We start from the raw sequence: 57,671 nt of genomic DNA on the forward strand, positions 1-57,671 counted from the left end.
TGCTTCAATGGCAGGTTTAGTAAAGCTGTTGTTCTTCCACCATGCTGCAGTAGTTGAACCAATTGTAAAAAGTAAAGACACGATCTGATACACATCATCTTCGATGATATCAAGCGCGCCTTTCCCTGTAATTGCCAAGATTTGATTAAATAATGCTAAAACTAAAACGACCGTTCGTGCGATCGTATCTTTTGTTACCTGTTTCATTTGCATCGCTCCTTTTTAAATAATGTTTTGATTCGTTCATCATGCTTAATCACAGTGTCTTCAATCTCACCTATTTTTCCATCATGGCTATCCAGGCGTTCAACTACCTCAGAATGACGTTCATGAATCCAATGCGACTCCTCTGCTACATTTTCCGATAAACGTGTGATAGCTTCAGATAAACCGTCAAGATTTCGCCTGATTGGATCAGTTATATTATCTTTGATTGAAGCATAGGCTTTTCTGGTAAGCCATACCAGCCAAGCTCCGACAGATCCTGCAACTGCAACAACTGCAGCAATTTCTGCAATTGTCAGACCAAAAAATTTCATCACACACCAACTTTCCTGTTAAATAATTTTTTCAATATAGGCAATGATTCCTGTTCCGGCTGATTTATTCATCATTGACGTCATCTCATACAACGTCTGCCTATCACCGCGAATTACTGCAATAAAATGTGTATACGTACTGAGCATCGCCGATCCGTAGCCCAAATATATGGAATCCGTATCCAGTGCCTTGCTTGTTTCTTCAAATTTCAATACAATCGGGGCGTTTCGACTGTTTCCCCCTGTCTGCTCACGACTTCCATAATCATAGAAATGATTGTAGTAGTAGGCAACTGTAATATCCTCTACACCATTGTTGCTGACAAAGACACCCCACTGTTCATTTGCCTGTTTTACGAGTGAAAATTTTACCTCGTCTAATGTAGCACTGTATTCAGTGTCGACATCGGTGTCAAGTGAATTAGCCAACGTGATTCTGTTGGAAGAGCCTGTCGCTGTAATGTCTCCTGTCCCAATAAGCGACTGCCCATTTACCGTTTTAAAGCTTGGCTTATTTCGAATATAGCAAGGCGACTTCTCATTTTCTTCCTTATAATCCGACTGAATCAGCTGATACGAATAATAACGCTTCGAAGCTGAATCCTTACTGATTAGAACTGCACTGTATTCTTCAAGCACATCAATATCAGCTAACTCCAAACTAAATTGAGTGTAATCCTCCTGTTCCAGATAGATTCCTTCATACCGCTTATCGGTCAGCACCTCACTGGAACGATGCCAAAAAGCTGCTGCAATAGCTGTCTCATGATTACCTGCTACTGCAATTTGTACACTCTCTTCAGTAAAGAGCGTTTCTATCACTGTCAGCGGCAGTTCAGCAGAGATGACATTATTTTCAATGGTGATGTGCTCACCAGCAGTCAGCCCCTCTTGTTTATTGTTCCAGATCATTTTTTCTTCTGTAGTCACATGGATCGCCTGATCTTCTATATGCTCAATGAACGTTTCCAATTCATCCTTTATTTCTTTCATTCCCAAATTAGTCGCCAACGTATTCATATCCAAATCCGCCTGAACATTATATGTGCCGCTCCCGATTATTTTGATGTTTCCATCCTTGTTTATGATCTGCGTGGGCTGAGCATCCCCACTACTCCCCCCAGCATTTATCTGAACCATTCCTGTCCCTTCATGATTTAAAACCCAGACAGATTCGTCTGGCAAAATATATGCATGATCTCGGTTTGCTTCCTTAATATCGGACAGTTTGTTGACTGGTACTTCCCAATAGCCTTCGTCACAAAACTCCGGTAACACGGGGCTTTGCTTCGTTGAATCACATATTACTGGTCTCTTCATTCTTTTTTCTTCCTTTCTAAACTTGTTTGCTGAGCTTCAGCTCTTACGCCGTTACATACGTCATACTGATAAAGTGCGTATTGCCGACTCTAAAATTGTAGGTCGGACCAGTCGACACATCAGAAGTGTTTACCAACATGATCTCTCCATTTGTTTCAATAATAACCGCTGTATTGGCATAAATTACCGTACTTAGATTTTCAGTTACTATATTTACAGCCATTCTTACTACTGGAAAAAGTTCAGGGTTCGAAATTTCACCGATTTTAAAGCGGGCATTTCTGCTAAAGGAGAAGGCCTGCTGACTAACTAAATTCACATAAAAAAATACTGTTCGTCCCTGCTTAATAATATTTTTATCCTGTGTTGAAAAGTAGGCAGTACTTTCAAAGGTAACTGTCTCTGACTTATCCAGATATTCCGAACCCCTGCCTCCTATCGTTAGATTCCTGCTGCCCAACAGGCGTTGACCGTTAATTATTTTAATATCCGAGCCAGAAACTAGCTGATCCTGTTTGGAGGAAAGATTAGCGGATATCGTATCATCGACAATAATAATATAGTCGCCAGCAGTTAAAACCTCCTGTTTTCCATTCCAGGCTGCTTTATCCGCTGCAGTTACATGGCTTTCTTCATTATTCATGTGAGTAGTTACTTTCTGACTATCGGCAGCTGAAATAATATTTCCTGAAATGATATTATTTTCTCCTGCATTCAATTTTTCCTGCTTAAGATCCCATTCTGCTTTTTTCTCATCTGTTATATGCACACTAGAATCACTAAGATGCTCATCAAATTCAGCTTTCAATTCTTCGATGCCTAAATCTGCTTCCAGTTCCGTCCGATCAAGATTTACCTGAACATTATGTGTGCCGCTTCCTGAAATCTTAATATACCCGTCATTGTTTCGGATGAGTGTTGGCTGACCGCTTCCGCTTCCACCTCCATTCAACTAAATCATTCCGTTTCCTTCATGATTTAGAACCCAGATAGATTCGTCCGGTGAAATATATGCGTGGTCACGGTTGACTTCTTTAACTTCTGCCAAACTGGTTACAGGTACCTCCCAGTAACCATCCTCACAATATTCAGGCAGCACCGGATTTTTCGAATTTAAATCACATATTACTGGTTTTACCATCATTAACTTCTTCCTTCTACTCATTCAAGAACTTTCGGCTTCTTCTTATTTTTTACACTAAAATCAATGGTCGTTCCTTCAGAATATCCGCAAAACAAGCAGCACACTCCGTCACTTCCACACCTAAAAATTTGGCGACTGAACGGATAAACAAATTATTCTTAGTTAAATAACCGGATAGCAGCGATTCATCCTCGTCACTCGCCTGCCAAGCTTCAAACGCCGTCATCATAGCAATTCCCAAATGCTTCATTATGCACCACTGCTCTTTATCGCCAACCGCCCCATACAGATTAAATAAATACAACATGTCCTCACGACGAAGTGTCGCAAGTATCTGAATTTCTTCTTTCAATTCACTGATTTTGACAAACTGCTGCTCCAGAATTTCTTCCTTCTCAAGCGCAATAAGTCCGTTTTCCAATTCCGAAATCCGTTTTTCCAGTAATGTCTTCGTGTGCATCTCCGCACTGGCAATCTGCACAAGGCTGCGGATAATATCTTCTGCAATCCCATCTGTGCTGTGCTTATTTTCCATTGGTTTCACCAGCCTTCCTGTATCTGGCAATTTCACGCTGCATTAACAGCTGTTTCTGCCTTTGTTCATATGCAATTGCTTCACTTTCCATCTTAAACAGCTGGATGACCGTCTGATAATCTTTCGGATGAGCGGTCAAGTGATCCTTCATCTTTCCGGCTTTTTCCTCATATCTGTTCATTCCATCACCTGTTTACATGGGAGTATTTTAAATAATTGACAAGTGTCGCATTAAATACCCCCTGTCCTTTCAATTCTACTTTTTTGTAGCCGGTCGCAAGAATTTTTCCCCTCTGCCAGGCAGGTAAATAACCGGCTATTTTAAGAAGATCAAAATTCGTCAGTCCATCACTTGGATAAACACCTTCCCCATCAATCCATGATTCGGGATAGACTGCCTGAAAATAAGGAGTTAAATTAATTCCCTCAACCCAAATTTCAAAATCAGAGACACTGCTTGTAAACATTGAAATACCTGCATCCAGCGAATGATTATGCGGAACGGTTGAATGACTGTGCGGATTAGGTGAAATGGTGTTTTGATTCACTGTTAAGCCCGTATCTTTCACCTGTACAGCGGTTGAACCAGTCGCACCCCCGCCGCCAATCGGCATTGCAAAAGGCTGAATAATAATTTTGAACTCAAATCGTTCGTAATAAATCAGATCCGGACTGACAGAGATATAAAAAGAAGCAGGATGATTGGTATCACCCTGCCGCGTAAATTCCATGCCGTAAACATCCACCACCTGATTTCTCCGCTGAAACTGATTTTGTCTGCTTTCAGCTGTTCGATCACCCACACGTTCAGCTAGCTGATTAAGGGCTCTATCATACGTCATATTCATTGCTGATCACTCTCCCTGTCAATTTTCAGGTATTTCTCCAGCGTCACTGTGTTGGTTTCCATGCCGCTTTGATCCATCTGATAACTGATTCCTGTCAGATAATACCAATCATCCATTTTCAATATCTTCTTCATATAACTTGAGCATTCTTCAAGAATCAGCTGCTGATTATCATAAAACAGCCGGACTCTATCCCCAACGTTTAAATCAGCGGGCAATTCCTCCACTTCAAGTTCAATTTTATAAGAACGGCGGGATTGCTTCAGTTTATTCACTGCCGCATCATACGCCATTTTTGCAGCTTTGGCACGATCTTCATCAGTAATTTCTTCGCCATCAGTATTAAATGGAGCCAGATCATTAAACCCAAATGAGCCCTCAATTACTTTGCCAGATTCCAATGCGATACTCTCGGTATCAATCACTGTATATTCAATCTCATCATTAGGCGCCAGCTTGGTAAACCTGATATAGTCATACCCTCGCTCATTATTAATGGTATTTCTCAAAATATACACTGGAAAATTTGGGTCCTGAGCGCCTTCTTCCTCATAAATTTCCCGAAGACTCATACTGGACATACCAGAATCCGATTTTTCTCCATAGACAGTCACAACATTAATCACATTCCCAAAATCATGGGTAATCGAAGGTTCAGTAAGAATGCGGATGTTCTGTCTGCCTGTTGGCTTTGTGGAAAAAATATACGGCTTCTGTTCTCCAAATGTCCCAATCTCCAATGCTCTGCCAAATTGAAACCCTACCCGCCAAAACAAATCAGGCGTCAGCTCACACGTTTTTGTGAGCCCCGCCAGTTTATCCTGCCGACTGTAGACATAATCAATGACACGAGTCGCAGTGTTCTGCAGATAATTCATATTCCAGCCAGGATAACGAAAATCCAACGTACTGTAGATATCATTGACGGTTCTGTTTTTAGCCGCCAAATTCGTGGAAACCTGTCTGTATTCCCATTCAGAAATCACATGAGTAAGATCCACATCCAGCGTTTCATTGATTTTATCCAGACTATATCCTGTAACGATACCATGAAACACTTTATTGTTAATATACAGCTTCATTTCTTCACGTCCATTGATCCATTCGATATATTCAATAGGCAACGTAATCTGAGTGGAAGGAACATACATCAGCTCATTGCTCCAGCTTAGGGTATTTAAAATCTTTGTTCCCCGCTTAACCACCTTGCCGCCTTCCAGTATTTCAAAAAAGAACGTTGTATTCCCGCGTGCAAAGGGATCAATTTCTATGTCAAATGCCTGCTCATAAATAATAATCTTGTCAAAAATCAGTTCATCTGTTGCCGAGCCATTTGTCCGTATTCCTTTAATGTACACAGCTGTTTCATTCGGTACTTCAAAGGTCACACTAAAGCCTGATTTTTCCACTCCAATGACATTTGGATAGGCTTCTTTCACATCCGGACGATCAATCGTCGGTGCTTCCACCCTGTCCAGCTCCTCATCTGTTTCTGCATTAATACACGCAATATATTCAGTTCCCTTGTCCGAACTGAAATGCCAGCCGGACGCATAAATTTTTCCTGCCTTAATCCCCAGAAAGTCCAAAGAGCCAACATTAGTCATTGTTTCAAAGCTTTCCAATTCATCAAAATCAGAAGGCAAATCCATTAAAAAGCTGTACCAGCGATTGGCCGCTTCGATTCTTCTTTGCTGATGCTCGGTCCCTGCACGTTCAAAATTTTTCAGAAAAGCAAATGCAGCCTGTTCCACATCTCCGACATTTTTAAACCCTTCGACTGATTTTGGTTCTACCGCACCAATCCACTGACCATTAAACATGCACCAGTCAATTAGCCGAGTTTGAACCTCAGCATTTCGGTAATCCCCTGCGATTCCGGCATGACTGAGCAGGCACTGAACGTATTCACGACCATTCCAAGTTGCTCCACCTACAAGAGGATATGCTGAACCGTCCCATTGCACCAGACCATACGCTGGTCCGCCGGCCATTTGATCAGTATCCGGATTCATGCTGGACGCTGTTTCAACATCAATATTTCCAAGGATACCGGCAATCGCCATTTTATTATAGCCCGCTTTATTTAGGATTTGTGCGATTGACCAGGCCCGCCGTTCTTCATCTGTTGTTAAATTAGGCGTTCCGCTTGCTCCTGATGCATTCCTGTAAATAACCGCCGGCGGGTTATGGTTGTAACTCAGGCTGCCAGAATAATTGTCCACCGTAATTCCATCTGTATTGCAGTGAATGATGGTACTGTTATCTATAAAAATTCCTGTATGCCCTGCCGCTCCACCAGAGGCACCGCGAATTCCCCAGATAAAAATATCTCCTCGCTGCGGCGTATTCGCACTTTGCCAACCGGCATTTTCCAGATGACCAAACAGAGAATCTGTATTTCCCATTGTACCGGCAGCAAGAAAACCGCCGGCAATCAATGCAAAATAAACAGCAGAGCTGCAGTCATAGCTGTTTGGTCCCAATCTGGCTGCCATACTGTAGGAAACTTTCCCTTTTCGCTGATCCATCCAGTTAATCATTGTTTCAATACTTGCCATTTTTTTCACCTACTAACTATTGAGATTATTGTACAGAGGTTTTTTGTCTCATAATACTTGTTGCAGAAACGTTAAAATAGCTTCGCTGATTAGCTGGATCAGATGGATCATCTGCAGCGAGAACACAGCTTATATTGCCTGTTCCGCCAAAGATTGGGATAAACGCTGTATTGGCTGCACCAATCCGCATGTAATATCTCATCGTCACAGATTGTCCCGGTTCCAAAATAAATGCCTCAGCAGCTACCTGCTGATCATACGTCACTGGTGCGATAAACGGTGTCTGACCGATTTTATTCCCATCTTTCGTGATAACGATATACGTTGCTGAAAGAACTTGATCCGTATCAATGGAACAGTTAAAGGTCGAATTAATCAGTAGCGGAACTTCAGTAATGTTGTTCACCACAATTCCCTTAAAATCAGCGGTTCTACTAAAAACCCCCTCCGGCATATTACTTTGTTGCGTCATTCGATTAAATGCAGGAGTCAGGTCTATGTTTTCTCCTCCCATAGAGGTACTTTCTGTTGTCCAAAGCGTTGCTGTTCCCACATAACTGGCTTGTTCCAGAGCTTCCCACAAACCGCATTCACTGCAGATAATCGCCTTTTGTAAATTGTAAATATTACTCATCAGCTCATCTGTATACTCTTTCCAGTCACAGACATCATAGCTCGGCAGTTTTTCCTGTAGTGCGCCGATCAGACAGTCCAGCATATCATTTAAGTCTTCGCAGTTTTCATGAAGAACTGCCAACTCCGGATTCAATCCCATATTGTTATGGAGACTGCTGCATTCCTTTTCTGTAATACCATTAACAACAAAATTTGGTGCATATTCTTTTAAATTCTCACAAGCTAAACAATAATCAGCCATTTATTCCAACTCCTTCTAGTTTTTTTACTAAATTAATTTCATCCTAATGCTACAAAGAAGAGCATAAACCAATTCGCAGTTTATGCCCTTCTTCTCTCATTTAAATTGTTACATTATCCTCTTTTACATAAATACAAGTCATATCGCAGCAATTGTTTGTTTCCACGATGATTCCGTTTGTTCCCTGATGAACAGTAAAGCCAAAGGTTGAACCTTCCGGAATTATCAAGTTATTAATATCAATCACCATTACTTTGCAGCATTCATCTTCCAAATAGTAGATTTCTCCGCTGGCTGTCAATGTTAATTTGCCAGTGTACTCGCCTAAAATCTGCATCGTATTTCCATTTAATGTAATTAACGGGTCCTTCATTGAACCAATTAACGTAATGATGATATTTTCAGTATCTACGAGTGTATGACTGTAAAACTGCCCGGCAATAATATTTTTACAGCTGTCTGACTTACAGATTTTATGCCCCAGCATTTTTTCTTCACCCCAGATTTTCTTTCCGGCTTCACAATTGTAGATTATTTTGTAGCTATCTCCGCACTGACTGTAAAAGTGTTGGGTAATTTCCCTCTTTAAACCACAGAGAGAAAACTCCTCTGACAGAAAATCACACTCACAAAGACACTTTGCACAGGACTGCTTCATTGGCTTCACGCAAGAAACACAGCAATCTGTACACTCATCCTCTTCTCTGAAATCCAGACATTCCACAAAATTACAGGCCTGATACGGCTGCAAAAATACTTTTCTCGGATCAGCTTTGTGCCATATTCCTTCATAAAGAACCAGATCAATATCAATAGTGACACTGTACTTTTCCACTGCATATGTCTCACTAAAATCTTTGACAAAAGCATTTGTCCATAAAAGCTGTTCTCCTTCAATTGCCCAGAGCTTGCCCGGCTTCAGTATATTCAGAAAGATATAGTCCTTATAAAACTTTTGTTGTTCACAGCTTATTTTTCTCATATCCAGCTTCAATGACATACTTAATGACTGCTCTGCCGAAAGATGCTGGCGTGCTTTAAACACAGCATAGCTTCCATGCCCATGACTGTAATCAGCCGTGGTCGCTTTAAAACTGCCGCTCAAATCCGCCGACTGCAGCATATCATAATTATCAATCACCAGATCATTGAACTGAATATATTTCCTCGTTAGTATTGTCATAATCGCCCTCCTTGTATATTATATTTAAGGTTTTAATCTTCCGATTGTTGGAGGAGAACCTTATGAACCTGTGTTATTTTTATTGGTATTTCCTCAAATTCTTTGAGAAAATATACATGATGGATTGAGCGGTTGGATTATCTGCTCCTTGAGTCGTAGAACTTGTAATCGAAAGACTGATCCCTCTTTCTTAAAAAAGCAGCTATTTTATTTATTGAAAAATCAGGAAAATTCACCAAATTTAATCATTTATCAGCCTTTTGTTCCTATGGTAAAAATTGGAAGCTACCCAATTTTAGCCGACAAAAAAACAAGAGCTTGGATGGGCTCTTGTTCTGATTTTACATATTCTTTTCGTAGTACCATTTGGCGAATTCCAATATTTCTTGATCTGAAAAATTTAAGCTTTCAAGGATTTTAGCAATTTTTGTAATATCAGTATCATATAAATTTGATTCAACTATTTTTTATCATAACACCATTGAGCAAACTCTAACATTTCTTGATCTGAGTAGTCTATACTTTCCAAAACTTCTGCTAAAGCATCAATATCTGTATTATCGATAGGTGACTCTGTCATTCTTCCTTTGCTGACCATGTAATACAACGTATCCTTTGCTTCTCCATCAATATTCCCTTTTAACTCTAGTCCAACTTTGTAAACTTTATTTTCACTAAATGTGAACCTCATCAAAAAATAATCGTAATCTATGCTCTTTTCCCTAGTAAATACCCAATAATCCCCATACTCATTGTAGTCAATTTCAACACCTTTTTCATCTAGGTTAGTTTTCATTTCTTCCATTCTTTTTTCTTCCTTGGCAGAGCTATTTTCAGTACTCTCTTTTGTACTTTGTTCTGTTGTTAAAGACGATTTCTCTGTTTTTGACCCCTCTGCCCCACAAGCTGAAAGTCCTATCGTTAGTCCTACAGCTAATATTGTTAACATCATTTTCTTCATTTCATTTCCTCCAAATACAATAATCACAACTATTTGTAGTTTATCATAGTTTGTTCTTTGGAAGATATACAATTTTGGATATATAAAAAGAACAAGAGCTTGAATTAGCTCTTATTCTGATTTTACATATTCTTTTCGTAATACCAATGCGCAAATTCCAATATCTCTTTATCCGAGTAATTTAAGCTTTCAAGGGTTTTAGCAATAGCATTTATGTCAGTATTCCAAGCAGTTGATTCTACAATTCTACCACTGCTTTCATTATAGAATAGAGTATCTTTTTCTTTTCCATCAATATTTCCTTTAAGTCGAAGAGTCATTTCGTATATTTCATTTGATTTACTATCAAATTTAATCATCAATTGAAAATAATCATAATCTATACCTTTTTCTCTGATAAAAGTTAGATTTTTCTTATGATAACTAATTTTCACACCATTTTCCTTCAAATCCTCTTCCATGGCTTCCATCTTTTTATCTTCTTTATCAGATGAATCTGTTGTACTTTCTTCAACCGAATTAGATGATATTTTTCCACCTTCGTTTGCATTTGATCCACAACCAGATATCCCCAAAAATACTCCGAATACTAACAAACTTAACGCTAATTTTTTCATTTTATCTCCTCCTAAATCAAATAACTACGTCTAGCTTAACATAGTTTTCTCCTTAGAAGATATATTATTTTGGGTTATATTAAAAGAACAAGAGATTTTTTTTCTCTTGCCTTTAATTAATGAATTATTTGTTGTTTTCGAAATACCACCAAGCAAATTCAACAAGCTCTTTATCAGAGTATTCTATACTTTCAAGAACTTCAGCAAGAGCAACAATATTACTTTTTAATTATAATTCAATATCTAAAATTTCTAATGGACTATCACTAAATAGAAAAGTCATCTTAAAATATTCACAGTCAATCCCCTTCTCCCTAGTAAAGGTTAGTTCTCTGCGATCATAAATAACCTCTACACTTTCTTCACCTAGTTTGTTCTTTGGAAGATATACAATTTGGGAATTTGAACTATACAAAAAAACAAGAGACTCCTTATCTCCTGTTCTTCATCCATTATTTATTATTTTCGTAGTACCACAATGCAAACTCTACAAATTCCTGATCTGAATATCCTAGACTTTCAAGTACTTTAGCCATAGCTGTAATATCTGTATTTGAATATGGAGCTTCCACAATCCTATTTTGGCTTATTCTATAATACAAACTATCCTTTTCTTTTCCATCTATATTTCCTTTAAGAGTAAGAGTAATTTCTAGTATTTCTTTATTCTTAGAATCAATAATGATAGTCATATCAAAATAATCATAATCTATTCCTTTTTCTCTATTTAACTTCAAAAAATCGCTAAATCTAGCTACTTTGACCCCTTTTTCTTCTAAATCAGCCGCCATGTCTTCCATTTTCTTATCCTCTATAGAAGAAGAATCTTCTGTACTCTCAATAGTACTCGTTATAGCTGTTTCATTCGTAGAAGATGAGATATCAGTTTTATCTTCACTTGAATTACACGCTGCAAGACTAACTACTGCCCCAAATACTAAAAAGCTCAGTATTATTTTTTTCATTTCATTTCCTCCAAACACAATAATTACAACTATTTGTAGTTTATCATAGTTTATTTGGTCGGAGGAAACTATTTTTGATGAAAATGAATAGAAGTAATAGTTATAAGCTTACACCTTTCAAAAAAACACACAGAAAGTCTATATTAGCTGCTACCTGTAAACAATAGATTTAAAAATACAATTTTGGGGAGAATAAAGAACAAGAATCAAAAATAGACCCTTGTTCTCAAAAAAATATTTTTTAATTATTTCCATGATACCATTGGGCAAACTCAATTAATTCTTGATCAGAGTAATCTAAACTTTCTAAAACATCAGCAATAGCATTGATATCTGTATTCCATGCTGCAGATTCTACAATTCTTCCACTTTTAACATCATAGAATAGCATATCTTTGTCCTCTCCATCTATATTGCCCCTCAATTGTAATATAATTTCACGAATCTCACCACCATTACTCCTAAAATCAATATTCAATTTAAAATATTCATAGTCTATTCCTTTTTCTCTGGTCAATTCTAAATTATCATTAACACTATTTATTCTAAAACTTACACCTTTTTCTTCAAGGTCTTCTGCCATATCTCTCACCTTCTCATCTTCTTTTGCAGAACTATCTTCCGTACTCTCTTTTGTACTTTGTTCAGTTGTTGAAGCTGAAGTTTTTTCTCCATTCGATCCGCAAGCTGAAAGTCCTACCGTTAGTCCTACAGCTAATATTATTAACATCATTTTCTTCATTTCATTTCCTCCAAATACAATAATCACAACTATTTGTAGTTTATCATAGTTTGTTCTTTGGAAGATATACAATTTTGGAATTTGAACTATACAAAAAAACAAGAGACTCATTATCTCCTGTTCTTCGTAGAATACTTATTTGTTGTTTTCATAGTACCATTGGGCAAATTCGACAAGTTCCTGATCTGAACATCCTAAACTTTCGAGTACTTCAGCTATAGCGCTAATATCAGTATTCCATGCTGTTGATTCAACTATCCTTCCAGTTTTTACATCGTAAAAAAGTGTGTCTTTATCTTCTCCATCTATATTCCCTCTAAGTTGAAGTGTAATTTCATAAATCTCATTTGCTTTCGTATCAAACTGAAAAGCCATTTCGAAATACTCATAATCTATTCCCTTTTCCCTGTTCAAATATAAATACACTTTATTATATCTAACTTCAACTCCTCTATCTAATAGTTTTTTTTCTAATTGTTCCATATTATCGTCTTTTATAGCGGAAGAATTTTTTACACTATCAACTGTACTCGTTTCACTTGTTTCATTTACCGATGAGGGGGCACTTGTTTTTCCCCCACTAGAATTGCATGCAGCAAGACCTATCATCAATCCCAACGTTAAAAAGCCTAACATTATTTTCTTCATTTCATTTCCTCCAAATATAATAATCACAACTATTTGTAGTTTATCATAGTTTGTCATTAGGAGAAACTCACTTCCTGATTTTGTCTATTTTTTTACAAAATATTTAGAATTTTTTTCAATCCCTCACTATCTCAAATATCGACTGGCTCGTTTCATCATATAGTCTGGATTACCACTGACTACATTTTGTGTTACCCGATTTGCATTATTTGTGGTGTGATTGATATTGTTCACGACATTAGAAACTGCTGGAATCAGCATAGACTGAGTGCTAAACCTCCCTGTTAATGTAGCAAAAACCCCACGTACATCAAGATTATTTATACGATTCATAAAATCAAGACCAAATGTTTGTACAGCTGCTTTCCGTTGTACAAACTCTCCTGGTGTTAACATCGCTGGTATGGTATCAGTTCCCTTTTTCTTGAAGATACTAGCTAATCCGCCAGTAGCAAGATATTTGGGAACTATTCCTCCAGTCTGGAAACTACCTATATCTAGAATCCTGGATTCATTATTATTAGAACTCCCAGCTTTAATATATAATCCCTCAACAGCTGATGAAAATCCTGTAACTATAGCATTCCCCAGCTCAGCCCCTATATTTCTAAAACTTGTTATTGTACTGGAATTCTTTGTACTAAACCCATCGACTATATTATTTATTTCAGTCGGTATGCTCTTTATCGCATTGATAAGTCCTTCCGTTAGATTAGTTGTATAATTCAACCCTATTGTTTCAAAAGTGCCTTCATGTCCTTCAAGAGTTGTAATAAGTGTAGCAAAATCTGTAGTAATTGTTCCAGCAGGATTTAAAGTAGTATATGGAGTAAGTAAGTGATTGGCAAATTTCGTACCAAATGACTCAAACCTTGGTAATAATTTTTCTAGAGTATCCATCATTGTTGTAAAAGTTGCTGTACTGCTTGTTATGTCTCCTGCTTCACTAACTACTGACTCATTCGTTAAAAACTCTCTGATTTGAGTTAAAGCTAAACCAAGTGCTGATAACTTTGTAGCTAGTACGTCTTCTTCTATTACTTTAATATCATTAATGTTTTGAGTTAGTCCATTGATTTTTTCAATTTTCAACTTTGCTTCATTAACTGCATCTTCAAAACCTGTATCCCCTGATCCTTGCGTCTGATTCTGATTAGCATTTGTTCCAATAGAAGTATTCCCTGGCGACTGTAAGCTATTTAGATATGGAAGTTGGAATCCTTCTTCAGTCTCTGTTGTTCCAGTACCTGCTATGCTGACACCCGCTCCATCCAACTGGAAGGAGCTTACCATCTGTACACCTGTTTGTAGTTTAGTCAATGTTCCGCTTAATTGAGCGACCATATTTTCTGGAAATTTGAATGTTAATGCTGTCTCAAGCTGTTTAGCCATTGCATTCAATTGTGTTAGCTTACCAACAGCATCTGTTATTGCAGAGGTCAATATATCCCAAGACTCAAATGAAACTGCACTGCCATCCTCATTGGTTGGAGAAAAATCTGTTGTCAAGACATCATAAATGGAGTTTTTCATCAATTCCATTCGACCTTTAAATAGTCCGAATGTATTTTCATCAAAAGTATAATCTAAAGCTATTTTAAGCTGTTCTGCCATAGCATTCAGTTGGATCAATTTATCAATTGCCTGTTGAATATCCCTCTCCATTGCCCATGTCCAATCAGGCATTTCTTTTCGAGCACCATTTTCATCTCTTGGAGTAAAATCTGTACTCATGATCTCTTCTATAGCATCCTTGATACTTTGAACAGTAACTTTGAATCTACCTACAGCACCCGCATCAAATTTGAAATTCATAATCGTTTCCAAATGTTCCACAAGTTGACTTAGTAAATTAGATTTACTCACCGTATCTGTCAAAATTTGATTATCCATTCTCATGGTAACATCAAAACTATCAAAACTCTTGATCACATCTTGGATAACTTGAAGTTTCGACAAAACCATTCCATAATTCAAGGTTGTCTTTTCAATTTTTGCAAGCTGATCAGCAATTTTTACTAAATTAGTCACATAGTTGGCAGCCTCTTTCGCAATATCAGCATCAATATCTCCGCCATCAAAGAAATTAGCAATATCAGCCCACAAACCCTTAGTTTTAGTGAAATGTTGGAAAGTATCTTGAAGCATTTTGATTTTCTCTTCAACAACTTGCGGATCTTTTATATTGAACTTATCCAGCTCTTTGATCGATTTAGCTACAGATGCCAAATTACCAATTGCTCTGGCTGCATCCTCACCAATATTCGTATCTACTTTACCACCGTTGATACTCTGGCTGAATTCTTTAATAAAGCCAACACCTTTTTGCAAATACTTAAATACGCCTTGTATTTCATTAATTTTCGCTTCTACATCTTCTGGTATAGTGATTCCATCAAGCTTCTCTAATTCCAGTCCAACTTCTACCAGCTTCTTGATTCCTTCAGCTGCTACTGCGGTATTTAAAGCTCCGACTGCATTTTCTAATAAGTCCAGAACCCCGCCAAGATCGGCTGCTGTGAAATAGCCTACAGCTTCGGCAATGCCTTCAATCTTTTCTTTTACTCCAGTCATCTCTTCTGGTACATTTTGATCCATCTCTTTAATTGCCTCTGACATGTGAATTAATTCTTCAGCTACCAGATAAATTGTTGCCAGCCCTGCTCCAGCAATTAATGCGCCTATTCCAGAAGCCACTAATGCTCCAACGACTCCGACTAAAACACTCATGCCGCCAATCGCAATGCCAATATTTGCCAACTTAGATGCCATAGTTCCTAGATTGGATGGAATTTTCTTATTGCAAGATAACAATAAAAAAACAAGAGACTGGCTATCTCCTGTTCTTCATCCATTATTTATTATTTTCGTAATACCACAATGCAAACTCTACAAGCTCCTGATCTGAATAGCCCAAACTTTCAAGTACTTCAGCCATAGCTGTAATATCTGTATTTGAATAAGGAGCTTCCACAATCCTATTTTGACTTACTCTATAATATAGACCGTCTTTTTCCTCACCATCTATATTTCCTTTAAGAATGAGAATAATTTCAAAAATTTCATTTTTTTTACTGCTAATAACGAAATTCATATTGAAATAATCATAATCAATTCCTTTTTCTCTAGACAACTTTAAAAAGCCATTATATCTGGCGACAACAACCCCTCTTGCTTCAAGCCCTTCTTCTACTTCCTTCATTTTTTTTTCCTCTTCAGCAGCAGAATCAATCGTACTTGATTCATCCAACTGTTTTACAGATGATGACGTATTTGTTTTTTCTTCGCTTGAACTACAGGCTGCAAGACTTATCATTACTCCCAAAGTCAAAATTCCCAGAATTATTTTTTTCATTTCATTTCCTCCAAACACAATAATTACAACTATTTGTAGTTTATCATAGTTTGTTCTTTGGAAGATATACAATTTTGGAATTTGAACTATACAAAAAAACAAGAGACTCATTATCTCCTGTTCTTCGTAGAATACTTATTTGTTGTTTTCATAGTACCATTGGGCAAATTCTAACATTTCCTGGTCAGAATAATTTAGGCTTTCAAGAACTTCTGCAATTTTTGTGATATCTGTATTCCGAGAATCCTCTTCTACTAGTCTTCCACCACTCTCATCATAGTATAACAAGTCCTTCTTCTTTCCGTCAATATTTCCCTTCAGTTCCAACATAATATACACAAAATCCTCAGTCTTGCTATTAAAATAAAATGACATTTCAAAATAATCATAATCTATACTTTTTTCTCTTGATAGGATGAGACCACCAAGTCTTTTACTTATTCTCATTTCAACCCCTTGTTCTTTCAACTCAACTTCCATAGCTTCCATTTCTTTATCTTCTTCATCAGAAGAATTTACTGTGCTTTCTTTAACTGAACTGGATGACGTTTTTCCATCATCATTTGCAGTTGCCCCACATCCAGATAATCCAAAAAATATCCCAAATACTAATAAAGTTAACACTAATTTTTTCATTTTGTTTCCTCCTAAATTAAATAACTACGTCTAGCTTAACATAGTTTTCTCCTTAGAAGATATATTATTTTGGGTTATATTAAAAGAACAAGAGATGTTTTTTCTCTTGCCTTTAATTAATGAATTATTTGTTGTTTTCGAAATACCACCAAGCAAATTCAACAAGCTCTTTATCAGAGTATTCTATACTTTCAAGAACTTCAGCAAGTGCAACAATATCCGTAGCTCTGTATTCTTTCTCTACAATCCTTCCATTACTCACATTAAAATGCAATAGGTCCTTTTTTTCTCCATCAATATTACCTTTTAATTGTAATTCAATATCAAAAATTTCTAATGGACTATCACTAAATAGAAAAGTCATCTTAAAATATTCGCAGTCAACCCCCTTCTCCCTAGTAAAGGTTAGTTCTCCACGATCATAAATAACCTCTACACTTTCCTCACCTAACGAATCTTCCAGCTTTTTCATTTCATCTTCTTTTTCTGTTTCTACTTCAATTGAAGTATCCTCAGTGACCGTTTCTAAAGAAACTGTCGTTGATGAGTCCTCCATTTTATTCTCACTTGAATTACACGCTGCAAGACTAACTACTGCCCCAAATACTAAAAAGCTCAGTATTATTTTTTTCATTTCATTTCCTCCAAATACAATAATCACAACTATTTGTAGTTTATCATAGTTTGTTCTTTGGAAGATATACAATTTTGGATATATAAAAAGAACAAGAGCTTGAATTAGCTCTTATTCTGATTTTACATATTCTTTTCGTAATACCAAGGCGCAAATTCCAATATCTCTTTATCCGAATAATTTAAGCTTTCAAGGGTTTTAGCAATAGCATTTATGTCAGTATTCCAAGCAGTTGATTCTACAATTCTACCACTGCTTTCATTATAGAATAGAGTATCTTTTTCTTTTCCATCAATATTTCCTTTAAGTCGAAGAGTCATTTCGTATATTTCATTTGATTTACTATCAAATTTAATCATCAATTGAAAATAATCATAATCTATGCCTTTTTCTCTGATAAAAGTTAGATTTTTCTTATGATAACTAATTTTCACACCATTTTCCTTCAAATCCTCTTCCATGGCTTCCATATTTTTATCTTCTTTACCAGATGAATCTGTTGTACTTTCTTCAACTGAATTAGACGATATTCTTCCACCTTCGTTTGCATTTGATCCACAACCAGATAACCCCAAAAATACTCCGAATACTAACAAACTTAACGCTAATTTTTTCATTTTATCTCCTCCTAAATCAAATAACTACATCTAGCTTAACATCGTTTTCTCCTTAGAAGATATATTATTTTGGGTTATATTAAAAGAACAAGAGCCTAATTAGCTCCTGTTCCTTATGCAATTATTTGTTGTTGTAGTAGTACCATTGGGCAAATCCCAACATTTTTTTGTCATCATAGCCTAAACTATCTAATACTTCAGCTAATGCATCAATATTCGAATTACTGTTAACTGTGGATTCAACCATTCGTCCTTTGCTTATTTCAAAGAAGAGCCGATCTTTGAGCTCTCCATCAATGTTTCCTTTAAGTTGCAGAACAACCTTATAAAGTTCCTTTGTCTCACCATCAAACTCAAAAAGCATTTCAAAATAATCATAGTCGATGCTTTTTTCTCTAGTAAGGGTCAAATCGCTATACTCCTTACTTAATTCAATCTCAACACCTTTTTCTCCTAACTCTTCTTCCATTTGCTCATACTCTTTATTTGATTTTTGCTCTGTTGATGTTTTTCCACCTGAAGTGCTATTGCTTACTGTTCCACAACCTACTAAACCAATTACTGCGACTGATAATATGCATAGTACCCAAATTTTTTTCATTTTTTTCTCCTCCAAATATAATAATCACAACTATTTGTAGTTTATCACAAAACATTTGGTTGGAGAAAACTATTTTTGATGAAAATGAATAGAAATAATAGTTATAAGCTTACACCTTTCAAAAACACACACAGATAGTCTATATTAGCTGCTACCTGTAAACAATAGATTTAAAAATACAATTTTGGGAAGAATAAAGAACAAGAATCAAAAATAGACTCTTGTTCTCAAAAAAATATTTTCTAATTATTTCCATGATACCATTGGGCAAACTCTAACATTTCTTGATCTGAGTAATCCAAACTTTCCAATACTTCTGCTAATGCATTGATATCTGTATTGAGATGTGGATCCTCAACAATTCTTCCCATACTTAATTCATAATATAAAGTATCCTTTTTTTCACCATCTATATTGCCTTTCAAATAAAGTCTGATATCAAAAATTTCATTACTTTCAATGTCAAACACTAAATCCAATTCAAAGTAATCATAGTCTATACTTTTTTCTCTACTAAAAGTTATATGGTGGACAGAACCATAATCTTCTAAATTAACAAAGACAATTTCAACTCCCTTATCTTCTAAATCTTTTTGCATGGCTTCCATCTTTTTTGTTTCGTTAGCAGCTTTATCTTCAGTACTTTGTTTCGTTGATACTGCTGCTCCATCTTTATCTTCTGACGAACCACAACCTGCGAAACTTAACACAGTGACCATTGCCAATATAAATAATCCTATTTTTTTCATTTTGTTCTCCTCCAACCATTATAAAACGTAACTATTTGTAGTTTATCACAATTTAAAGATTTGAGGAATTGAATTTTCAACAAGTATTTTTTATTCTTCTATTTGTACTTCACTTAATAATTTTCTTTACTGATGTGTCTATCTTTTTATCTCAAATACCGACTTGCTCGTTTCATCATATAATCTGGATTTCCTCCCACAACATTTTGCGTTACCCGATTCGCATTGTTTGTTGTGTGATTGACATTATTCACAATACTTGAAACAGCAGGTGTTAGCATTCCTGATGTATTAAATCTGCCTGTCAGCGCATTGAATGCGCCACGGACATCAAGACTATTCACACGCTTCATAAAATCAAGCCCAAAGGTATTTACCGCTGCTTTTCGTTGTACAAACTCGCCCGGTGTCAGCATAGCAGGTACTGTATCAGTTCCTCTTTTCTTAAAAATACTCGCCAACCCGCCGGAAGCCAAATAGCTAGGAACTAATAGACGGTATATAATTCGGGTCATTGAAAAAGAACAGGAGAATAATATTCCTGTTCTTTATACAATTACTTGTTATTATCGTAATACCATTGAGCGAATTCCAATATTTCTTTATCAGAGTAACCAAGACTTTCAAGAACTTCTGCCAGTTCATTAATATTAGTATTAGAATATGCAGCTTCAACAATTCTTCCTTGGCTTATGTCAAAGTATAATAAATCTTTTTTTTCACCATCTATATTTCCTTTCAGTTCAAGTATAGTTCTAATAATTTTATCAGTCTTTTCGCTAAAAAGAAATCTCATCTCAAAGTAGTCATAATCTATGCTTTTTTCCCGATTAAAATACAGATAACCATGAGAACCAAACACCTTAAATATTACTCCTTTTTCTTCAAGATCTCTTTCCATTTCTCTCATTTTCTCATCTTCTTTAGCAGAAGAATCAACTGTACTTACAATTGTACTTGTTTCTTTTGTTGATGATAAGATGTTTGCTTTATCTTCACTTGAATTACACGCTGCAAGACTAACTACTGCCCCAAATACTAAAAAGCTCAGTATTATTTTTTTCATTTCATTTCCTCCAAACACAATAATTACAACTATTTGTAGTTTATCATACATTATTCTTTAGAGAAACTAACTTCTGAATCTTATAGACTGGTTCATAATCTTTTTTCAATACCCAACTACCTCAAATATCGGCTTGCTCGTTTCATCATATAATCTGGATTACCCCCAACTACATTTTGAGTCACCCGATTTGCATTATTCGTTGTGTGATTGATATTGTTCACAATACTAGAAACTGCTGGAATCAGCATAGCCTGAGTATTGAACCTTCCTGTTAATGCAGCAAAAGCCCCTTGCACATCAAAATTATTAATCCGTTTCATAAAATCAACACCAAATGTGCTAACGGCTGACCGTCTTTGAACAAACTCTCCCGGAGTCAACAATGCCGGAACACTGTCAGTCCCTACCGGCTTAACAATATTTGCAAATCCCGGATCCGGATGTGGAACAAGTCCACCTGCGGCCATCAGTTCTCGACCACCAGCATATGACGAATTGCTAGTCGTTTGTGCAATCGCTGTTCCAGTTGTACTCGTAGTACTAGTTGTCATACTTAATTTAATTGATAGTCCTTCAACAGCTGATTTGATTCCATTAACTAAAGAATTTCCTAAAGAAGTTCCTAGACTACTGAAAGCCATCATAGTTATAGAATCGCCTTTTTTAAGATCATTAACTACAATATCTATTTCAGTAGAAATACTCTTAATCGCTTTAATCAGACCTTCTGTTAAATTAGACGTGTACTTCGATCCGATTGATTTGAACGTTTCTTTGTGACCTTGAAGCGTAGTAATCAGGGTTCCAAAATCCGTCTCAATCTGTTGTGTTGGATTATCAGTATTATATTTAGCCATGATATTTGTCGCAAAACCATTTCCAAATTCCGTAAATCTTGGTAATAGTTTTTCCAGGTCAGCTGCTAAAGTTGTAAATGCTTCAGCACTGCTGGTAATCGTTTCAGCATTTTTGTTAGTCTCTTCATCTTTGACAAACTCACTAATATATTGAAGGCATGTTTTAACAGCAGAAATCTTAGCTTCAAATTCGTCAGGATTTAGAAGAGGGACATTCTGAATCGTGGTTATTAAACTATTGATTTCGCCTATTTTTTCATTTGTATTATTTATACTTATTAAAAAGTCATCATTATTTTGATTTGTTGTAATAACTGAATTGTCAGGTTCTACTTCCTGATCTCCACTTTGCTTCCTCACTACAGGGAACTTCGTACCACTGCTTGAACCAAAATTCACCGAGTTTACAATACCAACAGCTGATACGATTTTATTCATCGTTTCCTGAAAGTCTTCAACAGCGGTATCTTCAAACTCAAACCTCAAGGCAGTATCAAGCTGTTTCCCCATATCATTCAAACTTATCAGCTTATTCACTGCATCAACAATAGGTGAGGTTAATTCATCCCAAGCTTCAAACTTCACTTTTTCACCATTTTCCATTGGTGAAAAATCCGTTGTTAATACTTTGTAAATTGTATCTTTCATCAGCTGAACTCTTGCTTCAAAAGTACTGAAGCTTGTTTCATCAAACTCAAAATTCAACGCATTATCAAGCTGGGTGGCCATACTGTTTAACTTCTCAAGCTTCTCCGTTGCCTGTCTGATATCGCTTTCCATTGTATAAGTCCAGTCAGGCATCTCCAGTCTTTGTCCATCTTCTCCTCTAGGGGTGAAATCAGTACTGAGAATCTCTTTGATGGCTTCCTTTATCCCTTGAATTGTCTGCTTGAATTTCCCTATTTCTGCAGTACCAAATGTAAATCCTAATGCTTTTTTAAGACTTTCAATCAAATCATTAATCAAACCGGCCTTAGTTACCGCATCAGTCAAGGAATCATTGTCCAGTTCAATGTTAAGATCAACACGTCCAAGCTCCTCCAAAATATCCTGAAGACTCTGAAGTTTTGAACGTACGGTACTAAAATTAAGATCCGTGTTCTGTATTTTCTGTAATTCAGCAGCGACTGTTGCCAAATTCGTGACATATGTCTTAGCTGAACTAACCGTGGTGTTATCAATACTTTTTTCACCAGTAAACATCGAAGCAAATCGCTCTGCCAGATTCCCCTTTCCAAGGAAGGAATCAAAGACTTCCTGAATATTTTCGATCATTGAGGAAATTTTTTTAGTTTTTAGATCTTTGGTCTGCAGTTTTTCAAATGTTTCGGCAATGTCCCCTATTGATTCAATATACGTCTTTGCATCTTTTGCAACGCCTGTATCAATATTGTTCCCGCCAAATGCTCTTTTAATGTCATCAAACCAGCCTTTTGTTTTAGTTAAATAGCCGAAGACTGCTTGGATATTATCAATTTTTGTTTTTACAACACTTGGTTCCTTCAATTCATATTTATCTAAAGCAGTAATTGATTTTGCTACGGATACAAGGTTCTCAATAGCTTGTGAAGCTTTTCCGCCTGTTTTAGTATCAATTCCTCCACCATTAAAGAACTGATCGATTTCACCAAGGAGGCCAACGCCTTTTTTCAAATACTCAAAAACAGCTTGGATATCATTGATCTTTTGTTCTACACCTTCTGGTATAGTGATTCCATCAAGCTTCTCTAATTCCAGCCCAACTTCTACCAGCTTCTTGATTCCTTCAGCTGCTACTGCGGTATTTAAAGCTCCGACTGCATTTTCTAATAAGTCCAGAACCCCGCCAAGATCGGCTGCTGTGAAATAGCCTACAGCTTCGGCAATGCCTTCAATCTTTTCTTTTACTCCAGTCATCTCTTCTGGTACATTTTGATCCATCTCTTTAATTGCCTCTGATATGTGAATTAATTCTTCAGCTACCAGATAAACTGTTGCCAGCCCTGCTCCAGCAATTAATGCACCTATTCCAGAAGCCACTAATGCTCCAACGACTCCGACTAAAACACTCATGCCGCCAATCGCAATCCCAATATTTGCCAGCTTAGATGCCATGGCACCTAAATCTGACGGGATTTTCTTATTGAAAAATAATGATACAAAAAAACAAGAGTCTGATTATCTCCTGTTCTTCGTAGAATACTTATTTGCTGTTGTCATAATACCATTGAGCAAATTCCAGCATTTCTTTATCTGAATAACCTATGCTTTCAAGAACTTCAGCAAGTGAATTAATGTTTGAATCATAAATAGATGACTCAACTATTCTTCCTTGGTTCACCTCATAATACAAATCATCCTTCTTCTTACCATCAATATTCCCTTTAAGTCCAAGAGTAACTTGAAAAACTTTACTTTTACTAAATTTAAAGATCATCTCAAAGTAATCATAGTCTACACTTTTCTCTCTGTTAAAATACATATATCCAGTATGAGCAAGTCTAACAGATACCCCTTTTTCCTTCAAATCCTCTTCCATGGCTTCCATCTTTTTATCTTCTTTATCAGATGAATCTGTTGTACTTTCTTCAACCGAATTAGATGATATTTTTCCACCTTCGTTTGCATTTGATCCACAACCAGATATCCCCAAAAATACTCCGAATACTAACAAACTTAACGCTAATTTTTTCATTTTATCTCCTCCTAAATCAAATAACTACGTCTAGCTTAACATAGTTTTCTCCTTAGAAGATATATTATTTTGGGTTATATTAAAAGAACAAGAGATTTTTTTTCTCTTGCCTTTAATTAATGAATTATTTGTTGTTTTCGAAATACCACCAAGCAAATTCAACAAGCTCTTTATCAGAGTATTCTATACTTTCAAGAACTTCAGCAAGAGCAACAATATTACTTTTTAATTATAATTCAATATCTAAAATTTCTAATGGACTATCACTAAATAGAAAAGTCATCTTAAAATATTCACAGTCAATCCCCTTCTCCCTAGTAAAGGTTAGTTCTCTGCGATCATAAATAACCTCTACACTTTCTTCACCTAACGAGTCTTCCAGCTTTTTCATTTCATCTTCTTTTTTTTATTTCTTCTTCAATTGAAGTATCCTCAGTGATCGTTTCTAAAGAAACTGTCGTTGATGAGTCCTCCATTTTATTCTCACTTGAATTAGGTTAGATAACAAATAAAAAGACGGCTACTATTAATTACTTTTATTGTACCATAGAGCAAATTTAATCATATCCGTATCAGAATAATTAATACTTTCTAAAGTCTCTGCCAATAAATCAATATCTGTATTATAGACAGTAGATTCTACCATTCTTCCTTGCTTCACTTCGTAATACAAAGTGTCCTTCTTTTCTCCATCAATACTACCTTTGAGTTGAAGTCTTATCTCTCTGATTTCCGAAACATCTCTAAAATTGAAAACTAGCCAAAAATAATCATAGTCAATCCCTTTTTCCCTAGTAAATTCTATATCTTGATTAGCAGTATTTCTTCTAATTTCAACTCCCATATCTTCTAAATCTTTTTGCATGGCTTCCATCTTTTTTGTTTCGTTAGCAGTTTTATCTTCAGTACTTTGTTTCGTTGATACTGCTGATCCATCTTTATCTTCTGACGAACCACAACCTGTAAAACCTAATACAGTGACCATTGCTAATAAAAATAATCCTATTTTTTTCATTTTGTTCTCCTCCAACCATTATAAAACGTAACTATTTGTAGTTTATCATAGTTTATTTGGTCGGAGGAAACTATTTTTTGATGAAAATGAATAGAAGTAATAGTTATAAGCATATACATTTCAAAAAAACACACAGATAGTCTATATTAGCATTAGCTAGTGCCTGTAAACAATAGATTTAAAAATACAATTTTGGAAAGAATAAAGAACAAGAATCAAAAATAGACTCTTGTTCTCAAAAAAATATTTTCTAATTATTTCCATGATACCATTGGGCAAACTCAATTAATTCTTGATCAGAGTAATCTAAACTTTCTAAAACATCAGCAATAGCATTGATATCTGTATTCCATGCTGCAGATTCTACAATTCTTCCACTTTTAACATCATAGAATAGCATATCTTTGTCCTCTCCATCTATATTGCCCCTCAATTGTAATATAATTTCACGAATCTCACCACCATTACTCCTAAAATCAATATTCAATTTAAAATATTCATAGTCTATTCCTTTTTCTCTGGTCAATTCTAAATTATCATTAACACTATTTATTCTAAAACTTACACCTTTTTCTTCAAGGTCTTCTGCCATGTCTCTCATCTTCTCATCTTCTTTTGCAGAACTATCTTCCGTACTCTCTTTTGTACTTTGTTCAGTTGTTGAAGCTGAAGTTTTTTCTCCATTCGATCCGCAAGCTGAAAGTCCTACCGTTAGTCCTACAGCTAATATTGTTAACATCATTTTCTTCATTTCATTTCCTCCAAATACAATAATCACAACTATTTGTAGTTTATCATAGTTTGTTCTTTGGAAGATATACAATTTAGGGATTTGAACTATACAAAAAAACAAGAGACTCATTATCTCCTGTTCTTCGTAGAATACTTATTTGTTGTTTTCATAGTACCATTGGGCAAATTCTAAGAGTTCTTTATCTGAATAATCCATGCTTTCGAGGACTTCTGCAATTTTTGTGATATCCGTATTATATAAATTTGATTCAACTATTCTACCTTTACTAACTTCATAATATAAAAGATCTTTCTTCTCCCCATCTATATTACCTTTCAATTCAAGTGTAATTTCAAAAAGACCCTTCGAACCAAATTTAAATGTCATTTGAAAATACTCATAGTCTATTCCTCTTTCTCTAGTTAACCTCAAATAGCCATCATAGTAAGTGATATTTACTCCCTTTTCTTCCAAATCTTTCTGCATGGCTTCCATCTTTTTTGTTTTGTTAGCAGCTTTATCTTCAGTACTTTGTTTCGTTGATACTGCTGCTCCATCTTTATCTTCTGACGAACCACAACCTGCGAAACTTAACACAGTGACCATTGCCAATATAAATAATCCTATTTTTTTCATTTTGTTCTCCTCCAACCATTATAAAACGTAACTATTTGTAGTTTATCACAATTTAAAGATTTGAGGAATTGAATTTTCAACAAGTATTTTTTATTCTTCTATTTGTACTTCACTTAATAATTTTCTTTACTGATGTGTCTATCTTTTTATCTCAAATAACGACTTGCTCGCTTCATCATATAATCAGGATTCCCTCCCACAACATTTTGCGTTACCCGATTCGCATTGTTTGTTGTGTGATTGACATTATTCACAATACTTGAAACAGCAGGCGTTAGCATTCCTGATGTATTAAATCTGCCTGTCAGCGCATTGAATGCACCACGGACATCAAGACTATTCACACGCTTCATAAAATCAAGCCCAAAGGTATTTACCGCTGCTTTCCGTTGAACAAACTCTCCTGGTGTTAACATCGCTGGTATAGTATCAGTTCCTCTTTTCTTGAAAATACTCGCCAACCCGCCGGAAGCCAAATAGCTTGGAACAAGTCCACCAGTTGCAAAACCAACACTGTTTATAATATCAGACCCACTTCCATTAGTAGCACTTACCCTAACATACAAACTTTTTATCGCCAACTTGAACACAGCAACCAAGGCATTTCCAAGGGAGGCATCTACAGCTTTAAAGTTTGATATAGAGAATATATATTTTTTTAGTTAAACTAAAAGAACAAGAGTTGAATTCTCTCCTGTTCTTCATAGAATACCTATTTGTTGTTTTCGTAGTACCATTTGGCGAATTCTAATAGTTCTTTATCTGAATAGTCTATGCTTTCAAGAACCTCAGCTACATTTGATATATCCGAATCGGAAATTACAGAAGATTCCACTATTCTACCACTACTAATATCATAATATTGAGTATCTTTTTCTTTTCCATCAATATTCCCTTTTTGTACAAGTTCCACTTCGTATACTTCATCGGTGTCATTGTTAAATACAAATCTCATCTCAAAGTAGTCATAATCTAAACTTTTTTCTCTATTAAAGTAAAGATATCCATATGAACTGCTTAAACTAAATTCAACTCCCTTATCTTCTAAATCTTTTTGCATGGCTTCCATCTTTTTTGTTTCGTTAACAGCTTTATCTTCAGTACTTTGTTTCGTTGATACTGCTGCTCCATCTTTATCTTCTGACGAACCACAACCTGTAAAACCTAATACAGTGACCATTGCCAATAAAAATAATCCTATTTTTTTCATTTTGTTCTCCTCAAACCATTATAAAACGTAACTATTTGTAGTTTATCATAGTTTATTTGGTCGGAGGAAACTATTTTTGATGAAAATGAATAGAAGTAATAGTTATAAGCTTACACCTTTCAAAAAAACACACAGAAAGTCTATATTAGCTGCTACCTGTAAACAATAGATTTAAAAATACAATTTTGGGAAGAATAAAGAACAAGAATCAAAAATAGACTCTTGTTCTCAAAAAAATACTTTCTAATTATTTCCATGATACCATTGGGCAAACTCTAACATTTCTTGATCTGAGTAATCCAAACTTTCCAATACTTCTGCTAATGCATTGATATCTGTATTATCCAAGGAATGCTCAACAATTCGTCCTTTACTAACACTATAATACAATGGCTCCTTATCCTGCCCATCAATATTTCCTTTTAACTCAAGCCCTACTTTAAAAATTTCTTGACCATCAAACTCAAATCGCATTAGAAAATAATCATAGTCTATACTTTTCTCTCTCTTAAAAGTTAGAAAATTCCCGTATTCATTGTATTCAATACTCACACCTTTTTCTTCAAGGTCTTCTGCCATATCTCTCATCTTCTCATCTTCTTTTGCAGAACTATCTTCCGTACTCTCTTTTGTACTTTGTTCAGTTGTTGAAGCTGAAGTTTTTTCTCCATTCGATCCGCAAGCTGAAAGTCCTATCGTTAGTCCTACAGCTAATATTGTTAACATCATTTTCTTCATTTCATTTCCTCCAAATACAATAATCACAACTATTTGTAGTTTATCATAATTTATTCTTTAGAGGAACTTATTTCTGATTTGAATTCCCCTATTTTTTATTAAGAAACCTATCCTATTAATCGTTATAGGGGCTACTTTTAAAACAAATGAAACTACTGGAAAAACGCTGAAATTTCTTGGATTCTCTATACTAGCTCTGAAAATTTTAGGTACACTCAAAACTTCTGATTTTGTCTATCATTTTTTACCAAAATATTTAGAACTATTTTTTCATCCCTTTACTATCTCAAATATCGACTAGCTCGTTTCATCATATAAGCTGGATTTCCACCTACAACATTTTGTGTTACCCGATTTGCATTATTTGTGGTGTGATTGATATTGTTCACGACATTAGAAACTGCTGGAATCAGCATAGACTGAGTGCTAAACCTCCCTGTTAATGTAGCAAAAACCCCACGTACATCAAGATTATTTATACGATTCATAAAATCAAGACCAAATGTTTGTACAGCTGCTTTCCGTTGAACAAACTCTCCTGATGTTAACATCGCTGGTATGGTATCAGTTCCCTTTTTCTTGAAGATACTAGCTAATCCGCCAGTAGCAAGATATTTGGGAACTATTCCTCCAGTCTGGAAACTACCTATATCTAGAATCCTGGATTCATTATTATTAGAACTCCCAGCTTTAATATATAATCCCTCAACAGCTGATGAAAATCCTGTAACTATAGCATTCCCCAACTCAGCCCCTATATTTCTAAAACTTGTTATTGTACTGGAATTCTTTGTACTAAACCCATCGACTATATTATTTATTTCAGTCGGTATGCTCTTTATAGCATTGATAAGTCCTTCCGTTAGATTAGTTGTATAATTCAACCCTATTGTTTCAAAAGTGCTTTCATGTCCTTCAAGAGTTGTAATAAGTGTAGCAAAATCTTTAGTAATTGTTCCAGCAGGATTTAAAGTAGTATATGGAGTAAGTAAGTGATTGGCAAATTTCGTACCAAATGACTCAAACCTTGGTAATAATTTTTCCAGAGTATCCATCATTGTTGTAAAAGTTGCTGTACCGCTTGTTATTTCTCCTGCTTCACTAACCACTGATTCATTCGTTAAAAACTCTCTGATTTGAGTTAAAGCTAAACCAAGTGCTGATAACTTTGTAGCTAGTACGTCTTCTTCTATTACTTTAATGTCATTAATGTTTTGAGTCAGTCCATTGATTTTTTCAATTTTTAATTTAGCGTTCTCAATCTGTTTACCAAAAAAATCACTACCTACTCCTGACGTCTGATTAGCATTTGTTCCAATAGAAGTATTCCCTGGCGACTGTAAGCTATTTAGATATGGAAGTTGGAATCCTTCTTCAGTATCTGTTGTTCCAGTACCTGCTATGCTGACACCCACTCCATCCAACTGGAAGGAGCTTACCATCTGTACAGCTGTTTGTAGTTTAGTTAATGTTCCACCTAATTGAGTCGCAATATCTTCTGGAAATTTAAATGTTAATGCTGTCTCAAGCTGTTCAGCCATTGCATTCAATTGTGTTAGCTTACCAACAGCATCTGTTATCGCAGAGGTTAATATATCCCAAGACTCAAATGAAACTGCACTGCCATCTTCATTGGTTGGAGAAAAATCTGTTGTCAACACATCATAAATTGAGTTTTTCATCAATTCCATTCGACCTTTAAATAGTCCGAATGTATTTTCATCAAAAGTATAATCTAAAGCTATTTTAAGCTGTTCTGCCATAGCATTCAGCTGGATCAATTTATCAATTGCCTGTTGAATATCCCTCTCCATTGCCCATGTCCAATCAGGCATTTCTTTTCGAGCACCATTTTCATCTCTTGGAGTAAAATCCGTACTCGTAATCTCTTCTATAGCATCCTTGATACTTTGAACAGTAACTTTGAATCTACCTACAGCACCTACATCAAATTTAAAATTCATAATCGTTTCCAAATGTTCCACAAGTTGACTTAGTAAATTAGATTTACTCACCGTATCTGTCAAAATTTGATTATCCATTTTCATGGTAACATCAAAACTATCAAAACTCTTGATCACATCTTGGATAACTTGAAGTTTCGACAAAACCATTCCATAATTCAAGGTTGTCTTTTCAATTTTTGCAAGCTGATCAGCAATTTTTACTAAATTAGTCACATAGTTGGCAGCCTCTTTCGCAATATCAGCATCAATATCTCCGCCATCAAAGAAATTAGCAATATCAGCCCACAAACCCTTAGTTTTAGTGAAATGTTGGAAAGTATCTTGAAGCATTTTGATTTTCTCTTCAACAGCTTGCGGATCTTTTATATTGAACTTATCCAGCTCTTTGATCGATTTAGCTACAGATGCCAAATTACCAATCGCTCTGGCTGCATCCTCACCAATATTCGTATCTACTTTACCACCGTTGATACTCTGGCTGAATTCTTTAATAAAGCCAACACCTTTTTGCAAATACTTAAATACGCCTTGTATTTCATTAATTTTCGCTTCTACATTTTCTGGTATAGTGATTCCATCAAGCTTCTCTAATTCCAGTCCAACTTCTACCAGCTTCTTGATTCCTTCAGCTGCTACTGCGGTGTTTAAAGCTCCGACTGCATTTTCTAATAAGTCCAGAACTCCGCCAAGATCGGCTGCTGTGAAATAGCCTACAGCTTCGGCAATGCCTTCAATCTTTTCTTTTACTCCAGTCATCTCTTCTGGTACATTTTGATCCATCTCTTTAATTGCCTCTGACATGTGAATTAATTCTTCAGCTACCAGATAAACTGTTGCCAGCCCTGCTCCAGCAATTAATGCACCTATTCCAGAAGCCACTAATGCTCCAACGACTCCGACTAAAACACTCATACCGCCAATCGCAATCCCAATATTTGCCAGCTTAGATGCCACTTTATCGATATTCCCCGGTACTTTTTTGTCAATCTGTTTCATTGCTTCTGCTGATTCCATTAGCAGCCCAATTACTTCGTCAACGACAAATAAACCAGCAACTGCTGCTGCAGGATTACTCTCAGAAAACTTACCGACAATTAGCACCAGAGCACTCATGCCTCCAATGGCTATACCCATACTTGCCAGCTTAGATGTCATGGCACCTAAATCTGATGGTACTTTTTTATTAATCTGCCCCAGTGCATTCGCAGCATCCAATAGTAAAACATTAACCTCACTAATCATTGCCAGACCGGCTTTTGTTTCTTTAGAAAATTTCTTATTCACAGCTCCGGCAATAACTACTAGGGCTCCCATACCAACAATAGCAATCCCCATGCTCGCAAGGCGGGAGCTCATCGCTCCTAAATCTGACGGGATTTTCTGGGCGATTTGACCCATTGTTTCAGCAGTTTCCTGTAAAACAATGTTGATATCTAGGATTTTACTAAGTCCTTCTTTGGCTTCTTCCGGGAACTCTGTCGCTAATTTTCCAGCTATACCTACTAATGCGCCCATCCCTAAAATCGCAATTCCCATACTTGCCAATCTGGAACTCATTTCACCTAGATCAGATGGAATTTTCTGGGCTATTTGTTCCATTGTTTCAGCAGTTTCCTGTAAAACAATGTTGATATCTAGGATTTTACTAAATCCTTCTTTGGCTTCTTCCGGGAACTCTGTCGCTAATTTTCCAGCTAGGCCCACTAATACGCCCATCCCTAAAATCGCAATTCCCATACTTGCCAATCTGGAGCTCATTTCACCTAGATTAGATGGAATCTTCTGTGCTATTTGTTCCATTGTTTCAGCAGTTTCCTGTAAAACAATGTTGATATCTAGGATTTTACTAAGTCCTTCTTTGGCTTCTTCTGGGAACTCTGTCGCTAATTTTCCAGCTATACCTACTAATGCGCCCATTCCTAAAATTGCAATTCCCATACTTGCCAATCTGGAACTCATTTCACCTAGATCAGATGGAATTTTCTGTGCTATTTGTCCCATTGTTTCAGCAGTTTCCTGTAAAACAATGTTGATATCTAAAATCTTACTAAATCCTTCTTTAGCTTCTTTCGGGAATTCAATTGCTGCTTTTCCAGCAATTCCTACTAACAACCCCATACCACCAATCGCAATGCCCATACTTGCCATTTTTGATGCCATATCACCAAAGTTTGATGGTACCTTAGTTGCCACTTCACCAAGAGCTTCTGCAGATTCGATCATCACTTTACTGATTTCATTTATTGTTTTAAAGCCTGCTTTCGCTTCTTTCGGAAACTTCGTTGCAGCTGCTCCTGCAATTCCTGCTAGAAGTCCCATGCTGCCGATAGCAATGCCCATACTCGCCATTTTAGCTGCAACATCACCGAAATCTGATGGTAGTCTCCCTGAGATTTCTTCTATTACCTCAGCAGATTCAACCAAGGCTTTACCGATTTCTCGGATCATTTTAAATCCAGTTTTTGCTTCCTTAGGAAACTCAGTTGCAGCTGCTCCAGCAATTCCTGCTAGAAGTCCCATGCTACCGATAGCAATACCCATACTCACCATTTTAGCTGCGACATCACCGAAATCTGATGGTAGTTTCCCTGAGATTTCTTCTATTACCTCAGCAGATTCAACTAAAACTTTACCGATTTCTCGGATCATTTTAAATCCAGTTTTTGCTTCTTTTGGAAACTCGGTCGCTGCTGCTCCTGCCGCTGCAACCAACACACTCATAGCTGCAATAGCCAAATTCATTCCATCCAGTTTCGAACCAAAATCACCAAAGTCTGACGGTAATTTCCCGGATATTTCGTCCATTACCTCAGCAGATTCAATTAAAAGCTTGCCTATTTCACGAATCATTTTAAATCCAGTTTTTGCTTCTTTAGGAAACTCAGTCGCTGCCGCACCTGCTGCTCCAACCAACACGCCCATTCCTACGATAGCTGCCCCCATGGCTGTCAACTTAGGGATAATTGAATCTATATCTGCCGGTAGCTTATCGCTGGCAGTTTGTAGAGCTGCAGCACCTTCTTCAATAACTGCAGTAATATTTTTAATCAGCTTAAGCCCCTGATCCTGCAATTCACTACCAATATTCTCCATATTTAAATCAACATCACTTAAACGAATCGAGATATCTGTCTGAATTTGAATACTACTTAGTTGTTGGATATTCTTGTGCAGTTTCCCCAGTGCATTTGCAGCTTCATTGATGTCTCCAGTATCGACTTCAATGATCGCTTTTTTTATGGATAGTCCACTTAGCTTTGTATTCAACTTGTCTAGTTTCTTTTCTGCAGCATCCAATTTCTTTGTATCTAATCGAATATTTATTTTTTCTTTTTCCAGCTTTTTGATTTGAGAATTGATTTTGGCGAGTTCTTTTTCCACTTCTTTTGCGTTACTTCTTATATCTATTGATATTTTTTCAATTGCCACTCTGCCGCCTCCTTTCTTTCTTTGTAATCAATGTGCAGCTATTTTCCTGCACTCCGCTGTTTCAGATAATAAAAAAAGCATGAGTGAAAACTCATACTTTTATCTATACTTATTTAGATAGAGGAAATACATATTTAATTGATTTGTCTCACAAAAAAATAGAAAAAGCAGCTTTTGCCTAATATTTCAGCAAAAACTACTCCTTCAAATCCTCATTCGTATAGAACAGCACCGCATATTCTTTCGGCTTTTTCACTTTGTTCTTCGTGCTGTTGCTCAGTGATTTCCACTCGAGAAAGTTTTTATAGCTTTCCTCATTGGCATACTGACCATAGGCAACCAGTAATTCTGCAACGCCCCAATAATCCAAGATAGCATTCGGGCGCTGCTTTAATACTTTGGCTACATAATGAGCCATGTAGGTATAAAGATTCAGACTGGCGAAAAACGTTTCGCTTTCCTGTGCTACCGATGTGTCATTTTCACAGGCTTTTCGATAGATTAACCGAAAAAAACATCAGCTTCATTAAAGACTTCCGGATGACTGTCCATGATCTTATTCAGGTTTTCGATGACAGAAAATGGCAGCATATACTCGCCTAACTGATCATCGATCCCCAGGAATGTGGCAACCAGGTTATAGATTGCCAGGTGAACATCATCGCCTGCATTCACAAAGATAGAAAGAAGCTCTTCCTTGTCAAAAGCTTCCACCTCTCCGTTTTCTCTCAGCTTGTTGAAAAACGGAATGATTTTCATAATCGCATCAACAATTTTCAAGTCTGAACGAGGAGTAATCGTTACACCCTCAAAGTCAACGTTAAATACGTAGAAAGAACCGACTTCTTTGGCCCCCTCCGGAGCTTCCTCAAAAAATGTTTTGGGTACTCTGAAGCGTACGCTGTAATTCGCCTGTTTGATTTCCGTCTTGTTGGCATCGCCAATCACTGAAACTTCCTGATCTTTGACAATTGCAAAAGGAGTGTCATCCTCATTTGTCTTTTTCAATTTATCGCTGATTGCTAAAAAGTCAGCGGCTTTCATGCCTTTTTCTTCCATTTCTGTTCCTCCTAATTTGTGATCAGCTAGTCCGGAACAGTAAGAGCTCCGGACCCGACAGTCACTTTATTTCTGAATGAATCATTTTTGAAGCTGTTTTAATAAAATCAGCTCCTATTGAATAATACCGTTGAATAGTGTACATTTTAGATTTCGTTACACCTATTAACGCAGCTTTTCTTCAGCTAGATTGAAGAGGTTGTGACAGCCTTGCTTGTCTCAAGTTGACAGTCCTATTGTGGAAAAATCATGTATCTACGAGTCTCACTACAACTACACTACACTACACTTCGTTTCGATCTCATCAATTTCTAAATGGCAAAGCCACTAAGAATTGAAGGACTTCGTTTCGATCTCATCACTTTCTAAATGGCAGAGCCATTTAGAATTGAAGGCCCTTGTTTGATTCTCGATACAAACGCGTCTACTTGAAAAACCGGCTAGAATATACTACCGTCACTTCTCCTCTTCTTTTTAAATCTTATTCTGCTACACGATACATTTCAAAGAAGTTGCCGTTTTTATCACGCTGCACAGAAATCGTGAAGCTGAATGTTGTTTCTTCTTTGTTGACAGTTCCAGGGAATGATGTGATCAGTACGTTATTGTACACGTAGTTTTGTTTCACACCATCTGTCTGTTCCTGAGTGAAGGACATGCGTACTCTGCGGGAATCCAGAGAATCTTCGTTGCCGACAAAATGCTCCACATCCACTTTCTTCGGATAGCTGACAACCAATTCTTTTCCAATCAGAGAAGAATGGAATAGAATTTTTCCTGCTTCCAAAACGATAAATTGTTTTTCGTTAATATCCACAACAACCGGTGTATTTACACGGCTCAGCAATGCGTCTGTAATGTTGCAGCTGTCTGCCATTGCCGCTGTAGTGAAGGCACATTCTTCCATATTCATATCAGGAAGCTGAATTGATCCGTAGCTTACGCCGTCGATCACTGTTTCAGCCACTGTTTTTTCTGTTGTCTGGATTAACCAGCCGGTTGTTTGGCTGCCTTTAGACATTAATGGATTTAATTTCCAGTAGTTCGCTGACACGCTCTTACCAGTCAAGGTGCGCTCGATCGCAATACTTGTCGCATCGTAGCCGCCGCCGAAACAGCTTGCTTCCACAGGATCAACTGTTAAATCACCCGTAAATTCGTCCAGACAGCCGATTTTAACGACATCGTTGACTTCAAAATCTTCGATACTGTTGTACACATAAATTGACGAGAAGCCAATAGTGCTCAGAACCGTTTCTTCTGGAGTTGCTTCGATATGAACAATAATACCGCTCTCAGTTGCAGACCAGCCTGTTCCTTTTTGTTCTTCAGGAAGCTTAGATAAATCAACAACGACTGGATAGAAGCCTTCAGCAGCCGCAATGATTGTTTTTTGGTAAACATCTGCATTTGTTTGCCCCTTGTCTGCTATATCGGAAACAGTCAGTGCCAGTTCATAGGTTCCGGCAGCAGGTACATGCACATAATGAGTGATGACCCCCGCAACAAATTCTGTTGCATCTGCAGCAACCGCAAATGATGCACCGGAAACAGCACCTACTCCGTTTGTAACAGTCAGCGTTCCAGAGTTTTTGCATCCTTCCGCCAGACAGTTGAACATATCTTCCGGAACATTGTACGTATTGAACGTTGCACTTGTCCCAGTATAGTCAATATAGTTTTTCGTATTTACTTTCACGCAGCTGTCGATATCTGCTAATACAGCAAAGTCAACCTCTACCAGTTTGTCTAATGTTTTCATGCCGATTTTCGAAATCAGCGTATCATTTGTACATCTTGTCATTTGTTATTTCCTCCTCTTATTGATTGTTTTGAACGACACGTGTTGCATCTCGTTCATATCTTCCACCATTTTTTTGATTCAATGTTTGAAGCTTGCCCTGAATAAATGCCTGAGCATTTACTGCACTTTTTTTAGCTGCTTCTTTTGTCTTTTTCTCTTTTGCCATTTTTTTTCCTCCTTTTATTTTGACTGCCTTGACAGCTCTGTGTTGTGAACGAACCAACCGTTTGAATAGTGTTCGAACAACATATATGATATGAACTTCTCCGTCATCACTGATTCAGTCTGATGATCTCACCTGTTTTTGCCCTGATCGCAGACGGAAGATGTCCATTATGATAAAAAGATGATTCCCTGTTCATTGATAAATGGCGCAGTTTTCCACTGCCTCTTTCTCATCTGAAGCAGAATAATCCTCTTTTTTTCTGATTTTAAGCTGCTGAGGAACTCAATCTTTTGACATCAACTAGTGTGAATGCCTGTTTTCATCACTCAGCAAATAATACTGTTAAAAAAATGTTATACTTCTTTGAACAGGACAACAGAGGTTCCATTCAGTGTGTACGTTTGTTCGAGTAAAAATTTCCCGATGACCTCATTCACTTCATACGTCTCTCCTGCATAAAATGTCTTTGTCTGTCCACCAGGCAAAACCATTCGTGTTTCTCGCTGAAAGGTATGCTTTGATACTTGTCTGCCGCCACAAGAAGAGCAGCCTCTTTTCCTTATCTGATTTTTTATACCCAGAAATTGGATGTTCATCTCATCTATCCCCACCTTTATCTATACTTTATTTATTGGAAAATGATTTTAGAGTATGCAATCATTAGGAGGTGTCTGAAAACTCAAGCGGCAAATAGTTTGATGATTTTTATCGAACTCCTCGTCATAAATACTCACTTATGACCCACATAAGCTGTGTTTTCTTCCTTGATTTCAACAAAAATCACTGAAAAATTCGAATCCCACTAACTTTTCAGGCACGCCCTAGTCAATCTGCTTTATTCTTCAACGATTTCCACAACCTTATAAGAAATCTGCTTCACTTTTCCTCCACAGGATTTACAGCTTGATTCTTTATAAGAAATGCCCAAAGCATCCAGTTCATTGACAAGCGTTTTCGAATACTTCCTTTTAATTTCTGCATTTTTCAATGACTGGATAAATAATGGATCCTCCTCCAGTTCATAGCTCTGAGCTGGAAACAGAGTAACATGCTCATACTTCACTGCACCATTATGGTTGCGGGCAACATTTAATGTGGTTCGTGTATGAACTGAATCAATCAGCTTATACTGTTTACTCATACGTTCTGTCCCTACCTTCGGAAAATTATTTGTACCTTGCAGTATGCTTTTGCTTTTTACAAAACCTCCTGCTGTTCTCTTACTGTTTTTAGTTTAAATGAAAACCAGTAGTCAAAATTCCGGACTTTTTCCGCAAATAATTTTTTCTTAATCAGGTGATTTCTCCTATTTTTAGCCTATTCAGAATCAAGCTAAACAGCCGGACAGAAGAACCTTCTTCGACAATAAGCAGAAATTATTAAGAATCACTAGGGGGTATCTGAAAACTCAAGCGGCAAATAGTTTGATGATTTTTATCGAACTCCTCATCATAAATACTCGCTTATGAACCACATAAGCTGCGTTTTCTTCCTTGATTTCAACAAAAATCACTGAAAAATTTGAATACCACTAACTTTTCAGACACGCCCTAGTTTATTGAAAAATAGCTGATGCATGTTCCCTACCTGGTGTTTGAATCTGAATACTTCTGTCTCTGCGGTTAGCTATCTCCTATTTAAGATTGAAGTCTACACATTCATTGGAGCTGCGCATATAGCATGTCTTGTATGACCAAAAGACATGCGCCGAGCATTCGTAGAAGCATGTTTTTACATACCCCTCAGACATGCGACGATCATCCGAAAAAGCGTTGGAGCATGTTCTTACATACCCTAAGACATGCGACCAGCATTCGTAGAAGCAAGCTTTTAATACAGGAATGAATGAGTGCTAATGCATCAGATTGGCGGTTCGCATACCACCTCACTAGTTTATTTATCTTAGTGAGACTGGCAATCACACTAGCTGTTCCTGAAACAGTGGAATTGGCAATTAACTGTTAACCCGAGACAAACAAAGATTGTCCCACCCACTGCTGATAATACTAGTTTAGGCTAAAAACAGGGCTCAAAATTCCGCATTTTTTCCGCAACATTTTTCTTATTTTGTTATAACCTGCAAATTCATATCAATGAGTCTGCTCATGTAATCAGATCTTAAAGAGCTAAATACAGCTGCAATTAAAACACTATGATTTTTCTTCATACACTTTATAACGCAGATCGATGCTTTCCTGATACTATCAGTTTAGTGCAGAAACACCCGTCAAAATTCCGTGTTTTTTCCGTCAATAGATTTCCAATTCATCTGCAATCGTCTGGAAAAAAAGATTTCTCAGTTCGTAGGCCTTTGTTTTACTGACAAAGATTTTTTGCTGCTGGATGAGCCCAGCCAATGTATAGTGTGAATACTTCTTCATATACAGCTCCTGAATAATCACTCTAGTATTTTCATCTGCTTCTTCAAGCGCTTCTGCAATTACACGTTTGTTTCGTTCAAGCGCATATAAACGTTTATCCTGTTCGATCGTAATCATCAAGTTATCTTGAACATGGTACCCCGCTCTTGTCCCCTTGATTCCTGCATTCAAGTCGCTTTCTCTATGAGGATAACGAAGTTCTTCTTCCCGTTGTTTTATGTACTCATCTGTTTTGTAGTAATCCCCCAAAATATCCTTAATATAATTAAATGTTGACTTTCTCACAGCCTTCTCCTCCTCACTTAAATAATTGTTTCTCCCAGCTCCTGAACCCGACGAACAATCGCTTCATCTTCCATCCAGCTGTCATCCACTATAAGCTGATAAATCCGTGCCATCTTTTTAGCTGTTTCCGGATTTTTAATAATTACTTCCTCCGGTTCAAAATTATTGACGGTCATTAGATAAAACAGATTAATCCCCAACAGTTCCTGTATATGAAGAAGCTTGGTCAGTGTAGGATTCATTTTCCCGGCAGCAGCTAGTCCTGCATTGGCACCCATTAATTTTTTCCAGGAAATGCCTCTCGTTTGTCTGTATTCATCAATTGCTTTCCAAAAATCTTCTATCGTCTTAATTTGTTCCATTTCTCTTCCCTCATCTCAATAATTATTGGTTTTATATAATCGTTCATAGTTTATAAAAGTACGACTGGTCAAATTAATTTCAAAGAAACTCGTATTGCTGCTGAGTGTCCGATGCCCTCCTGTTCAAATGGTCATCCAGTCTTTCCGCTGTAGAAATTTACTACTTTCATTTTTCTGGATTATCCGCTGGTATATCCTGCTTTTCTATTCTTTCAATAAATTGCCGGATTCTGATTAATGGCTCATAAATGTGATACCAGTAATCTGCTGCAGCCTTTCCTTGTAGTAGTCCTTCTTCTCTTTCTATTGCTCTACTCGTTTTAGAAATGATTTGCTTATCAACATTTATCAAGTTTTCTTGATTTTCGATATAAAAAAAATAATCTGCTATCTCACTGTTTTCAATTTTTAGTACGTCACAAATTGTGGCAATCTCAGATTGTCTGAAAAATGTACCCTCGTTTATCCGTCTGTACCAGCACTCTCCATTCATCTGAATACGCTGAAGAAATTCATCAGATGAGTCAAAACTCTGAGCGACTTTCTTTTCCAGTCTTCCATAATCAAATTTTAACTGCTGCAAGTCATTCCCCCCATTTCACTCTAAATATAAATCAAGTTTTATTGACAAACAGAAGTTTAACATCAAAAAAAATCTTGTCAAGAAAAACTGAATTATATTGAAAATCTCTTGCTTTAAAGTCCAGTTTTCTTTATAATCCACTATAGGAGGTAGTAAAAATGAAAAAAGTTTCATTTGCTCAACGCTTGCGACAGGCACTCGAAATGCGAAATATGAAACAAATCACGCTTTCTAAAAAAAGCGGCGTATCTCGTGCTCTGATCAGTGCCTATTTAAAAGGTGATTATGAAGCAAAACAAGACAAGATCTTTTTGCTTGCAAAAGCATTGGATGTTAACGAAACCTGGCTGATGGGCTATGAAGATATCTCGGCAGAGCGGTCTGATGAAATAAAATCTGAGGACCTGTTGATGGAGGCTGCGAGTGATTTCCTACTTGGCAATTCCAATAAGCATAATGACTTGATGAAAAAAATAGCATTGCTTGATGATAAAGACTTAATCGTTGTTGAGAATCTGGTTGATTCTCTGCTAAAAATAAAAGATTGAGAAACTATTTTATTAGAGAGTTTGGGACGGAAATAAAGTTCCAAACTCTCTTCATATCTAAACCCGAATAAATGGCGGTACAAAAGCAAAAATTCTTTTTGCGACGAGTAACCGCAGGAGCAGCTCCTTCGGAATTAAGCCGAACGATCCTGAAAATATAAGGAGCTCCAGATCCTTCACCGAGTAGATAACAGGACTTCATCTACTCTGCTAAAGCAATCCTAGTGAAGCCTGTCAACTCTCGTATGTTTCATACGCAGAAGTTGATGGGATCGAAGCGCAGCGGAGTGTATCCATTCTCAGCTATTCATTCTATGAATAGTGTTCCTTGACAATTTTCGGATATTCCTTCTTAATTCTCGGAGCTTAGAGCTTTTGTACCAACTTCATTTTGTGTACTTAAGGTTTCATTTTTTAGTTACTTCAGCTGATCTGATAATTTCTATAAATACAACTTACTTTTCAGGGCAAAAAAGCAGTTTGTTTTCCATTATCTTCTAATGTATTCTGAGTGACTCAATCTTTCTTTTCTGACTTAATTTTTACCAGCAGCAGCATCTTATACACCCTTTCCAGCAGAGCTGCATTGGAAATTTCCTGAATCAGAATGCAAATCTCTTTCTTGTAATCCACCATGCAAACGTCCCTTTCTTTTCCCTTTTTTTGGGTCTGGTTAAAAGACAGGACGAATCCTACAAATGATACCTCCTCTCTTAAGAACAATACATTCAACTTCCTACTTGCGTAATTTACAATTACGTTTTATAATAGATTCAAGAGGAATAGAGTAATTATCAGTTACAAAAACTATTCTATCATGTAATTAATAATTACGCAACTGCTTTTAATTATTTCTTAAAAGTAAATGTTATTCACCAATAATTGAGGAAAACAGTACCTTAAAAAAGAGAAGAAGCTTTTAATCTGTTGCGTTTGCTTCCTGTTCTATCAGGCACTCCAGATGCAGAGATTACACGGAAGCCTGTGAAAGACTTCTTCAAAATTGAATAGAGGAGAAAAAATTATGGGTTCTTTAGCTTCGAGAATTAAAGAATTACGAACCGCCAATAAAATGTCTCAACAAGAACTTGCAGACATTCTCGGTATGAAAAGAGAAAACATTTCAAATTATGAACGAGGCACCATCACAAATGTCCCCAGTGAAGTTCTTGACAAGCTGGCGGACCACTTCCAAGTGTCCATTGACTATTTACTGGGTCGAACAGACTCGCTTGACAAGTCAGCTGTTGATGAAGAATACGCAGATTTGCTGATGATGTTCAGAAAGGGTGAGAAGGTCGTCGGTGAGGCAAAGAAGGAACAGTACAAAAAACAGGTTAAGAGCTTAATGAGCTATATCGCCCAATCGATGAATGAAGATGAAAACGAAAACGATTAGGAGTTTTGTATGATGGACGAGGCTGTAAATATTCGCTATATTTTAACAAATTTATTGATTAACCAGTACATATTAAAACATAATCTGGAGCCTGCCAGCTATACCTTTGATATGTTTGTATCTGATTATTTAAAAAGAGAACGAATTGCTGTCGACACTAATATTCCTGCGATTGAAGAGGAGTTTTTTCTTGGAGTAACTGTTAAGAAAAAGAATAAGATAAAAATATTTATCAATCCGCGTATCTCTAAAAACCGGTTTAATTTCAGTATTTGTCACGAAGTAAGCCATTGTCATTATGATGTATCGAAAACAGAAATCTCTCAAACTTTCTTTAACATGGATGAGAATCCAACTTATTATAATGAGAATGAATTATTCATTGAAGAGCTGGCTAATTTGGCAGCCGGCATCATCATGCTGCCGGACATCACCTTACTGAAAAAGCTGCATACAAAAAAATCCTTTCATACAATTGCAGAAGAAGCAAAAATGAGCCGTGCCGCCTTCTGGAAAAGAATGGTAAACTTTGGTCAGATCAAATGTGACATGAATGAAGGGTTGGCACACGATTCTGCCACACGATTTCAGACAACGGGAAACAGGGATGTCTACCATAAATTTATGTCCACCTGGGGTTCTAATATTGAAAATCAGATTATCATGGATTTCGAAAACAGTTTGTAGTCACTGAAAAAAGCAGCTTGACTGTTTTTTTCAGCACTTACATTAAAACAGACCACACACGTTCAGCTCAATGCTGGCAGTGTGTGGTCTATTTTAGTATTCTATTTTATTTATTTTGTACCAAACAAACGGTCCCCGGCATCGCCCAGTCCAGGCACGATGTAGCCTTGATCATTTAATTTTTCATCCAGCGCTGCGGTATAGATATCAATGTCCGGATGTGCTTCCTGCAATGCTTTAACACCTTCCGGAGCTGCAACCAGACAGACAAACTTGATGTTGCTGCCGCCGCGTTCTTTCAGTGAGTCAATAGCCATAATAGCAGAACCGCCTGTTGCCAGCATCGGATCTACAACAAAGAGCTGACGTGCATCAATATCTTCAGGCATTTTCACAAAATATTCTACAGGTTCCAGAGTATCATGATCCCGGTACATCCCTACATGTCCAACTTTTGCTGCAGGAATCAATTCCAAGATACCGTCCACCATTCCAATTCCAGCTCTTAAAATAGGCACGATCGCCACTTTTTTACCAGACAGAGTCTTTTGAGTCGTTTTACACATTGGTGTTTCAATAACAACATCTTCCAATGGCATATCTCTGGAAACCTCATACGCCATTAACATGGCAATTTCGTTGACAACTTCGCGAAAGACTTTTGTTCCGCAGTCTTTGTCCCGGATGATTGTTAATTTGTGTTGAATCAGAGGATGATCAATTACTTGAAATTTTCCCATTTTCTATCTCCTAACTATTCATTTTCTTTTACTATTGTAAAACAAAAAGAGGCGCCGGTCAAAACAAATTCTCCATTCTGCCCTATGCTTTGAAATGCGATTTACAACAGTTGAATAGCTTTTGAATCAGGTCGGTAAAATCTACAAAAAAATTTTTACAACTATTTTTTATTCCTTCTATTTATTCAAAATTTTACTCTTCCTTCAGACCTTCTTCAGTTTATTCTTCATACTCATCCTCATCAAGAGTAGGTAGTTCAATCATTGTTACAGCTTCTTTTCCAACAGACAAAAGAGATGAGACCAACAGATCCAACTCTTCTACAGGGGAAAGAACTGCCTCTATAACCATCGCCAAGTTTAGTCCCGAGATAACCCGCATGTTTTCTTTCATTCCCATTGCCATCATGGCAACATTACATGGCGTTCCTCCTTTTAAATCAGCTATCACCAGAACAGGAGCATCTCCTGCTTCATTTAAAAGAACTGTGAGCTTCTCCTGAGTTCCTGCCATTCCATCTTGCTCCTGCATGGATACAGCAGCTATATCAGCAAGCTCTCCAACAATCATTTTTGCTGACTGATAGGTCTCATAGGCCATCTTTCCATGGCTCATTAGTATTAGTTTAGGTTTCACTGTCCGTGCCTCTCTATTTACATATTTCCGGGATATAAAAATCTCAGATGATTGATTCGTTCGAATATTGTTAAACAATTATCTTTCCGCTCTGATCAGGATTTTTTTTGCAGCTCATTAATTGCTTGAGCAATCCGGTCATTGTTTTCTTTCAGCGACTGTTCACTTTCAGACAAACTCCTACCGGTTTCGATCATAACGATTGCAGCTGCTACATGATTCTCAGCTTTTCTTAAATATTGTTCTGCCGTTTCAGCGTCACTACCTGTTGCTTCTCTAATAATTGAGATGGAACGCTGAATTAATTTCAAATTGGTTGGTTGTACATTCACCATCAAATTTTGATAAACTTTACCGGCTTTAATCATTACGCCTGTAGACAGCATATTCAAGATCATTTTCTGTGCAGTACCAGCCTTCATCCTTGTTGACCCTGTAATTATTTCCGGTCCAACAACAGCCGCAATACCTATTTGAGCAAGCTGATTCATCACACCGTCTTTATTACAGGTAACTGAGACTGTCAATGCACCTAGTTGATTTCCATATTCAACAGCAGATATCGCATAAGGGGTTCTGCCGCTGGCTGCTATGGCTATGACTACATCCTGATCCGTTAACTGATGACTCTTCAAATCGTTAACTGCCAACTCTTTTGAGTCTTCTGCTCCTTCAACAGCTTCGTACATAGCTTCCTTTCCTCCGGCAAGAATACCAAAAGCCTGTTTAGGAGAAACACTGTAAGTAGGTGTCAGTTCAATTGCATCCAAGGTACCTAATCTTCCTGATGTGCCGGCACCGCAGTATATCAATCTGCCGCCTTTTTTAAACCGCTCGGCTATTAAATCAATTGCCTTCGCAATCTCCGGCAAAGCTTTTTCAACTGCTTCCGCTACTTTTTTATCTTCATTATTAATAATTTTGACCATCTCAGCAGTTGTCAAACGATCAATATGCTGACTATTTATATTTCTGGTTTCTGTTGTCAATTGATTTATTTCCATCATTCCATTACCCTTCCTTCAAGCTACTTACCAATGTATTGGTTCCAATCATTCGTTCTGCAAGATCTTCATCAATATGATCCTGGATAAATCCAAGGTATAAAATATCACCTACAGCCATAGAGGAAGAAATTGAGGAAATAGCTCCTACTCGAACTAGGTGTTCATTAGCCGGTACCAGCAGAAGAATGTCACTTAATTTCTGAATTCGTTCTCCATCATTTCTTGTAATAAAAATAATGGGTGTCTGATTCGTCTTTGCAATTTCACATGCCAATAATACTTCTTTACTTAAACCACTGTATGACACAGCAATCAACACATCTTTTTCAGTCGAATAATTTAAAAATTCCAGATTCATATGCGGATCAAAATTAAACATCGCCTTTTTCCCTGCACGATTAAATTTATGATAAAGATCATACGTAGTCAGTGAAGAAGCACCAATCCCAACCAGATAAATTTCACGAGCCTTCCTTATCTTTTTAACTGCCTTTTCCACTTCATTTTTATCAAGAGAATACATCAGCTCATCAAGAGTGGTGCTCACCAGCGCAGTAACTTTCTCACACAGTTGCTCTACTGAATCCTCTTTAGAAATAATCGGATCTACATTTTTCTTATTATTTTCTCCGCCCTGGGAAGCAGCAATAGACATCTTTAATTCATCTAATCCCTCGTATTCAATGGATCGTGCAAAGCGTGTAACCGAAGCTGGGGATGTCTGACTATGCATCGCAATTTCACTGGCTGTCATTTTTAATAACTCTGAAGGATTTTTCAAAATAAGATCTGCAATTCTTCTATTTACTTTCGAAAAATTCTTGTATTTTTGTTTAATTAGTGTGACTGCATCCATATTCAGACACCCTCTCCTTCTATTTAATAAAATTTAAGATTGACTCATCTGATTCTGAAGGAATCATTTGTGCCGCTATTTTTATTTTATCTTCAACTAAACGCTGAATAATTTTTACATCTTCATCTGTCAAAGCAACTGATTTTTTTATCGGTCTGCTGTTTGGTTTTTGAGAAATGTTACCTACATTAAATGATGTCAATTGGACACCATGATCGATCAAATATGCCATATCAGGTATATCTTTTGTTATCAGAAAAACTTTTTCTTCATTATAATTACCAGCCGTTATTTTCTCTACAGCCTTTCTTTTTGACAGAATAGACAACTTTACTCCTGCCGGCTTTGCCATTTTTAAAGCTCCAATTTGCATTTGATCTTTAACAGCAGAATCACTAACCACCATAATCCTTTGTGCGCCCAGACTATTTGTCCAGACAGTTGCAACCTGACCGTGAATCAGTCGTTCATCTACTCGTGCATGAATAATCGGCATAATAAAACTTCCTTTCCCTTTGATCCTTTATTTTTTAGATAAGTCCGCCAATCCAGTTAAACATTCCCTGAAGATTTCCTAATACCATTCCCAAGAGAATCAGCACAAAAATCAACCGAGTAGAATTCATTTTCTTTTTCCCCAACAGCCAATAGGACAACCCCACAATAGACAAGGGTACTAATGCAGGCAATATTTTATCCAGCATTTCCTGAACGGACAGAGTAACTTCGCCCATTTTATAGGTTATATCCAGTTTATAATTGATAACTGCAGGAATCAACCCGCCGACAACAGTTAATCCTAAAATAGCCGCTGCATCAGTAAACATTTTCATCTTATCTGCAAATTCCGTTGCCAGTCGTTTCCCCTGATTATACCCCAGATAGGTAAACTTATAACGAACCCCTATCACCGCTGTTCCTGCAATTAAAGGGATTAGAAGTCCAAAAGCCTGCCCTCCCTGTGCTAAATAAGCAGCGATAGAAAATACGATAGCCCGATAGATAGCAATAAAAATAGTATCCCCCACACCGGCAAACGGACCCATCAAGCCTGTTTTAAGTCCAGTAATTGCCATATCATCTTCAATACCGATTTCTTCTTCCAAAGCCATATTTGCCCCTATAATTAAATTGGACATAGCAGGTGTCGTGTTAAAAAAACCGAGATGTGTCTTCAACGCCTTTTTCATTTTTTCCTGATCATTTTTATAAAAGCGCTTCAGAGCCGGCATAATAACATAACAATAGCCCAACCCCTGCATTTTTTCATAGTTCCATCCCCATTGAAATCCAAACAGATTACGGACAAAGACTTTATTGATATCTTTTTTTGTTAATTTCTCAGTCATCAATTTCTACCTCCTCATCATATTCATAGATCACGGAACCAGATGTTGCGATTGAACGATTATTTTGATTCATAACATAAAGTGCCGCTAAAGCCAAACCAACCAATGCTACTCCAAGAACAGAAAACAGTTCAGCGAAGTATGCCATTAGGACAAAACCGATAATGAAATACGGCCAATATTTTTTTATTGGAAGATAGCGCATCAGGATAGCGATACCCATTGCCGGTAAAATCGCTCCAGCTGCTTTTAACCCATTCATTACCCATACTGGGATTAATTCGTTGATCACATTAACAACTTGCTCTCCAAAAGCCAGACCAATAAATACTGGAATCACTCGAGAAATCGTCCATGGGAAAATACCCAGTATATTACAGCGCTCTACGCCCTTATAATTACCTTCTTCTGCGTATTTATCCGCTTTATGCTGGAAGAATGTATTTGTCATTCGCCCCAAAATATCAAGCTGTGTCAACAGAAGTCCAATAGGAACTGCAACGCCGATTCCATACTCCGCACCTTTTCCTGAAAGGATCGCATACGCTGTACCCATGATAGCCCCTGAAAGAAAATCCGGGACTGTAGCGCCTCCGTAAGTAGCAACTCCTAAAGTCATCAACTGCAACGTCGCACCGATTTCCAGACCAGTCTTTAAATCCCCCATCATCAATCCTGTAACAGCAGCAGCAAACAATGGGGTATATGGGCCGATTTGAATTGAGATTTGATCTAATACCCCTACAGCAGTGTATAAACATAAAATCAGAATAATACCAAATGATATTTCCATTCTCTTTTCCTCCTTGTATACGTTTTCTATTTGGTGATATAACTATACCATCTATGAAATAATATTTCAAGTTATAAGAAAAAATACTTTTAACGAAATTTTGTTTCCTAAAATATATTTCATGTTATAATAGAAAAAAAGAAAGGAATACTATTATGAGAGTCCTTATCATCTACTTTATTACGATCTTTCTATCAAACACAGTTGGTGCTGCTTCTGGAATGGGCGGCGGTGTGATTATTAAACCGGTTCTGGATTTCATTGGACTTCATTCTTTAAGTGCCATAGCCTTTTATTCCAGCACAGCAGTATTCACCATGTCTGTTTCTTCAACTTATAAACAGCTGAAAAACGGAGTTCAAATTAATTTGAGAGATGCATTAAGTATTTCAGCCGGTTCACTGATTGGAGGAGTTCTGGGAGATTATGTATTGAGCTTTCTATTAAAATTTTTTCAAGCAGATAGGCAAGTACAAATTATTCAAAATATCTTTATGATTGTGACTTTGGTTTTGGTTCTGCTTTATAATCAGCGAGGGAAAAGGCAGTTTAAATTATCTGGAATATTCCCATTCTTTATTGTGGGAATCACCTTAGGCATGCTTTCCACATTTCTGGGAATCGGAGGCGGACCGATTAATGTAGCTGCACTTATTTTATTCTTTGGTATGGAAATCAAACTGGCAACTGTGTATTCCATTATTACTATCTTTTTCTCCCAAATTGCCAAACTGTCAGCAATCGGATTAACCACTGGCTTTCATGTTTATGATCTGACTATTCTCTGGGTAGTCATTCCGGCTGCGTTACTAGGCGGGTATGCCGGCGGTCTATTAAGTGAAAAATTAACAGACCAACAAGTTAAAAAGCTGTACAGCCTAATTATTTTACTGGTGCTGGTTATCAATGGATATAATTTGTATACGGCGGCCGGTCTCAAATAAATGGCAAGAGACTGTGATAAACACTCATCAGATAAGTACACTGAGTACTGTCTCGGAGCTGAAAAACTACAAAAAGAGAATCTCCGTCATCAAACAGATTTGTTGATGACGGAGATTCTCTCCAGTTTTCCTGCTGAGCAATTCCTGAAAATTTATTCAGAAGCTGTTTCTGTATCCGCAACTAGATAGCGTTCAAGCATATCCTTCGTCAGCTCTTTGCCATGATGACAAATCGGACAAAGCATATAATATGTTGAAGATGTCGTAAATAATGGAATCCAGAAAAGTGTAAATTTTCTGCCAACCTGTTTTGCCTGCATTACCACATCGTTATTACAATTTCCACAGGTACAACGAACAACTGTCTCACCTAAATCCTTTTCAAATCCTCTTGAACCCCATACAATGAACATAGCTTTTCCTCTTTTCGTTTTTCTCCTTTTTAGATTATCAAAATTTCTCCAGATAATCTTTCTCTATTATACCTGTTAGCAGTACAAAAAAGAAACTTAATTTTGCGTACAGAAATGAATATTCCTGAACAACCTCCCGAATTTAAAACCATATGGAGCAATGGACCTCTCCAAAAGCACTAAATCCCGGAGAAGAATCAACTGTCGATTCAACGAAATCCGGTTTCTTGTCTATTGGTGAAATTGAAAAGAGTTTGGGACAGAATCAAAGTTCCAAACTCTCTTCATATCTAAACCCGAATAAACGGCGGTACAAAAGCAACTCCTTCGGAATTAAGCCGAACTATCTTGAAAATATGAAGACCTATTTTCGGATATTCCTTCTTAATTCTCGGAGCTGATCGCTTTTGTCCCGACCTCTATCAAAACCTATCTGAAAACTATTGAAGAAACGAGTTTTCAAGAATTTTGGCAGAGATCCAGAAAAAATCCACAGCTTATTTGTACAACGGATGTTTCTTTGTCAATTCTTTTACAGCTTCTTTAACTTCCGTCATCATTTCTTCGTTTTCACGATTTTTCAGTGCCTTAACAATCAGTTTTGCCACTTCAACTGAATCTTCTTCTCTGAAGCCGCGGGTTGTAATTGCCGGGGTTCCAACACGAATACCGCTTGTTTTAAATGGACTCAGCTGTTCAAATGGAATGGCATTTTTATTCACTGTAATATTCACGCTATCTAAGATTGTTTCAGCTTCTTTTCCATTGATACCAAAACCAGTAACATCTATCAGCAGAAGATGGTTGTCTGTTGCTCCACTTACCAAGCGTGCTTCCGGAGCCTGATTAAAGACCTTTGTCATTGCTTTGGCGTTTGCTATCACTTGTTCGCTGTAATCTTTAAAATCAAGATCCAATGCTTCTTTAAACGCTACTGCCTTGCCCGCAATAACATGTTCCAATGGACCACCTTGAATTCCGGGGAAAATATTACTGTTAATTTTTTTAGCCAGCTCTTCGTCATTTGTCAAAATCAAGCCTCCACGAGGACCGCGTAAGGTTTTATGTGTTGTTGATGTCGTAATATCTGCATAAGGAACTGGGTTTGGATGTAAACCAGCCGCAACCAGTCCGGCAATATGAGCCATATCAACCATTAATTTTGCGCCCACTTCATCAGCAATTTCACGGAATTTTTCAAAGTCCAGTGTTCGCGAATATGCACTTGCACCGGCTACAATCAGCTTAGGCTGATGCTCGCGTGCCAGAATACGAACGACATTGTAATCAATTACTTCCGTTACAGGATCGACACCATAACTAACAAAATTGTATGTCTTACCGCTGAAATTCACTGGTGATCCATGGGTTAAGTGTCCACCCGCAGACAAATCCATTCCCATCACTGTATCACCAGGCTCAATTAATGAAAGATACGCTGCTGTATTTGCCTGCGAACCAGAATGAGGCTGAACATTGGCGAATCCTGCACCGAATAATTCCTTGGCACGTTCAATAGCCAGACTCTCAATCACATCAACAAATTCACACCCGCCATAGTAGCGTTTCCCAGGATAGCCCTCCGCATATTTGTTTGTCAGAATACTTCCCTGGGCAGCCATGACCCCTTCTGAGACTACATTTTCCGATGCAATCAATTCCAGATTGTTTTCTTGGCGCTCTTTTTCTTTTCCAATCGCTTCCCAAACTTCAGGATCAAATATTTCATAACTCATTTAGACAACACCTCATTATAATTTCTTGTTTCGATTGTATCATACTTAAATCCAGTCTACTCAAAAAAGCGATCAGATTTTCAAAAAATTTTGCCCCGCAGCTTTTTTTAGCCGGTTCATATAGGCTTCACCTAAACCATTTTCTGGAAATGACGGTGCAAAAATGATATCCACCTGTGCATCATCCAGCTTACGCAACCCTGAAAACAGCTGCTTCGTTGCTTGTTCCACTGTATTCTCACCAAAAGAGAAGATTTTTGTTACCTGATTCCCTAGTCGCTCAGCCGTCTTCCGATCTGTAAATATTCCGGCTTTTTTATTCTGAGCGTTCGCCCACTCCACTGCTTTCAGCCAGTCTGTCTCTGTATTTTCAACAATCCAGACTGGGGTATCCGGAGAATAATGTTTGTATTTCATTCCCGGTGCCTTAGGTGCTTCTTTCTCCACCAGTAAATGTCTATCCACTCTTACCGTCCCAATCACTTGCTCCAGCTCCTCTTTTGTCACCGCTCCCGGACGTAAAATCATTGGACCATTAATTGAATCCGACAAATCAAGGACTGTTGACTCCACACCAATTTGAGTAGGACCGCCATCGACAACACCCTCGATTTTTCCTCGAAGATCATGAAACACATGATCCGCTGTTGTCGGACTGGGTTTTCCAGAGGTATTGGCACTTGGACCGACTAATGGAATTCCTGCTTCTTCAATCAGCTGCAGTGTCAATGGATGGTCCGGCATTCTAAATGCAACAGTGGTCAGCCCGCCAGTTACAACAGAAGAGAAGCTTCCTTCCTTCATTGGTAAAATCAGTGTCAGCGGTCCAGGCCAAAAATGATCAATCAATGTTTCTGCCATCCCCGGCAAATTTTCAACATATTGTTCCATCATTTTTTTTCCATTTACATGAACAATTAGAGGATTGTCGCTCGGACGCCCTTTTACCTGATAAACCTGTTTCACAGCGGATTCAGAGAGCGCACTGGCACCCAACCCGTACACCGTCTCTGTCGGAAAAGAAACAAGTGCGCCTTTTTTCAGGAAGTCCGCTGCCTTTTTTATATCTTCAATAGTAAATCGTTGCGTTTCCACTGCCTCTCCTCCTCTGTTTAATCTGCAATAACCATTCGATCTTTCCCTGAAAGGTCCTTTTTTATTCTAATACGTTTTTCCGGGAAAGCTGTCTGAATCATTTTTTTGACGGCTTCTCCTTGTTGAAAACCAATCTCAAAATAAATTTTTCCGTTTGAAACCAGGCAGCTTTTCGCTTCCTCAATCAACTGCCTGTAGACAGCCAAACCGTTCTCTTCAGCCAGCAAAGCCAAATGGGGCTCATATTTCCGTACACTTTCGTCCATCAATGCCCACTCCTCTGTACTGATGTACGGCGGATTGGAAATCAGAATGTCAACACTATGTCCATTTAGCGGAGCCAGCCCGTTGCCCAAAAAGAATTCAACTGCTGCTCCCAATCTTTCACTGTTTTTTTCTGCAACTTTTAGCGCTTCTTCTGACAAGTCAACTGCTTTTACCTGCCAGGCAGGACGGGCCAATTTCAGACTGACTGCAATAGCTCCTGTTCCAGTCCCTACATCAACTACCGTTAATTCTTTGTTGCCATTTTCCTCAAGACAGTATTCCACCAGCTCTTCAGTTTCCGGTCTTGGGATTAATGTATGCTCTGTAACACTAAACCGATGTCCGTAAAACTCACTGTATCCGAGTAAATACTGCGGGGGATAATCTGTCAGAAGCTGCGCCAGATCTGCCTCTAGCCTCTGTTCCTCCTCAGCTGAAATCGCATCTCTCATATGCAGCAGCCAGTCTGTTTTGGACCAGCCTTTTCTTTCCAGAAAAAGATACTGGATGGCATAGCCTTCTTTGCCGGCTTCTTCTAAAAAAGAAGAAGCCCGTTTCAGGACTTCAAAATAACTTCTACCCATTCTGCATCTCTTCCAGCTTCGATGTCTGATCATACATTACCAAGGCATCAATGATTTCATCCAGTTTGCCGGCAAGAATTTGATCCAGCTTCTGAATGGTTAACCCAATACGATGATCTGTCACACGATTCTGCGGGAAATTGTAGGTACGGATTCGTTCAGAACGATCTCCGGTGCCCACTGCTGATTTACGGTTGGCATCATATTCGCTTTGTGCTTCCTGCTGAATAATATCATACACTCTGGCACGCAGAACCTTCATTGCTTTATCCCGGTTTTTAAGCTGCGAACGTTCATCCTGCATCGCAACAACCACTCCGGTAGGAATATGTGTCAGACGAACGGCAGAAGCAGTTTTATTGACGTGCTGTCCGCCCGCTCCGCTGGCATGATAAATATCTGTACGAATATCTTTTTCTGCGATATCAATTTCTACTTCTTCTGCTTCCGGCATGACAACAACCGTCGCTGTAGACGTATGGATACGCCCCTGTGACTCTGTTGACGGCACCCGCTGTACGCGGTGTGCGCCGCTTTCATATTTCAGCTTGGAGAATACATTGTCTCCGCTAATCATCATGATCACTTCTTTATAACCGCCGATTCCTGTAATATTGGCTTCAAGCACTTCCACTTTCCAGCCCTGAGATTCAGCATATTTCTGATACATGTTAAATAGGTCGCCTGCAAACAGTGCAGCTTCATCTCCGCCGGCAGCTCCCCGGATTTCCATGATAATATTTTTATCATCGTTAGGATCTTTTGGCAAAAGCAAAATTTTAATTTTTTCTTCCAGTTCTTCTTTTTCCTTTTTTAAATCTGACAATTCTTCTTTGGCCATTTCAGCCATTTCAGCATCCAGATTTTCACCCAGCAATTCTTCGGTATCTCTAATACCGTCAACCACAGTTTTATAACGGCGATAAGTCTCTACTGTTCCCCTTGTATTTGCTTCTTCCTTTGAAAGCTCCATAAATCGTTTCGTGTCAGTGATGACTTCCGGATCACTTAACAGCTCGCCCAGCTCTTCATAGCGATCTTCTATACTTTGCAACTGATCGTACATGTAGTTAAACTCCTTCTTTGCTTTTATTAATTACTCCACGAGGCAGTCTTTTCTGCTCTCTTGTACTATTACTTTTTATGCTCCTGCCTTATCTGTTTATCTACAGCTTCACTAAGATTCTTTTCTTTCCATTGGATGAAAGTAATGATGTCTGCACACAGGATAATACGCTTCATTGCCGCCAATCTGCACTTGATCACCTTCATAGACCGGCTGACCGTCGATATAGTGAAGATTCATGATGGCCTTTTTGTGGCAGAACCAGCAAATGGTTTTCAGCTCTTCAATTTTATCTGCATAAAGCAGCAGATATTTTGATCCTTCAAACAGCTCATTACGAAAATCGTTCTTTAATCCGAACGCCATTACAGGGATGTTCAGCTCATCAACGACTCTGGCAAATTCGATGACATGATGCTTGCTCAAAAACTGAGATTCATCAACCAATACACAATAAGGTCGATCCTTCAAACCATTAACCAATTCAAACACATCTGTCCCTTCAAAAATCGGCAGTGCTTCTCTTTTTAAGCCAATTCTGCTGGACACATTCCCGACACCATCTCGGGTATCCAGACCGCTTGTCATAATCACTACAGGCTTGTCCTGTTCTTCATAGTTATGTGCTACTTTTAAAATCTCAATTGTTTTGCCGCTGTTCATCGCGCCATATTTAAAAAAAAGTTGTGCCATCGCTCACAGTCACCTTTCATTTCATTCCTTTCGTATTTTACTATATTTCCGAAGTTTTTTATAGTAGTAAATTTAAGCCTTATGTATCAAGGGGTTTCAGCGACATGAGTTTTTTCATGCCTGCACCTATGCCTGCTCCTTTTTTGGCATATAAAAAAGAAAAAAGTAATCATCCCACTTGAATTAGTGGAACAATTACCTCATCTGCTTTATTTGCTATTTCTACTAAATAATTTGGACTTGTATGGGTATAACCATCTGTCATTGTTTTATCTTTTAATGTATGACCTACATATTTACTTAATTTATTTTTTGTTGTTTCATACTCTGTTAATAAGGTGATAAACGTATGCCTAAACGCATGGGCTGTAAATTTTTCTCTTTTCATTGCTTCACATATGACTTCTAACTTATAATTTATTGCACTATTTGTATATCTCTTCTCTTGAGCTATATTATAAAATACTACCTCTGAATATTCATTGATTTCTCTATTAAATTTCTCTTCTGCTTCTTTTTGAGATACTTTCCACTTTTTCAACAATTCCAATAAATATTCTGAAGAAATTGGGATGATACGATTTGAATCTATAGTCTTAGGACTTGAAACCTCTATCCTTCTTTTTAATTCTACTTGAGTTTTGTTAATAGTAAGTGTTTTTTCCTTTAAATTAATATCTGACCAATTTAATGCTAATGCTTCTCCAATCCTAATGCCTGTCATAACCAATAATGTGAATAGAGTTTTATATTGCAGATTATGACTGTTTTTATTTTGTGCTTTTGTTTTATTTCTTTCTTCCATTCCTTTAAAGAATTGATTTAATTCTATTGCTGTTAAATACTTATCCTCTTCTTTTTTCTTCTTCTTTAATTTTGATTTTTGTACAACTACAATATCCACCGGATTTAATCTTATTATTCCAGCATTTTTTGCCAGTTCAAAAATTGATTTAATCATACTTACTTGATTATTCATATTTGTGTATCTTGGTGTTAAATCATCTATTATTTCTTGCATAGTAACAGAATTTACTTTACGTATTTTTTTACTACCTAATTTATTTTTGAACCCTGTTTTATACCTTCTTTCATATCCTATAATTGATTGTTCCTTAACATCTCTCTTTTTTGTCAACTCTAACCAATATTCAAAAACTTCATCAACAGTAGAATCATATCCTAATTTTACTGTTGCTAACTCCTCCATATCATCTCTATATCTTGCTTCTGCTAACCTAGCATCACTTTTTGTTCTAAAACCGCCTCTACAAATATCTATCCTTTTTTTACTTAAAGGGTCTCTTCGAGAAATAACAAACCTCCATCTAACTCCTCTTTTTACCTCATAACTTGAAACTGACATATAATACACATCTTCCTTTCTAATTTTATTTTTTTAAATCCAGCATACCTCCATACCTTTATTTATTATAGTTTCTCATCCATTCTTGCACATCATTCAAATTGTAACGAACAATTTTTCCAAATGAAAAATAGGGTAGCCCTTGCTCTCTTAATCGCATAACACTTTTTTCTGAAACATCTAATAACTCTGCTAACTGTTTTTTTGATACATATTGAAATTTACTTGCTTCTTTAATAGATTTCATATTTAATTCTTGTAACTCTTGTGCCAATTCTTTTATTATTTGCTGTTGTTGTTCTTCATTTAATACAACCATCAATCCATTATTTTCCACTAAAACTCCTCCTTTCCTTTTCCTATAATGCAATACTATAATCTTAATCATAATCATTCCACCGATTCTTATCATCTGATTATTTGAATAAAAGTTACTCTTAAAATTATTATAGGTACATTAAACCATCACAATCGTAATGCTTCCACTCAGTTTTATCATTACAATATCTAAATTGATTTCTGAATACAAAAAAGACGTTAGAATACCCAAGTTACAGGATATTTTAACGTCACAACTATTGACACTTTTTTGCATTCTAATTATTATTATCATATCTTTTTATTGCATTCAATAGATGATTTTCTTTAAATTTGTATTTTTCACAAACAATTTCAAGCAACTCTTTTTCATTCAAATGAGTATTTTCCTTCTTTTTTCTTTCTTGACTAAATATTTTGAAATAGTATGCATATAGATGTTTATACGCTGTTTCCCTTGAAATTTGAAATTCTTTAGAAACTTTTGCAATAGAATACCCTTTAAGTAGTTTTTGATAAATTTTGTCTCCCGAGTTTTTTGTAGAAGCTTTTTTACTATTTAAAAATTCACTCCGTTTCTTAACCCCATCAGTTCTTCTTTGTTTTGTTGACTTAGATGAACTTTTAACTAATGACTCCTTATATAATACTGTTAGCTCATATCTTTTTCCAT

Annotated in this window: 65 protein-coding genes (2 of these 65 cut by a window edge); 4 read left to right on the forward strand and 61 right to left on the reverse strand. The window is 37.1% G+C overall.

The genetic code is table 11. The annotated features are described in order from the left end of the window. From IW492_RS01755 to IW492_RS01975, 45 genes are all read right to left on the reverse strand, one after another. Positions 1–207, reverse strand: partial view of a phage holin gene (locus IW492_RS01755; RefSeq protein ID WP_202064515.1) — the 5' portion only. 42 nt of this gene lie to the left of the window's left edge; the window shows 207 of its 249 coding nt (coding positions 1–207); the start codon lies at positions 205–207; the stop codon falls past the left edge of the window. Further along, positions 204–542 carry a hypothetical protein gene (locus IW492_RS01760; protein ID WP_202064516.1) on the reverse strand — a complete coding sequence of 113 codons (339 nt, stop codon included), beginning with the start codon at positions 540–542 and terminating at the stop codon, positions 204–206. The genes IW492_RS01755 and IW492_RS01760 overlap by 4 nt, the downstream gene beginning before the upstream one ends. Positions 543–557: 15 nt before the next feature. After that, a complete protein-coding gene (locus IW492_RS01765; RefSeq protein WP_202064517.1) occupies positions 558–1,859 on the reverse strand; it encodes a hypothetical protein in 1,302 nt (433 codons plus the stop codon). 43 nt (positions 1,860–1,902) lie between these two features. Beyond that, on the reverse strand, positions 1,903–2,811 hold the full coding sequence (locus IW492_RS01770) for a hypothetical protein (protein WP_202064519.1): 909 nt from the start codon (positions 2,809–2,811) through the stop codon (positions 1,903–1,905). Beyond that, positions 2,812–3,003, reverse strand: a complete 192-nt coding sequence (locus IW492_RS01775) for a hypothetical protein (protein WP_202064521.1) — start codon at positions 3,001–3,003, stop codon at positions 2,812–2,814. A gap of 49 nt (positions 3,004–3,052) precedes the next feature. Continuing rightward, a complete protein-coding gene (locus IW492_RS01780) occupies positions 3,053–3,538 on the reverse strand; it encodes a hypothetical protein (protein ID WP_202064523.1) in 486 nt (161 codons plus the stop codon). Then, entirely contained in the window at positions 3,528–3,719 is a 192-nt protein-coding gene (locus IW492_RS01785) for a hypothetical protein (protein ID WP_202064525.1), read from the reverse strand. The genes IW492_RS01780 and IW492_RS01785 overlap by 11 nt, the downstream gene beginning before the upstream one ends. A gap of 4 nt (positions 3,720–3,723) precedes the next feature. Continuing rightward, complete coding sequence (locus IW492_RS01790; protein ID WP_236671745.1) at positions 3,724–4,386, reverse strand: hypothetical protein; 663 nt, start codon at positions 4,384–4,386, stop codon at positions 3,724–3,726. Next, positions 4,383–6,947 (reverse strand): phage tail tip lysozyme, encoded by a 2,565-nt coding sequence (locus tag IW492_RS01795; protein WP_202064535.1) that lies wholly within the window; start codon positions 6,945–6,947, stop codon positions 4,383–4,385. Before IW492_RS01795 ends, IW492_RS01790 begins: the two co-directional genes overlap by 4 nt. Before the next feature lie 25 nt (positions 6,948–6,972). After that, positions 6,973–7,824: a hypothetical protein gene (locus tag IW492_RS01800; protein WP_202064537.1), complete on the reverse strand. Its 852-nt coding sequence runs from the start codon at positions 7,822–7,824 to the stop codon at positions 6,973–6,975. Between the two features lie 100 nt (positions 7,825–7,924). After that, on the reverse strand, positions 7,925–9,007 hold the full coding sequence (locus IW492_RS01805; RefSeq protein WP_202064539.1) for a hypothetical protein: 1,083 nt from the start codon (positions 9,005–9,007) through the stop codon (positions 7,925–7,927). Positions 9,008–9,467: 460 nt separating this feature from the next. Then, positions 9,468–9,968 (reverse strand): hypothetical protein, encoded by a 501-nt coding sequence (locus tag IW492_RS01810; RefSeq protein WP_202064541.1) that lies wholly within the window; start codon positions 9,966–9,968, stop codon positions 9,468–9,470. Positions 9,969–10,090: 122 nt separating this feature from the next. Beyond that, positions 10,091–10,585 carry a hypothetical protein gene (locus tag IW492_RS01815; RefSeq protein WP_202064544.1) on the reverse strand — a complete coding sequence of 165 codons (495 nt, stop codon included), beginning with the start codon at positions 10,583–10,585 and terminating at the stop codon, positions 10,091–10,093. A 229-nt stretch (positions 10,586–10,814) separates the two neighbouring features. Further along, positions 10,815–11,000, reverse strand: coding sequence for a hypothetical protein (locus IW492_RS01820; RefSeq protein ID WP_202064546.1), 186 nt, complete (start codon positions 10,998–11,000; stop codon positions 10,815–10,817). 37 nt (positions 11,001–11,037) lie between these two features. After that, positions 11,038–11,550 (reverse strand): hypothetical protein, encoded by a 513-nt coding sequence (locus IW492_RS01825; protein WP_202064548.1) that lies wholly within the window; start codon positions 11,548–11,550, stop codon positions 11,038–11,040. Positions 11,551–11,791: 241 nt separating this feature from the next. Next, complete coding sequence (locus tag IW492_RS01830) at positions 11,792–12,292, reverse strand: LptM family lipoprotein (protein WP_202064550.1); 501 nt, start codon at positions 12,290–12,292, stop codon at positions 11,792–11,794. Positions 12,293–12,427: 135 nt separating this feature from the next. Next, the gene (locus IW492_RS01835) at positions 12,428–12,940 is read right to left on the reverse strand and encodes a hypothetical protein (RefSeq protein ID WP_202064551.1); all 513 of its coding nucleotides are present in this window, start codon (positions 12,938–12,940) and stop codon (positions 12,428–12,430) included. Between the two features lie 126 nt (positions 12,941–13,066). Further along, complete coding sequence (locus IW492_RS01840) at positions 13,067–15,712, reverse strand: hypothetical protein (protein ID WP_202064552.1); 2,646 nt, start codon at positions 15,710–15,712, stop codon at positions 13,067–13,069. An 82-nt stretch (positions 15,713–15,794) separates the two neighbouring features. Then, a complete protein-coding gene (locus tag IW492_RS01845) occupies positions 15,795–16,295 on the reverse strand; it encodes a hypothetical protein (protein WP_202064553.1) in 501 nt (166 codons plus the stop codon). A 135-nt stretch (positions 16,296–16,430) separates the two neighbouring features. Next, positions 16,431–16,931 (reverse strand): hypothetical protein, encoded by a 501-nt coding sequence (locus IW492_RS01850; protein ID WP_202064554.1) that lies wholly within the window; start codon positions 16,929–16,931, stop codon positions 16,431–16,433. Between the two features lie 124 nt (positions 16,932–17,055). After that, entirely contained in the window at positions 17,056–17,565 is a 510-nt protein-coding gene (locus IW492_RS01855; protein ID WP_202064555.1) for a hypothetical protein, read from the reverse strand. 122 nt (positions 17,566–17,687) lie between these two features. Then, positions 17,688–18,182: a hypothetical protein gene (locus IW492_RS01860; RefSeq protein ID WP_202064556.1), complete on the reverse strand. Its 495-nt coding sequence runs from the start codon at positions 18,180–18,182 to the stop codon at positions 17,688–17,690. A 121-nt stretch (positions 18,183–18,303) separates the two neighbouring features. Next, complete coding sequence (locus IW492_RS01865; protein WP_202064557.1) at positions 18,304–18,783, reverse strand: hypothetical protein; 480 nt, start codon at positions 18,781–18,783, stop codon at positions 18,304–18,306. Positions 18,784–19,025: 242 nt separating this feature from the next. After that, the gene (locus IW492_RS01870) at positions 19,026–19,532 is read right to left on the reverse strand and encodes a hypothetical protein (RefSeq protein ID WP_202064559.1); all 507 of its coding nucleotides are present in this window, start codon (positions 19,530–19,532) and stop codon (positions 19,026–19,028) included. A 146-nt stretch (positions 19,533–19,678) separates the two neighbouring features. Next, entirely contained in the window at positions 19,679–20,047 is a 369-nt protein-coding gene (locus IW492_RS01875; protein WP_202064561.1) for a hypothetical protein, read from the reverse strand. A gap of 41 nt (positions 20,048–20,088) precedes the next feature. Then, positions 20,089–20,598, reverse strand: a complete 510-nt coding sequence (locus IW492_RS01880) for a hypothetical protein (RefSeq protein WP_202064563.1) — start codon at positions 20,596–20,598, stop codon at positions 20,089–20,091. A 116-nt stretch (positions 20,599–20,714) separates the two neighbouring features. Continuing rightward, complete coding sequence (locus tag IW492_RS01885; protein ID WP_202064564.1) at positions 20,715–23,552, reverse strand: hypothetical protein; 2,838 nt, start codon at positions 23,550–23,552, stop codon at positions 20,715–20,717. Positions 23,553–23,640: 88 nt separating this feature from the next. Beyond that, on the reverse strand, positions 23,641–24,132 hold the full coding sequence (locus IW492_RS01890; protein ID WP_202064566.1) for a hypothetical protein: 492 nt from the start codon (positions 24,130–24,132) through the stop codon (positions 23,641–23,643). A 229-nt stretch (positions 24,133–24,361) separates the two neighbouring features. Then, on the reverse strand, positions 24,362–24,523 hold the full coding sequence (locus IW492_RS01895; protein WP_202064567.1) for a hypothetical protein: 162 nt from the start codon (positions 24,521–24,523) through the stop codon (positions 24,362–24,364). 135 nt (positions 24,524–24,658) lie between these two features. Further along, positions 24,659–25,147 (reverse strand): hypothetical protein, encoded by a 489-nt coding sequence (locus tag IW492_RS01900; protein WP_202064568.1) that lies wholly within the window; start codon positions 25,145–25,147, stop codon positions 24,659–24,661. A 250-nt stretch (positions 25,148–25,397) separates the two neighbouring features. Beyond that, a complete protein-coding gene (locus IW492_RS01905) occupies positions 25,398–25,898 on the reverse strand; it encodes an LptM family lipoprotein (RefSeq protein ID WP_202064569.1) in 501 nt (166 codons plus the stop codon). A 135-nt stretch (positions 25,899–26,033) separates the two neighbouring features. Beyond that, positions 26,034–26,516 carry a hypothetical protein gene (locus tag IW492_RS01910; RefSeq protein ID WP_202064570.1) on the reverse strand — a complete coding sequence of 161 codons (483 nt, stop codon included), beginning with the start codon at positions 26,514–26,516 and terminating at the stop codon, positions 26,034–26,036. A gap of 146 nt (positions 26,517–26,662) precedes the next feature. Continuing rightward, the gene (locus IW492_RS01915) at positions 26,663–27,082 is read right to left on the reverse strand and encodes a hypothetical protein (RefSeq protein WP_202064571.1); all 420 of its coding nucleotides are present in this window, start codon (positions 27,080–27,082) and stop codon (positions 26,663–26,665) included. Positions 27,083–27,228: 146 nt separating this feature from the next. Continuing rightward, entirely contained in the window at positions 27,229–27,726 is a 498-nt protein-coding gene (locus IW492_RS01920; protein WP_202064572.1) for a hypothetical protein, read from the reverse strand. Between the two features lie 243 nt (positions 27,727–27,969). Then, on the reverse strand, positions 27,970–28,464 hold the full coding sequence (locus IW492_RS01925; protein ID WP_202064574.1) for an LptM family lipoprotein: 495 nt from the start codon (positions 28,462–28,464) through the stop codon (positions 27,970–27,972). 281 nt (positions 28,465–28,745) lie between these two features. Continuing rightward, the gene (locus tag IW492_RS01930) at positions 28,746–33,860 is read right to left on the reverse strand and encodes a hypothetical protein (RefSeq protein WP_202064576.1); all 5,115 of its coding nucleotides are present in this window, start codon (positions 33,858–33,860) and stop codon (positions 28,746–28,748) included. 196 nt (positions 33,861–34,056) lie between these two features. Continuing rightward, positions 34,057–34,278 (reverse strand): hypothetical protein, encoded by a 222-nt coding sequence (locus IW492_RS01935; protein ID WP_202064578.1) that lies wholly within the window; start codon positions 34,276–34,278, stop codon positions 34,057–34,059. A gap of 83 nt (positions 34,279–34,361) precedes the next feature. After that, the gene (locus IW492_RS01940) at positions 34,362–34,919 is read right to left on the reverse strand and encodes a hypothetical protein (RefSeq protein WP_202064580.1); all 558 of its coding nucleotides are present in this window, start codon (positions 34,917–34,919) and stop codon (positions 34,362–34,364) included. A gap of 481 nt (positions 34,920–35,400) precedes the next feature. Further along, complete coding sequence (locus IW492_RS01945) at positions 35,401–36,723, reverse strand: hypothetical protein (RefSeq protein WP_202064582.1); 1,323 nt, start codon at positions 36,721–36,723, stop codon at positions 35,401–35,403. A gap of 16 nt (positions 36,724–36,739) precedes the next feature. Next, positions 36,740–36,889, reverse strand: coding sequence for a hypothetical protein (locus tag IW492_RS01950; protein WP_202064584.1), 150 nt, complete (start codon positions 36,887–36,889; stop codon positions 36,740–36,742). A 353-nt stretch (positions 36,890–37,242) separates the two neighbouring features. Further along, positions 37,243–37,485, reverse strand: a complete 243-nt coding sequence (locus IW492_RS01955) for a hypothetical protein (protein ID WP_202064585.1) — start codon at positions 37,483–37,485, stop codon at positions 37,243–37,245. 239 nt (positions 37,486–37,724) lie between these two features. Continuing rightward, the gene (locus IW492_RS01960; RefSeq protein ID WP_202064587.1) at positions 37,725–38,030 is read right to left on the reverse strand and encodes a hypothetical protein; all 306 of its coding nucleotides are present in this window, start codon (positions 38,028–38,030) and stop codon (positions 37,725–37,727) included. Positions 38,031–39,138: 1,108 nt separating this feature from the next. Then, positions 39,139–39,555, reverse strand: coding sequence for a transcriptional regulator (locus IW492_RS01965; RefSeq protein ID WP_202064589.1), 417 nt, complete (start codon positions 39,553–39,555; stop codon positions 39,139–39,141). A gap of 17 nt (positions 39,556–39,572) precedes the next feature. Next, positions 39,573–39,917 carry a hypothetical protein gene (locus tag IW492_RS01970; protein ID WP_229441706.1) on the reverse strand — a complete coding sequence of 115 codons (345 nt, stop codon included), beginning with the start codon at positions 39,915–39,917 and terminating at the stop codon, positions 39,573–39,575. Between the two features lie 166 nt (positions 39,918–40,083). After that, positions 40,084–40,500: a hypothetical protein gene (locus IW492_RS01975; RefSeq protein ID WP_202064591.1), complete on the reverse strand. Its 417-nt coding sequence runs from the start codon at positions 40,498–40,500 to the stop codon at positions 40,084–40,086. Between the two features lie 158 nt (positions 40,501–40,658). On the opposite strand from IW492_RS01975, the gene IW492_RS01980 reads away from it, so the two are divergent. The 3 genes from IW492_RS01980 (at position 40,659) to IW492_RS01990 (ending at position 43,134) form a co-directional block, all read left to right on the forward strand. Beyond that, the gene (locus tag IW492_RS01980) at positions 40,659–41,048 is read left to right on the forward strand and encodes a helix-turn-helix domain-containing protein (protein WP_202064593.1); all 390 of its coding nucleotides are present in this window, start codon (positions 40,659–40,661) and stop codon (positions 41,046–41,048) included. 1,024 nt (positions 41,049–42,072) lie between these two features. After that, positions 42,073–42,447 (forward strand): helix-turn-helix domain-containing protein, encoded by a 375-nt coding sequence (locus IW492_RS01985; RefSeq protein ID WP_202064595.1) that lies wholly within the window; start codon positions 42,073–42,075, stop codon positions 42,445–42,447. Positions 42,448–42,459: 12 nt separating this feature from the next. Next, positions 42,460–43,134 carry an ImmA/IrrE family metallo-endopeptidase gene (locus IW492_RS01990; protein ID WP_202064599.1) on the forward strand — a complete coding sequence of 225 codons (675 nt, stop codon included), beginning with the start codon at positions 42,460–42,462 and terminating at the stop codon, positions 43,132–43,134. Between the two features lie 110 nt (positions 43,135–43,244). On the opposite strand, the gene upp is transcribed toward IW492_RS01990, so the two are convergent. The 7 genes from upp to IW492_RS02025 form a co-directional block, all read right to left on the reverse strand. After that, positions 43,245–43,874 (reverse strand): uracil phosphoribosyltransferase, encoded by a 630-nt coding sequence (gene upp / locus IW492_RS01995; RefSeq protein WP_202064600.1) that lies wholly within the window; start codon positions 43,872–43,874, stop codon positions 43,245–43,247. A 220-nt stretch (positions 43,875–44,094) separates the two neighbouring features. Then, positions 44,095–44,511, reverse strand: a complete 417-nt coding sequence (locus IW492_RS02000) for a PTS sugar transporter subunit IIA (protein WP_229441711.1) — start codon at positions 44,509–44,511, stop codon at positions 44,095–44,097. A gap of 95 nt (positions 44,512–44,606) precedes the next feature. Next, entirely contained in the window at positions 44,607–45,515 is a 909-nt protein-coding gene (gene murQ / locus IW492_RS02005) for an N-acetylmuramic acid 6-phosphate etherase (protein ID WP_202065034.1), read from the reverse strand. Between the two features lie 7 nt (positions 45,516–45,522). Continuing rightward, a complete protein-coding gene (locus tag IW492_RS02010) occupies positions 45,523–46,374 on the reverse strand; it encodes a MurR/RpiR family transcriptional regulator (RefSeq protein ID WP_202064601.1) in 852 nt (283 codons plus the stop codon). Positions 46,375–46,393: 19 nt separating this feature from the next. Then, a complete protein-coding gene (locus tag IW492_RS02015) occupies positions 46,394–46,870 on the reverse strand; it encodes a PTS system mannose/fructose/N-acetylgalactosamine-transporter subunit IIB (RefSeq protein ID WP_202064602.1) in 477 nt (158 codons plus the stop codon). 34 nt (positions 46,871–46,904) lie between these two features. Beyond that, entirely contained in the window at positions 46,905–47,723 is an 819-nt protein-coding gene (locus IW492_RS02020; protein WP_202064603.1) for a PTS system mannose/fructose/sorbose family transporter subunit IID, read from the reverse strand. Further along, on the reverse strand, positions 47,716–48,516 hold the full coding sequence (locus IW492_RS02025) for a PTS mannose/fructose/sorbose/N-acetylgalactosamine transporter subunit IIC (protein WP_202064604.1): 801 nt from the start codon (positions 48,514–48,516) through the stop codon (positions 47,716–47,718). Before IW492_RS02025 ends, IW492_RS02020 begins: the two co-directional genes overlap by 8 nt. A 155-nt stretch (positions 48,517–48,671) precedes the next feature. On the opposite strand from IW492_RS02025, the gene IW492_RS02030 reads away from it, so the two are divergent. Continuing rightward, the gene (locus IW492_RS02030) at positions 48,672–49,460 is read left to right on the forward strand and encodes a sulfite exporter TauE/SafE family protein (protein WP_202064605.1); all 789 of its coding nucleotides are present in this window, start codon (positions 48,672–48,674) and stop codon (positions 49,458–49,460) included. A 152-nt stretch (positions 49,461–49,612) separates the two neighbouring features. On the opposite strand, the gene IW492_RS02035 is transcribed toward IW492_RS02030, so the two are convergent. The 9 genes from IW492_RS02035 to IW492_RS02075 form a co-directional block, all read right to left on the reverse strand. Then, on the reverse strand, positions 49,613–49,873 hold the full coding sequence (locus tag IW492_RS02035) for a zinc-ribbon domain-containing protein (protein WP_202064606.1): 261 nt from the start codon (positions 49,871–49,873) through the stop codon (positions 49,613–49,615). A 497-nt stretch (positions 49,874–50,370) separates the two neighbouring features. Further along, positions 50,371–51,609, reverse strand: a complete 1,239-nt coding sequence (glyA, locus tag IW492_RS02040) for a serine hydroxymethyltransferase (RefSeq protein WP_202064608.1) — start codon at positions 51,607–51,609, stop codon at positions 50,371–50,373. A 72-nt stretch (positions 51,610–51,681) separates the two neighbouring features. Then, positions 51,682–52,704, reverse strand: coding sequence for an L-threonylcarbamoyladenylate synthase (locus IW492_RS02045; RefSeq protein WP_202064610.1), 1,023 nt, complete (start codon positions 52,702–52,704; stop codon positions 51,682–51,684). 17 nt (positions 52,705–52,721) lie between these two features. After that, positions 52,722–53,555, reverse strand: a complete 834-nt coding sequence (prmC, locus tag IW492_RS02050) for a peptide chain release factor N(5)-glutamine methyltransferase (RefSeq protein ID WP_202064611.1) — start codon at positions 53,553–53,555, stop codon at positions 52,722–52,724. Then, complete coding sequence (gene prfA, locus IW492_RS02055; RefSeq protein WP_202064613.1) at positions 53,548–54,621, reverse strand: peptide chain release factor 1; 1,074 nt, start codon at positions 54,619–54,621, stop codon at positions 53,548–53,550. Before prfA ends, prmC begins: the two co-directional genes overlap by 8 nt. A gap of 111 nt (positions 54,622–54,732) precedes the next feature. Then, entirely contained in the window at positions 54,733–55,314 is a 582-nt protein-coding gene (locus tag IW492_RS02060; RefSeq protein WP_202064614.1) for a thymidine kinase, read from the reverse strand. A gap of 169 nt (positions 55,315–55,483) precedes the next feature. Next, a complete protein-coding gene (locus tag IW492_RS02065; RefSeq protein WP_202064615.1) occupies positions 55,484–56,680 on the reverse strand; it encodes a tyrosine-type recombinase/integrase in 1,197 nt (398 codons plus the stop codon). Between the two features lie 58 nt (positions 56,681–56,738). Continuing rightward, positions 56,739–57,017 (reverse strand): helix-turn-helix domain-containing protein, encoded by a 279-nt coding sequence (locus IW492_RS18260; protein ID WP_202064616.1) that lies wholly within the window; start codon positions 57,015–57,017, stop codon positions 56,739–56,741. Between the two features lie 259 nt (positions 57,018–57,276). Continuing rightward, on the reverse strand, positions 57,277–57,671 hold the 3' end of the coding sequence (locus IW492_RS02075; protein ID WP_202064617.1) for a hypothetical protein. Its footprint extends 997 nt past the window's final position; only the last 395 of its 1,392 coding nucleotides appear in the window; its start codon lies beyond the right edge, outside the window; its stop codon occupies positions 57,277–57,279.

Source organism: Enterococcus sp. BWB1-3, from assembly GCF_016745275.1.
Classification (GTDB): Bacteria; Bacillota; Bacilli; order Lactobacillales; family Enterococcaceae; genus Enterococcus_L.

Bases quoted from the DNA above. Each gene is read 5' to 3' on its own strand.
- IW492_RS01895 (WP_202064567.1), bottom strand. From the start codon at position 24,523: ATGAAAAAGCTGGAAGACTCGTTAGGTGAAGAAAGTGTAGAGGTTATT.
- upp (WP_202064600.1), bottom strand. From the start codon at position 43,874: ATGGGAAAATTTCAAGTAATTGATCATCCTCTGATTCAACACAAATTA.
- IW492_RS01785 (WP_202064525.1), bottom strand. From the start codon at position 3,719: ATGAACAGATATGAGGAAAAAGCCGGAAAGATGAAGGATCACTTGACC.
- IW492_RS01950 (WP_202064584.1), bottom strand. From the start codon at position 36,889: ATGGCAAAAGAGAAAAAGACAAAAGAAGCAGCTAAAAAAAGTGCAGTA.
- IW492_RS01795 (WP_202064535.1), bottom strand. From the start codon at position 6,947: ATGGCAAGTATTGAAACAATGATTAACTGGATGGATCAGCGAAAAGGG.
- IW492_RS01920 (WP_202064572.1), bottom strand. From the start codon at position 27,726: ATGAAAAAAATAGGATTATTTTTATTGGCAATGGTCACTGTATTAGGT.
- IW492_RS01815 (WP_202064544.1), bottom strand. From the start codon at position 10,585: ATGAAAAAATTAGCGTTAAGTTTGTTAGTATTCGGAGTATTTTTGGGG.
- IW492_RS01825 (WP_202064548.1), bottom strand. From the start codon at position 11,550: ATGAAAAAAATAATACTGAGCTTTTTAGTATTTGGGGCAGTAGTTAGT.
- glyA (WP_202064608.1), bottom strand. From the start codon at position 51,609: ATGAGTTATGAAATATTTGATCCTGAAGTTTGGGAAGCGATTGGAAAA.
- IW492_RS01910 (WP_202064570.1), bottom strand. From the start codon at position 26,516: ATGAAAAAAATAGGATTATTTATATTGGCAATGGTCACTGTGTTAAGT.
- IW492_RS01980 (WP_202064593.1), top strand. From the start codon at position 40,659: ATGAAAAAAGTTTCATTTGCTCAACGCTTGCGACAGGCACTCGAAATG.
- IW492_RS01805 (WP_202064539.1), bottom strand. From the start codon at position 9,007: ATGACAATACTAACGAGGAAATATATTCAGTTCAATGATCTGGTGATT.
- IW492_RS01860 (WP_202064556.1), bottom strand. From the start codon at position 18,182: ATGAAAAAATTAGCGTTAAGTTTGTTAGTATTCGGAGTATTTTTGGGG.
- IW492_RS01935 (WP_202064578.1), bottom strand. From the start codon at position 34,278: ATGGCTCATTATGTAGCCAAAGTATTAAAGCAGCGCCCGAATGCTATC.
- IW492_RS02015 (WP_202064602.1), bottom strand. From the start codon at position 46,870: ATGCCGATTATTCATGCACGAGTAGATGAACGACTGATTCACGGTCAG.
- IW492_RS01800 (WP_202064537.1), bottom strand. From the start codon at position 7,824: ATGGCTGATTATTGTTTAGCTTGTGAGAATTTAAAAGAATATGCACCA.
- IW492_RS02010 (WP_202064601.1), bottom strand. From the start codon at position 46,374: ATGGATGCAGTCACACTAATTAAACAAAAATACAAGAATTTTTCGAAA.
- IW492_RS01945 (WP_202064582.1), bottom strand. From the start codon at position 36,723: ATGACAAGATGTACAAATGATACGCTGATTTCGAAAATCGGCATGAAA.
- IW492_RS01940 (WP_202064580.1), bottom strand. From the start codon at position 34,919: ATGGAAGAAAAAGGCATGAAAGCCGCTGACTTTTTAGCAATCAGCGAT.
- IW492_RS01780 (WP_202064523.1), bottom strand. From the start codon at position 3,538: ATGGAAAATAAGCACAGCACAGATGGGATTGCAGAAGATATTATCCGC.
- IW492_RS01905 (WP_202064569.1), bottom strand. From the start codon at position 25,898: ATGAAGAAAATGATGTTAACAATATTAGCTGTAGGACTAACGGTAGGA.
- IW492_RS02025 (WP_202064604.1), bottom strand. From the start codon at position 48,516: ATGGAAATATCATTTGGTATTATTCTGATTTTATGTTTATACACTGCT.
- IW492_RS01765 (WP_202064517.1), bottom strand. From the start codon at position 1,859: ATGAAGAGACCAGTAATATGTGATTCAACGAAGCAAAGCCCCGTGTTA.
- prmC (WP_202064611.1), bottom strand. From the start codon at position 53,555: ATGGGTAGAAGTTATTTTGAAGTCCTGAAACGGGCTTCTTCTTTTTTA.
- IW492_RS02030 (WP_202064605.1), top strand. From the start codon at position 48,672: ATGAGAGTCCTTATCATCTACTTTATTACGATCTTTCTATCAAACACA.
- prfA (WP_202064613.1), bottom strand. From the start codon at position 54,621: ATGTACGATCAGTTGCAAAGTATAGAAGATCGCTATGAAGAGCTGGGC.
- IW492_RS01880 (WP_202064563.1), bottom strand. From the start codon at position 20,598: ATGAAAAAAATAATACTGAGCTTTTTAGTATTTGGGGCAGTAGTTAGT.
- IW492_RS01985 (WP_202064595.1), top strand. From the start codon at position 42,073: ATGGGTTCTTTAGCTTCGAGAATTAAAGAATTACGAACCGCCAATAAA.
- IW492_RS01875 (WP_202064561.1), bottom strand. From the start codon at position 20,047: ATGACCCGAATTATATACCGTCTATTAGTTCCTAGCTATTTGGCTTCC.
- IW492_RS02020 (WP_202064603.1), bottom strand. From the start codon at position 47,723: ATGACTGAGAAATTAACAAAAAAAGATATCAATAAAGTCTTTGTCCGT.
- IW492_RS01925 (WP_202064574.1), bottom strand. From the start codon at position 28,464: ATGAAGAAAATGATGTTAACAATATTAGCTGTAGGACTAACGATAGGA.
- IW492_RS01955 (WP_202064585.1), bottom strand. From the start codon at position 37,485: ATGAACATCCAATTTCTGGGTATAAAAAATCAGATAAGGAAAAGAGGC.
- murQ (WP_202065034.1), bottom strand. From the start codon at position 45,515: ATGGAAATAAATCAATTGACAACAGAAACCAGAAATATAAATAGTCAG.
- IW492_RS01840 (WP_202064552.1), bottom strand. From the start codon at position 15,712: ATGGCATCTAAGTTGGCAAATATTGGCATTGCGATTGGCGGCATGAGT.
- IW492_RS01775 (WP_202064521.1), bottom strand. From the start codon at position 3,003: ATGATGGTAAAACCAGTAATATGTGATTTAAATTCGAAAAATCCGGTG.
- IW492_RS01885 (WP_202064564.1), bottom strand. From the start codon at position 23,552: ATGGCATCTAAGCTGGCAAATATTGGGATTGCGATTGGCGGCATGAGT.
- IW492_RS02035 (WP_202064606.1), bottom strand. From the start codon at position 49,873: ATGTTCATTGTATGGGGTTCAAGAGGATTTGAAAAGGATTTAGGTGAG.
- IW492_RS01855 (WP_202064555.1), bottom strand. From the start codon at position 17,565: ATGAAAAAAATAATACTGAGCTTTTTAGTATTTGGGGCAGTAGTTAGT.
- IW492_RS01865 (WP_202064557.1), bottom strand. From the start codon at position 18,783: ATGAAAAAAATTTGGGTACTATGCATATTATCAGTCGCAGTAATTGGT.
- IW492_RS01835 (WP_202064551.1), bottom strand. From the start codon at position 12,940: ATGAAGAAAATAATGTTAGGCTTTTTAACGTTGGGATTGATGATAGGT.
- IW492_RS02060 (WP_202064614.1), bottom strand. From the start codon at position 55,314: ATGGCACAACTTTTTTTTAAATATGGCGCGATGAACAGCGGCAAAACA.
- IW492_RS01790 (WP_236671745.1), bottom strand. From the start codon at position 4,386: ATGAATATGACGTATGATAGAGCCCTTAATCAGCTAGCTGAACGTGTG.
- IW492_RS01960 (WP_202064587.1), bottom strand. From the start codon at position 38,030: ATGAGTAAACAGTATAAGCTGATTGATTCAGTTCATACACGAACCACA.
- IW492_RS01870 (WP_202064559.1), bottom strand. From the start codon at position 19,532: ATGAAAAAAATAGGATTATTTATATTGGCAATGGTCACTGTGTTAAGT.
- IW492_RS01970 (WP_229441706.1), bottom strand. From the start codon at position 39,917: ATGGAACAAATTAAGACGATAGAAGATTTTTGGAAAGCAATTGATGAA.
- IW492_RS01890 (WP_202064566.1), bottom strand. From the start codon at position 24,132: ATGAAAAAATTAGCGTTAAGTTTGTTAGTATTCGGAGTATTTTTGGGG.
- IW492_RS01900 (WP_202064568.1), bottom strand. From the start codon at position 25,147: ATGAAAAAAATAGGATTATTTTTATTAGCAATGGTCACTGTATTAGGT.
- IW492_RS01845 (WP_202064553.1), bottom strand. From the start codon at position 16,295: ATGAAAAAAATAATTCTGGGAATTTTGACTTTGGGAGTAATGATAAGT.
- IW492_RS01810 (WP_202064541.1), bottom strand. From the start codon at position 9,968: ATGAAGAAAATGATGTTAACAATATTAGCTGTAGGACTAACGATAGGA.
- IW492_RS02065 (WP_202064615.1), bottom strand. From the start codon at position 56,680: ATGTCAGTTTCAAGTTATGAGGTAAAAAGAGGAGTTAGATGGAGGTTT.
- IW492_RS01830 (WP_202064550.1), bottom strand. From the start codon at position 12,292: ATGAAGAAAATGATGTTAATAATATTAGCTGTAGGACTAACGGTAGGA.
- IW492_RS01990 (WP_202064599.1), top strand. From the start codon at position 42,460: ATGGACGAGGCTGTAAATATTCGCTATATTTTAACAAATTTATTGATT.
- IW492_RS01850 (WP_202064554.1), bottom strand. From the start codon at position 16,931: ATGAAAAAATTAGTGTTAACTTTATTAGTATTTGGGATATTTTTTGGA.